The sequence below is a fragment of the Pseudomonadota bacterium genome, from assembly GCA_008501635.1.
In the GTDB taxonomy this organism is placed as follows: Bacteria; Pseudomonadota; Gammaproteobacteria; order QQUJ01; family QQUJ01; genus QQUJ01.
Genome location: QQUJ01000016.1, coordinates 57,672 through 114,718, shown reverse-complemented (window position 1 = coordinate 114,718; position 57,047 = coordinate 57,672). Strand labels below are relative to the sequence as shown.

General features: G+C 57.9%; 55 protein-coding genes and 1 pseudogene (2 of these 56 cut by a window edge). 33 read left to right on the top strand and 23 right to left on the bottom strand.

From position 1 onward, the window contains the following. The 5 genes from DWQ09_08060 to DWQ09_08040 form a co-directional block, all read left to right on the top strand. Window positions 1–265: the 3' portion of a VOC family protein gene (locus DWQ09_08060; GenBank protein KAA3628616.1), read on the top strand. 188 nt of this gene lie to the left of the window's left edge; 265 of the gene's 453 nt are visible here — the last part of the coding sequence; the start codon falls outside the window, past its left edge; the stop codon is at window positions 263–265. Between the two features lie 27 nt (window positions 266–292). After that, the gene (locus tag DWQ09_08055; protein ID KAA3628615.1) at window positions 293–724 is read left to right on the top strand and encodes a GFA family protein; all 432 of its coding nucleotides are present in this window, start codon (window positions 293–295) and stop codon (window positions 722–724) included. 569 nt (window positions 725–1,293) lie between these two features. Continuing rightward, entirely contained in the window at window positions 1,294–1,878 is a 585-nt protein-coding gene (locus tag DWQ09_08050; protein KAA3628614.1) for a hypothetical protein, read from the top strand. A 48-nt stretch (window positions 1,879–1,926) separates the two neighbouring features. Then, the gene (locus tag DWQ09_08045) at window positions 1,927–3,102 is read left to right on the top strand and encodes a HAMP domain-containing protein (protein ID KAA3628613.1); all 1,176 of its coding nucleotides are present in this window, start codon (window positions 1,927–1,929) and stop codon (window positions 3,100–3,102) included. Between the two features lie 379 nt (window positions 3,103–3,481). After that, window positions 3,482–4,375, top strand: coding sequence for a hypothetical protein (locus tag DWQ09_08040; protein KAA3628612.1), 894 nt, complete (start codon window positions 3,482–3,484; stop codon window positions 4,373–4,375). Between the two features lie 27 nt (window positions 4,376–4,402). Here DWQ09_08040 and DWQ09_08035 read toward each other — a convergent pair whose 3' ends face one another. Then, entirely contained in the window at window positions 4,403–5,308 is a 906-nt protein-coding gene (locus DWQ09_08035) for a hypothetical protein (protein KAA3628611.1), read from the bottom strand. A 191-nt stretch (window positions 5,309–5,499) separates the two neighbouring features. Between DWQ09_08035 and DWQ09_08030 the strand changes: the two genes are divergently transcribed. Beyond that, entirely contained in the window at window positions 5,500–5,946 is a 447-nt protein-coding gene (locus tag DWQ09_08030; GenBank protein KAA3628610.1) for a hypothetical protein, read from the top strand. Window positions 5,947–6,272: 326 nt separating this feature from the next. Beyond that, window positions 6,273–6,728: a hypothetical protein gene (locus DWQ09_08025; protein ID KAA3628609.1), complete on the top strand. Its 456-nt coding sequence runs from the start codon at window positions 6,273–6,275 to the stop codon at window positions 6,726–6,728. Window positions 6,729–6,748: 20 nt separating this feature from the next. Here the strand turns inward: DWQ09_08025 and DWQ09_08020 are convergent, their stop codons facing one another. Next, window positions 6,749–7,204 carry a rubrerythrin gene (locus DWQ09_08020; GenBank protein ID KAA3628608.1) on the bottom strand — a complete coding sequence of 152 codons (456 nt, stop codon included), beginning with the start codon at window positions 7,202–7,204 and terminating at the stop codon, window positions 6,749–6,751. Window positions 7,205–7,337: 133 nt separating this feature from the next. Between DWQ09_08020 and DWQ09_08015 the strand changes: the two genes are divergently transcribed. The 4 genes and pseudogenes from DWQ09_08015 to DWQ09_08000 all read left to right on the top strand — a co-directional run bounded on the left by DWQ09_08015 (window position 7,338) and on the right by DWQ09_08000 (window position 13,117). Then, window positions 7,338–8,039, top strand: a complete 702-nt coding sequence (locus tag DWQ09_08015; protein KAA3628607.1) for an alanyl-tRNA editing protein — start codon at window positions 7,338–7,340, stop codon at window positions 8,037–8,039. Window positions 8,040–8,092: 53 nt separating this feature from the next. Further along, window positions 8,093–8,992, top strand: a complete 900-nt coding sequence (locus DWQ09_08010) for a 5'-nucleotidase (GenBank protein KAA3628606.1) — start codon at window positions 8,093–8,095, stop codon at window positions 8,990–8,992. 395 nt (window positions 8,993–9,387) lie between these two features. Then, window positions 9,388–10,530 (top strand): ABC transporter substrate-binding protein, encoded by a 1,143-nt coding sequence (locus tag DWQ09_08005; protein KAA3628605.1) that lies wholly within the window; start codon window positions 9,388–9,390, stop codon window positions 10,528–10,530. Window positions 10,531–10,633: 103 nt separating this feature from the next. Next, window positions 10,634–13,117: pseudogene (locus DWQ09_08000) on the top strand (TRAP transporter permease DctM). A gap of 17 nt (window positions 13,118–13,134) precedes the next feature. On the opposite strand, the gene DWQ09_07995 reads toward DWQ09_08000, so the two are convergent. Then, window positions 13,135–13,887, bottom strand: coding sequence for an IclR family transcriptional regulator (locus DWQ09_07995; GenBank protein KAA3628604.1), 753 nt, complete (start codon window positions 13,885–13,887; stop codon window positions 13,135–13,137). An 87-nt stretch (window positions 13,888–13,974) separates the two neighbouring features. On the opposite strand from DWQ09_07995, the gene DWQ09_07990 reads away from it, so the two are divergent. The 4 genes from DWQ09_07990 to DWQ09_07975 are packed head-to-tail and all read left to right on the top strand — an operon-like array spanning window position 13,975 to window position 19,932. After that, the gene (locus DWQ09_07990) at window positions 13,975–15,429 is read left to right on the top strand and encodes an FAD-binding protein (protein ID KAA3628603.1); all 1,455 of its coding nucleotides are present in this window, start codon (window positions 13,975–13,977) and stop codon (window positions 15,427–15,429) included. Then, on the top strand, window positions 15,426–16,487 hold the full coding sequence (locus DWQ09_07985) for a glycolate oxidase subunit GlcE (protein KAA3628602.1): 1,062 nt from the start codon (window positions 15,426–15,428) through the stop codon (window positions 16,485–16,487). The genes DWQ09_07990 and DWQ09_07985 overlap by 4 nt, the downstream gene beginning before the upstream one ends. A gap of 5 nt (window positions 16,488–16,492) precedes the next feature. Next, complete coding sequence (locus DWQ09_07980; protein KAA3628601.1) at window positions 16,493–17,707, top strand: glycolate oxidase iron-sulfur subunit; 1,215 nt, start codon at window positions 16,493–16,495, stop codon at window positions 17,705–17,707. Window positions 17,708–17,760: 53 nt separating this feature from the next. After that, on the top strand, window positions 17,761–19,932 hold the full coding sequence (locus DWQ09_07975) for a malate synthase G (protein KAA3628600.1): 2,172 nt from the start codon (window positions 17,761–17,763) through the stop codon (window positions 19,930–19,932). Window positions 19,933–20,069: 137 nt separating this feature from the next. Here DWQ09_07975 and DWQ09_07970 read toward each other — a convergent pair whose 3' ends face one another. Continuing rightward, window positions 20,070–21,161: a squalene/phytoene synthase family protein gene (locus tag DWQ09_07970; protein ID KAA3628599.1), complete on the bottom strand. Its 1,092-nt coding sequence runs from the start codon at window positions 21,159–21,161 to the stop codon at window positions 20,070–20,072. Between the two features lie 117 nt (window positions 21,162–21,278). On the opposite strand from DWQ09_07970, the gene DWQ09_07965 reads away from it, so the two are divergent. Then, the gene (locus DWQ09_07965; protein KAA3628598.1) at window positions 21,279–23,162 is read left to right on the top strand and encodes a 1-deoxy-D-xylulose-5-phosphate synthase; all 1,884 of its coding nucleotides are present in this window, start codon (window positions 21,279–21,281) and stop codon (window positions 23,160–23,162) included. A 59-nt stretch (window positions 23,163–23,221) separates the two neighbouring features. Here DWQ09_07965 and DWQ09_07960 read toward each other — a convergent pair whose 3' ends face one another. Beyond that, on the bottom strand, window positions 23,222–23,446 hold the full coding sequence (locus tag DWQ09_07960; protein KAA3628597.1) for a hypothetical protein: 225 nt from the start codon (window positions 23,444–23,446) through the stop codon (window positions 23,222–23,224). Window position 23,447: 1 nt separating this feature from the next. Then, window positions 23,448–24,047: an HNH endonuclease gene (locus DWQ09_07955; protein KAA3628596.1), complete on the bottom strand. Its 600-nt coding sequence runs from the start codon at window positions 24,045–24,047 to the stop codon at window positions 23,448–23,450. A 637-nt stretch (window positions 24,048–24,684) separates the two neighbouring features. On the opposite strand from DWQ09_07955, the gene DWQ09_07950 reads away from it, so the two are divergent. Beyond that, window positions 24,685–25,122: a hypothetical protein gene (locus DWQ09_07950; protein ID KAA3628595.1), complete on the top strand. Its 438-nt coding sequence runs from the start codon at window positions 24,685–24,687 to the stop codon at window positions 25,120–25,122. A 68-nt stretch (window positions 25,123–25,190) separates the two neighbouring features. Here the strand turns inward: DWQ09_07950 and DWQ09_07945 are convergent, their stop codons facing one another. Both DWQ09_07945 and DWQ09_07940 read right to left on the bottom strand, forming a co-directional pair. Beyond that, window positions 25,191–26,198 (bottom strand): CoA ester lyase, encoded by a 1,008-nt coding sequence (locus tag DWQ09_07945; GenBank protein KAA3628594.1) that lies wholly within the window; start codon window positions 26,196–26,198, stop codon window positions 25,191–25,193. A gap of 80 nt (window positions 26,199–26,278) precedes the next feature. Then, window positions 26,279–28,075, bottom strand: coding sequence for a bifunctional isocitrate dehydrogenase kinase/phosphatase (locus DWQ09_07940; GenBank protein ID KAA3628593.1), 1,797 nt, complete (start codon window positions 28,073–28,075; stop codon window positions 26,279–26,281). Between the two features lie 325 nt (window positions 28,076–28,400). On the opposite strand from DWQ09_07940, the gene DWQ09_07935 reads away from it, so the two are divergent. From DWQ09_07935 to DWQ09_07920, 4 genes are all read left to right on the top strand, one after another. Beyond that, on the top strand, window positions 28,401–30,188 hold the full coding sequence (locus DWQ09_07935; GenBank protein ID KAA3628592.1) for an acyl-CoA dehydrogenase: 1,788 nt from the start codon (window positions 28,401–28,403) through the stop codon (window positions 30,186–30,188). 44 nt (window positions 30,189–30,232) lie between these two features. Beyond that, window positions 30,233–30,655 carry a PaaI family thioesterase gene (locus DWQ09_07930; GenBank protein KAA3628591.1) on the top strand — a complete coding sequence of 141 codons (423 nt, stop codon included), beginning with the start codon at window positions 30,233–30,235 and terminating at the stop codon, window positions 30,653–30,655. A gap of 456 nt (window positions 30,656–31,111) precedes the next feature. Then, entirely contained in the window at window positions 31,112–32,077 is a 966-nt protein-coding gene (locus DWQ09_07925) for an MBL fold metallo-hydrolase (GenBank protein KAA3628638.1), read from the top strand. A gap of 238 nt (window positions 32,078–32,315) precedes the next feature. Continuing rightward, window positions 32,316–32,657 carry a hypothetical protein gene (locus tag DWQ09_07920; protein ID KAA3628590.1) on the top strand — a complete coding sequence of 114 codons (342 nt, stop codon included), beginning with the start codon at window positions 32,316–32,318 and terminating at the stop codon, window positions 32,655–32,657. Between the two features lie 221 nt (window positions 32,658–32,878). Here the strand turns inward: DWQ09_07920 and DWQ09_07915 are convergent, their stop codons facing one another. Next, window positions 32,879–33,847, bottom strand: coding sequence for a LysR family transcriptional regulator (locus DWQ09_07915; GenBank protein KAA3628589.1), 969 nt, complete (start codon window positions 33,845–33,847; stop codon window positions 32,879–32,881). Between the two features lie 102 nt (window positions 33,848–33,949). Here DWQ09_07915 and DWQ09_07910 point away from each other — a divergent pair, with 102 nt between their 5' ends. Continuing rightward, window positions 33,950–35,284: an isocitrate lyase gene (locus DWQ09_07910; GenBank protein ID KAA3628588.1), complete on the top strand. Its 1,335-nt coding sequence runs from the start codon at window positions 33,950–33,952 to the stop codon at window positions 35,282–35,284. Window positions 35,285–35,652: 368 nt separating this feature from the next. After that, on the top strand, window positions 35,653–36,138 hold the full coding sequence (locus DWQ09_07905; GenBank protein KAA3628587.1) for a glutathione peroxidase: 486 nt from the start codon (window positions 35,653–35,655) through the stop codon (window positions 36,136–36,138). 37 nt (window positions 36,139–36,175) lie between these two features. Here DWQ09_07905 and DWQ09_07900 read toward each other — a convergent pair whose 3' ends face one another. The 11 genes from DWQ09_07900 to DWQ09_07850 form a co-directional block, all read right to left on the bottom strand. Continuing rightward, window positions 36,176–37,087, bottom strand: coding sequence for a hydroxymethylglutaryl-CoA lyase (locus DWQ09_07900; GenBank protein ID KAA3628586.1), 912 nt, complete (start codon window positions 37,085–37,087; stop codon window positions 36,176–36,178). Window positions 37,088–37,098: 11 nt separating this feature from the next. Further along, a complete protein-coding gene (locus DWQ09_07895) occupies window positions 37,099–39,099 on the bottom strand; it encodes an acetyl/propionyl/methylcrotonyl-CoA carboxylase subunit alpha (GenBank protein KAA3628585.1) in 2,001 nt (666 codons plus the stop codon). 75 nt (window positions 39,100–39,174) lie between these two features. Beyond that, complete coding sequence (locus DWQ09_07890) at window positions 39,175–39,966, bottom strand: enoyl-CoA hydratase/isomerase family protein (GenBank protein KAA3628584.1); 792 nt, start codon at window positions 39,964–39,966, stop codon at window positions 39,175–39,177. 2 nt (window positions 39,967–39,968) lie between these two features. After that, the gene (locus DWQ09_07885) at window positions 39,969–41,576 is read right to left on the bottom strand and encodes a methylcrotonoyl-CoA carboxylase (protein KAA3628583.1); all 1,608 of its coding nucleotides are present in this window, start codon (window positions 41,574–41,576) and stop codon (window positions 39,969–39,971) included. 53 nt (window positions 41,577–41,629) lie between these two features. Further along, a complete protein-coding gene (locus DWQ09_07880; GenBank protein ID KAA3628582.1) occupies window positions 41,630–42,232 on the bottom strand; it encodes a 2-hydroxychromene-2-carboxylate isomerase in 603 nt (200 codons plus the stop codon). A gap of 49 nt (window positions 42,233–42,281) precedes the next feature. Beyond that, window positions 42,282–43,418 (bottom strand): acyl-CoA dehydrogenase, encoded by a 1,137-nt coding sequence (locus DWQ09_07875; GenBank protein ID KAA3628581.1) that lies wholly within the window; start codon window positions 43,416–43,418, stop codon window positions 42,282–42,284. Between the two features lie 149 nt (window positions 43,419–43,567). Beyond that, window positions 43,568–44,749 (bottom strand): acetyl-CoA C-acyltransferase, encoded by a 1,182-nt coding sequence (locus DWQ09_07870; GenBank protein KAA3628580.1) that lies wholly within the window; start codon window positions 44,747–44,749, stop codon window positions 43,568–43,570. Window positions 44,750–44,764: 15 nt separating this feature from the next. Then, the gene (locus tag DWQ09_07865; GenBank protein KAA3628579.1) at window positions 44,765–45,325 is read right to left on the bottom strand and encodes a PaaI family thioesterase; all 561 of its coding nucleotides are present in this window, start codon (window positions 45,323–45,325) and stop codon (window positions 44,765–44,767) included. Between the two features lie 48 nt (window positions 45,326–45,373). After that, window positions 45,374–45,829, bottom strand: coding sequence for an acyl-CoA thioesterase (locus DWQ09_07860; protein ID KAA3628578.1), 456 nt, complete (start codon window positions 45,827–45,829; stop codon window positions 45,374–45,376). Between the two features lie 4 nt (window positions 45,830–45,833). Beyond that, a complete protein-coding gene (locus tag DWQ09_07855) occupies window positions 45,834–46,997 on the bottom strand; it encodes an isovaleryl-CoA dehydrogenase (protein ID KAA3628577.1) in 1,164 nt (387 codons plus the stop codon). A 34-nt stretch (window positions 46,998–47,031) separates the two neighbouring features. Beyond that, complete coding sequence (locus DWQ09_07850) at window positions 47,032–47,490, bottom strand: PaaI family thioesterase (GenBank protein ID KAA3628576.1); 459 nt, start codon at window positions 47,488–47,490, stop codon at window positions 47,032–47,034. A gap of 140 nt (window positions 47,491–47,630) precedes the next feature. On the opposite strand from DWQ09_07850, the gene DWQ09_07845 reads away from it, so the two are divergent. Further along, a complete protein-coding gene (locus tag DWQ09_07845; GenBank protein ID KAA3628637.1) occupies window positions 47,631–48,230 on the top strand; it encodes a TetR/AcrR family transcriptional regulator in 600 nt (199 codons plus the stop codon). Here the strand turns inward: DWQ09_07845 and DWQ09_07840 are convergent. Beyond that, a complete protein-coding gene (locus tag DWQ09_07840; GenBank protein KAA3628575.1) occupies window positions 48,227–48,643 on the bottom strand; it encodes a MerR family DNA-binding transcriptional regulator in 417 nt (138 codons plus the stop codon). The genes DWQ09_07845 and DWQ09_07840 overlap by 4 nt on opposite strands. Window positions 48,644–48,806: 163 nt before the next feature. Between DWQ09_07840 and DWQ09_07835 the strand changes: the two genes are divergently transcribed. From DWQ09_07835 to DWQ09_07795, 9 genes are all read left to right on the top strand, one after another. Beyond that, entirely contained in the window at window positions 48,807–49,352 is a 546-nt protein-coding gene (locus DWQ09_07835; GenBank protein KAA3628574.1) for a hydrolase, read from the top strand. 7 nt (window positions 49,353–49,359) lie between these two features. After that, window positions 49,360–49,773, top strand: a complete 414-nt coding sequence (locus DWQ09_07830) for an acyl-CoA thioesterase (protein ID KAA3628573.1) — start codon at window positions 49,360–49,362, stop codon at window positions 49,771–49,773. A 52-nt stretch (window positions 49,774–49,825) separates the two neighbouring features. After that, window positions 49,826–50,623 (top strand): enoyl-CoA hydratase, encoded by a 798-nt coding sequence (locus DWQ09_07825; protein KAA3628572.1) that lies wholly within the window; start codon window positions 49,826–49,828, stop codon window positions 50,621–50,623. Between the two features lie 87 nt (window positions 50,624–50,710). Beyond that, complete coding sequence (locus DWQ09_07820) at window positions 50,711–50,902, top strand: EAL domain-containing protein (protein ID KAA3628571.1); 192 nt, start codon at window positions 50,711–50,713, stop codon at window positions 50,900–50,902. Between the two features lie 7 nt (window positions 50,903–50,909). Next, on the top strand, window positions 50,910–51,752 hold the full coding sequence (locus DWQ09_07815) for a MoxR family ATPase (GenBank protein KAA3628570.1): 843 nt from the start codon (window positions 50,910–50,912) through the stop codon (window positions 51,750–51,752). A 23-nt stretch (window positions 51,753–51,775) separates the two neighbouring features. Beyond that, window positions 51,776–52,954 (top strand): VWA domain-containing protein, encoded by a 1,179-nt coding sequence (locus tag DWQ09_07810; GenBank protein ID KAA3628569.1) that lies wholly within the window; start codon window positions 51,776–51,778, stop codon window positions 52,952–52,954. A 31-nt stretch (window positions 52,955–52,985) separates the two neighbouring features. Next, complete coding sequence (locus DWQ09_07805; GenBank protein KAA3628568.1) at window positions 52,986–53,840, top strand: short-chain dehydrogenase; 855 nt, start codon at window positions 52,986–52,988, stop codon at window positions 53,838–53,840. Window positions 53,841–53,882: 42 nt separating this feature from the next. Beyond that, window positions 53,883–55,355 (top strand): formylglycine-generating enzyme family protein, encoded by a 1,473-nt coding sequence (locus DWQ09_07800; GenBank protein ID KAA3628567.1) that lies wholly within the window; start codon window positions 53,883–53,885, stop codon window positions 55,353–55,355. 57 nt (window positions 55,356–55,412) lie between these two features. Then, window positions 55,413–55,790: a hypothetical protein gene (locus DWQ09_07795; GenBank protein KAA3628566.1), complete on the top strand. Its 378-nt coding sequence runs from the start codon at window positions 55,413–55,415 to the stop codon at window positions 55,788–55,790. A gap of 472 nt (window positions 55,791–56,262) precedes the next feature. Here DWQ09_07795 and DWQ09_07790 read toward each other — a convergent pair whose 3' ends face one another. Continuing rightward, on the bottom strand, window positions 56,263–56,847 hold the full coding sequence (locus tag DWQ09_07790) for a cytochrome C (protein ID KAA3628565.1): 585 nt from the start codon (window positions 56,845–56,847) through the stop codon (window positions 56,263–56,265). Window positions 56,848–56,855: 8 nt separating this feature from the next. Then, window positions 56,856–57,047, bottom strand: partial view of a cytochrome C554 gene (locus tag DWQ09_07785; protein KAA3628636.1) — the 3' portion only. The gene runs 513 nt beyond the window's last position; only the last 192 of its 705 coding nucleotides appear in the window; the start codon falls outside the window, past its right edge — the gene reads right to left on this strand; the stop codon is at window positions 56,856–56,858.

Here is a 57,047-nt window from a genome sequence, read left to right as displayed (position 1 = left end):
GATGGGTGTCGAAGGCGCCATGGGCGCGACCAAAAAGACACCCGCCAGTTCCGGCATTGAGTGTCCCATCGGTCCATACCTCTATTGCGATGATGTGGACGCGCTTTTCAGACAGGCGCTCGCTGCGGGGGCGCAACCCATCATGGAGCCTCAGGAAATGTTTTGGGGTGACCGGATGTGCAGTGTCCAGGACCCCGACGGCTACGACTGGTCTTTCGCGACCAACGTGGCGGATTTCGATCCAGGCAAAGTCCCGCAGATGTAGGGAGTACAGCGCGAGGGAGATAGTGGTATGGCTGAAACCAGGGGAAATCAGGGGCACTGCCTGTGCGGTGCCATCAAAATCATGGCAGCGGAAATGAGCCCGCATGTGGGGGCCTGCCACTGCGGTATGTGTCGGCGCTGGACGGGTGGTCCATTGCTTGCGGTGGATTGCGGTAGCGATGTCTCCTTTGACGGGGAAGAGAGCATCTCCATTTATGGTTCATCTACCTGGGCTGAACGCGGGTTCTGCAGGAAATGTGGCAGCCATCTGTTTTATCGTCTTAAGGAAACACAGCAGTACTTCGTGCCGGTGGGGCTGTTTGAAGAGTGCGCCGGTATCGTCTTCGACCATCAGGTGTTTGTTGACAGAAAACCGGACTATTACAGTTTCGCCAATGAAACCAGAAACCTGACCGAGGCGGAGGTATTTGCGAAGTACGCGCCGCCGGCAGGCGCATGAAAGCAGCTCGCTACGCGCACCGCGTAGCAGGAGGCGGCGCCCGGTCGCAGGGTTCGATCGAGGCGAGTGAGCTACAAAACGCTGTCAGAACTGACATTGTGTCAGGTAGGGCGGCGTCTTCAACAGGTCCGTTTTCGCCGACTGCCCAGCGTGGTGATAAAAACCGGTTCTCGTGGCGGATGGTTGGAGAATGGGACTGAAAGATTGTCTGCTTGACGTTGAAGAACATTAGAGTCGCTAATCGGTTAATAAATAAATACTGTTAGACTCTCAGTCTGCAACATGGCATTTATGCCAACAGGGTCCCGGAAAAAAGAGCAAGAACACCGGGTAGCTCGGCCTCGCGGCCGTTTGATTTTCTAACAGTGCCCCCCTCAATTGTAAAATGGCAGCAATCGCTGGAATATTTGCTGTCTGTACGGACCAGGTCAGGGACCTTGGTTCGGGAAACGCTGCGGGCAGACGCGCTCCGGTGCCGGGGGTAGTCAACTGCATGGCATTGCCCACTGTCGTTTCCATGGTAGCCGTGTGCGCAACAACGTAAGACTATCGTTCTATTCTGAGATGGGATGCTTGATCGCGTGACTACACAGTTCGTATCGAAGCAGCATTTGGTCGATCAGATTCGAAAGATTGTTGCCGATCGTGAATCCGGGGTTCTATCCATCGTCACCGAGGCGCAGCGGTCGGTTGTGTTGAGGTTTTATGAAGGACGACTGACTCAGACCATCGCCCGGCGAAAAGATGTTGGGGAAGCGATACAACTCCTCGCTCAATCTCAATCCCTGAGATTTGGCTTTGTCGCGGCAAAGGGAGAAATCCGCAAGGAACTCATGCCGGCCAAGGAACTGGCCGACCGTATAGAAGCGGGTACGCCTGTGGTGCGCCAGGATGGGGGGTCAGTTCTTCCTACCAAGCCGGTGGCTGATAAAGGCACACCATTCGGAGATTTCAAAGAAGAACTGGTACGAGAGGTGCTGATTGAGCTGGCGGTAAAACACATCGGACCGATGGCCGATCTGATCATCGAACAGGCGATCGAAAGCAGTGAAAATCTTGAAGAGCTTGTCGACGCCGTGGCCATGCAGATCCCGGACAGCGCTTATGCCGGTACCTTTCGTGATCTGGCGTTGGAGCGCATAAGGCGTGGCTGAAAATCGGTTCTATGGAGATTGTGAATTAAGGCGAAATGCCTGGGGGAAATGATGACTTCGATTAAAACGAAACTATCGATTGTGTTGCATGTGATGGCCTTGATCCCGCTGATAACGCTGGGAGGAATCAGTTATTTTCAAACCACGGATATATTTACCAAATCGATCCAGGAATACCTGTTGACGATCGTGAAGTCAAAAGAGGACGCGCTGGAAAACTATATTGATGCCACAGAGACCATCGGACAGGCGATGGCGAACTCCGATGTCATGCAGGAGTTCATCGCGAGCTCAAACCGGAGTCTGAATTCGGTGGAAGCGGAACGATTCGAGGAAGTGAGAAAGCAGGTTGACAACCTGCTCTACAGTTTTCAGGAGGCGCATTGGGGAAAGTACCATCATATCTTTTTGATTGACCGCACCAGAAAAATTGTTGTCAGTCCCAATCACGGTGAGAAAGTCAAAGGATCTCCTTCCTCCCATCTTAATGAAGACACCTCGCGCAACGCTTGGGTAACCGAAACATTATTGAATGGTACGACCAGTGTCTCGGACTATTCCAGTTGGATTGAGTCGGATCACAGTCACCAAATGCTGTTTTATCCGGTGAAACAACCCGATGGTACTGTGCGCGCGGTTATTGGTTTTGAGTTGCAAATACCGCATGAAACCAAAATTCTTACTGAGAACTTTAAGCTCGGTGATACCGGTAAAGTGTTCCTGACAACGGCGGATGGCGTGCCGATTGTCTATAAGGATATCGATAAGCAGGCGCCGCTGGGTACGCCGGGTATCGCCGAAGCGCGGGCGAAGGGATTCTCTTCCGATCTGAGAACCAATGCGGAAGGCGTCGAAGTGATCGACCTGTACCTCAAGCATGAGAAATACCCTTGGATACTTGTTGCGGAAATCGAGGCCAAAGAGGCCTTTCACAGTCTCTATTCACTGCAAACCACTTTCCTCGTCGGTATCGTCGTCACGCTCGCGATTGCTGTGTATTTCTCCGTTTTCTTCTCCAACCGTATTGTTGATCCAATCCGAAAACTGACTCAGCAAATGGAAAAGATCAGCCTCGGTGATTTCGACATTGTGATTGGGGATACCGAACGAAAAGATGAAATCGGAAAGTTGATACAGGCTTTTCAGCGCATAGTGGTCAGCCTCCAGATTGCAATGAAGCAATTGAGGACGCGAAGGGCCGAGCAGGGCAAGACAAACCGTTGACGTGTCGCGGCTGGTTTGGGCGCCGGGTAGTCTCCGTAGAGACTACCCGGCGCTTTGATGCAATCGCCTTCGCTCGTCAGGAGATCGCGCCAGCGAGAATTCTTGCACCCTCGGAGAGGATCGGCGGGTTGGCCGAGCGTTTCAACGATGAGTGTATGTCGATTGAACGAAAGCGTATTCGCTTGAGATCGATGCAGAACGTGGAGGCAAGCGTCAATCGACAGTTGATTATCTCAGCGGTAATCAACGAGCCCCTGGAGACTCTTTGCAGTTCCATAACTCTTTCTCTATGGCGGAATCAAGACTCCTTATTGGTTGCGCTCCATGGCTGCGTGTTACTAGTTCCATCTGGCCTTAGTCACATGTATTGGATTTGAGCATGTACCACTTCAGACGTTACTTCTCGCTACTTGCAGTTCTCGTCACGGGATTGATTCTGGTCGGAAATTCACAGGCGGAGACCCGATTCTACAAGCCTTATGTATTGGCAAAACAAGCGACTGGCGACTTCGCCGATATCCTCGAGCAGACACGCGTCGCGTTGAAACAGGGCGGTATGACGATCGTGGGGGAATACAGCCCCTATCCCGGCGCGCATTCGCTGGTAGTCACCAATGAGGCGTTGAAGCAGACGGCGACCCGATCCGAACTCGGCGGGTACGGAGCTGCGTTGCGCGTGGGTGTGACCAGAACCGATGAGGGCGTGCAGATCGCCTACACCAATCCAGAATACATGGCGATCGTTTACCGGATGGCGGATTCTTTGGCGGGCGTTACCGCGTCAATGGCAGGCGCATTGGGCAGGATGCAGGAGTTCGGTTCTGAATACGGTGCCCCCGAATTTGATCTCAAAAGCTACCATTACATGATCTTCATGCCGTACTTCACCGATCAGTTGGCCCTTGCCGAGTACGATGGCTACGACAGCGCCGTTCAGGCAGTGGAAAGCGGCTTGGCAGCAGGAAGAAGCGGCACTCAGAAGGTGTATCGCATCGATCTGCCGGGCAAAGACGAGACCTTGTTCGGAGTGGCTTTGTCCGCGGGCGAGGGTTCCGACCAGGCGGTTATGGCAACGACCGATATCGCGCCTCTGAAGCATACTCCGCATCTCCCCTATGAGATGTTGGTGAGTGGTGGAAAGGTTTACGCGTTGCACGGCAAATTCCGCATTGCACAGAGTTTTCCCGATCTGACGATGGGCACCTTCATGAAGATCTCAAAGGCACCGGATGCGATCAAAGCCGCGCTTCAGGATGTCGCGGGCAGGCAATGACGGGGTAACGCTGGACTGTGAAACCGATCAGCTGTTGGTCAATCCGCTGAACAACACCGCGCCCTGTTCCACGGTCAGGCTTCCGGGCGCCGGCAGCGACACCTCACCGTCACCTTCAAACGCCGGTTGCTCAGAGCCGGTGTCGATGTCGATCGTCTTGGCACGTGCCCAGTGGACGAAGGGTGCGGCCAAATGCCTGCCCAGATAGACGCTCGGCAACCACGCCAGCACCAGTGGTTTTGACGCGGCTTCGATAGCTACCACGTCGGCCAGCCCGTCGTGGGGATCGGCCTTGGGCGCAATGCGCATCCCTTTGGCGAAACAGCTGCCATTGGCGACCACTACGATATAGAAGCGACCCTGGCACCAGAACTTGCCATCAAGATGGATGCGCGCCCATTGCGGTTGGTAGCTCAGCAGAACGCGCAGGGCGGCAGTGAGGTAGGTCGCGGTATTGCGCTTGGGTAGCGCATTGACCCGCGCTGCCACGGGGGCGGAGAGCCCAAGCGAGGCAACATTGATGAGGTAGCGGTGCTGCCCGGCTGCGTGGAGCCGCAGGGCATCCATGCGTGATGGCAACGCTTCGAGCGCCTGCTCCAATGCCTGCATCGGGCGCGTCTCAAGCCCCAGGCCGCGAGCCAGATCAGAGCCGGTGCCGACGGGAATGAGTCCCAAACTGCGCTCAATGTCTGGCGCATCGGCCAACATCAGGTTGAGTGCGTGGTTCAGCGTGCCGTCGCCGCCCACGGTGACGACGCGGCGAATCTGCGGCGTCAGTGCATCGATGATCGCCTTCGCCGCGGTTCCCCGCTCTTCGCACTGCACAACCATGGCCGTGCGCAGGCTTCGCACGCGGTTGCGAAGATCCTCCCAGACACGCGAGGCGCGTCCTGATGCCGCTCTCGGGTTGACTATGAACAGGACGTCTCTCATGGCAGGCTTTCTTGTTGTCAATCGATCAAGGTCTTAAGTGGCGCGTGTTGTCTGTTGCGGATTTATGGCGTCGCTGGTTTGACCCTTGTTTTGACGATCCCGATGGTAGCGAGATAATTACGGGAAGCGAAACAAAACTTCCAGCCTGGCAAGGATTATCATGATCTGCGTTGCAGACACGGGAACAGACGATGGAATTTGAGCAGATCGATACCACCGGATGCCGTATCGTCGGTGCCCTGACGCGATTGGGGCGCCTCGGACCCAAGCACCATGGTATTGTGCTGGGGCGCAGCACCGCCGACGGGCAGACCTATGTGGCCGAGAGCACGCGCGAGGCGGGGTATCGTTTGACCACCTATGATCGATTCGTCGCCGCCTATTCGCGCTACGGTGCGGTCACCGTTCAACCCAATCGGGGCAGGTTCTCCGATATCGCGGTGGCGCAGCGTGCGCTGGACGAGCTGATGGTCGGTGGTGACGGTGCCTACAATCTGATCTCCAACAACTGTGAGTCGTTCTCCAATCGGGCAATGAACGATCACTCCATCAGTTCGCAGGTGCTCCATACCACCGCTGGCGTCGTTGTGTTCATTGGCGCGCTGCTGGTGCGACGCTATACGCGCAGGACCTGGTAATACGGTTTTTCGCAATGTATCAAACCTGTCCGAAATGTGGTCATTCATGCCGCGCGCAGGAGTCCAGGTCGACCAACGTCTGTCCCGCTTGTGGATTGCGTTACGACAAGTGGCTGAAGCAGCGCTATCGATCGGCGCATTTCCAGTCGTCGCAGAGAGTGACGCGTCCTTGGGTCACAGCATGCTCGCGACTTGCGGTGGCAGTCCTCACGCCGCGCGACGATGGTCGCAAGGAATGGTCGGGGAGGGTATTGATCTGGCTATTGCTTGCGGGCTTGGGGCTGGCGACAGTGACGACAAGCTACGAGGACGTGGTTGAGGGTACAATGCCGGGCGCTGTAGCATTCCTGCACCGTATTGATTTGGTGTTCCACGAGGCGGGGCATGTGATTTTTTCCGTGCTGGGCGATTTCATGGTGGTGACAGGCGGATCGCTGATGCAACTGCTCGTGCCCCTTCTGGTCTGCGGGGCGTTTCTGTTCAAACGCAGCGATCCTTTCGGAGCCAGTGTCGGGATGTGGTGGACGGGTCAGAGTCTCGCGGATCTTTCACCCTACATTGCTGACGCCCGGGCGCTGCGGCTGCCCATGTTGGGCGGTGGAACCGGAGCGGATCGCCTGGGAATCCACGACTGGGAAAATATCCTGGGGCGCCTGGGGCTGCTCGATTACGACCGCATCCTGGGCGGGGTGGCGAACGGTCTCGGGATGGTGCTGATGGTGCTGGCGTTGGCATGGGGGGCGATGCTGCTCGTCAAGCAGCACCGCCATTTGAGCGGGTAGTGTTCGCCTGAGCGCGAGACTCAGTCGGGTGGAGTCTTCTCCAGCCATTTGTCGAGCGCCTCGGTGTGTTCCTGCTCCTCTTCGGCAAACTCGCTGGAGAGCCGTTTCACCTCGGCATCGTCGGTATTGCCCGTGACGGAACGGTAGAATTCCATGGCGCGCTGCTCGTTCTCGCGGGCATATTGCAGGGCCTGGTACGGCGTCAAAGTGTAGTCGAAGGCATCTTCATCGCAGACCTCGGGCGGCGCCGACCAACGAAACTGCCACGAGTGGGGTTTGGGCAGTTCCGTGGAGCCCGCGCGCTCCCTGATCGAGTCACGATGCAATTGCGAGAAGCGGCACATGTCACGGAATACGGTGGCCACCTCCAGGTTGTTGTGCGCCTCCATCATGTCCGCCAGTTCCAGGTAACGTTCGGCGGCCTCATCCTCCATGGCGATGGAGTGGGCAAGGAAATCGGGTAAGGTATATTTCATGGGAGCTTCCTTCATTGTGATTCTGTGGAAGACGGGCAGGGGTCGGACCGGGTCTCTGGCTATCGACTATAGGTAACGTTGACGTAAACGTCAACAAAACAGCATCTGGAAAACCGGGTATTCGAGTACGGCAATGACGCAGAAGCTTTTTTGGCAGGATCCCTATCAAACTCGCCTGGATACGCGGGTTGAGACCGTCGTTGGAAACGAGGTCACCCTGGCACAGACCATTTTCTATGCCCTCTCCGGTGGCCAGGAGAGCGACTCGGGCACTCTCGGCGGATACCCTGTGATAGAGGCGCGCAACCAGGGTTCGGAGATCTATTATCGGCTCGCCGAGGGGCATGGGCTGCAACCGGGACAGCGGGTGACGGTGGAGATCGATTGGGAGCGGCGCTACCGTCTGATGCGCCTGCATTTTGCCGCGGAACTGGTGCTGGAGCTGGTCTATACGATGCTCGATTTTCCGACCAAGATCGGTGCGCACATCGCTGAGGACAAGGCACGGATCGATTTCGAATGGGCGGGCAATATCTCGACACTGTTTCCCGAGATCGATCAGCGCGTGCGCGCGATAGTCGCTGCCGACTCCAAGATCGTCAGCGCCTACAGTGACGAAGCCGGTGAACGACGTTATTGGGAGGTGCCCGGGTTTGCGCGGGTGCCTTGCGGCGGCACGCATCTGCGCAGAACCGGTGAATTGGGTGCGATCGAACTGAAACGCCGGAACCCCGGCAAGGGTAAGGAGCGGGTCGAGATCCGATTGGCCGCGGACCAGGGAGTCTTGCCGTGTCGTGCCGACCGGCCTTCCGAATGCCCCGTGGCCGATCGGTAACAGCACAAAGGTGCAAACCGATAGCGCGCAGCCAAAACCCTTATACTCTCCGTATGCCGATGACCTTCGACGGAAAACTTGTGGTCGCCATCTCTTCACGGGCGCTCTTCGATCTGGAGGAGAGTCACCGGGTCTTTGACGAGCAGGGGATCGAGGCCTATTGCCGCTATCAGATCGAACACGAGGAGGACATCCTCGATCCCGGCGTTGCCTTCGGCATGGTTCGCAAATTGCTCGCTTTGAACGAGGCGGGTCGCGAACGGGTCGAGATCGTGCTGATGTCGCGCAACAGCGCCGATACCGGTCTGCGGGTGTTCAATTCGATTCACCATCACCGACTGACGATCAGTCGCGCGGTGTTCAGCGGCGGCGCCTCCCCCTACCGGTATGTAGCGCCCTTCGGAGCGCATCTTTTTCTCTCCTCCCATGCCGAGGACGTGCGGGCGGCGCTCGAGGCCGGCTACGCGGCCGCAACCATTCTGCCTTCGATGAAGGGGAGCAATCCCAGCGACGAATTGCGTATTGCCTTCGATGGCGATGCGGTGCTGTTTTCCGACGAAGCCGAACGAGTCTACAAATCCAGGGGATTGGACGCCTTCCAGACTTCGGAGGTGGAGTCGGCGAAGCGGCCCTTGCCGGGCGGGCCCTTCCAGGGATTTCTCGCGGCACTCCACCAGATTCAAAAGGATTTTGGCGCCGAGCGCTCACCCATCCGCACTGCACTGGTCACCGCGCGTTCGGCTCCGGCCCACGAGCGGGTCATCCGCACCCTGCGTGCCTGGAACATCCGTATCGACGAGGCCATCTTCCTGGGTGGGCTCGAGAAAGGCGCATTTCTCAAGGCATTCGGTGCCGATATCTTCTTCGATGATCAAGAGCTGCATTGCGATTCCGCTGCCCAGCATGTGGCGACCGGACATGTGCCCCATGGCGTGGCCAATGAAGGCCGCTGAAACACCCCCGGTCGTCGCGTACGCAGCGTAGTTCTCCCAACTGGTCTGACCGTAATCGATCGCCGCCAGGCGTGCCGTTCAGCTGTATTCCTTCCCGGTAATGACCAATTCCGTATTCTGTGGATGTCCATAACTCTCTCTATCAAAATAAGAAATTCACCAATTTCATATCGTGAAAACTGCATTTCATTGTGAAAATACAACCCTTGACTAAGCTCAGTAAACCGTCGGCAGAGTCAGTGTCGGGGAGGGATATCAGGCGGTATGACCGATCCTTCCCGATGAGGAGAGCGGCAACAGGCTGTGCGACAGCCGCGTGCGCGCATCAACCCACGCGGGCTGCGCCCCCAAAATAAAACTGAGTGATCAGGTACAAACCGAGGAGGAGAGTTGGAATGACAACGCATAAATCCGAAGTCAGCGATAGCGATGCTTTAGACACAACGGCGGCAGGGCGGCGCAAGTTCATAAAAGGGGCGGCGGTGGGTGGTGCGGCCATCCTCGGAGCACCTTACGTCCGTAACGCGGCGGCTGCGCAGACCACAAACTGGAAAATTCAAACCTCGTGGCCCGGGGGTATCGGGTTGGACGTCTTCAAGGAGTGGTGCAATAGCATCAAGGAAAAGACCGGTGGCGAATTGGCTTTCACGCCGTTTGGTGCCAAGGATGTCGTCGGTGACTTTCAGCTCTTCGATGCGGTGAAAAACGGTGTGCTCGATGCCATGAATCCCTTCACGCTGTACTGGGCGGGGAGAATGCCGGCGGCGGTGTTCCTCAGCTCCTACCCATTGGGACCGCGCAATCCCCACGAGTGGGATGTCTTCTACTATGCACTCGGTGGCCTGGAGTTGGCGCGCGATCTGTTTGCGCAGCAGGGGCTGTATTACGTGGGCCCGATTCATCATGGTCCGAATATCATCCACTCCAAGGTGCCGATACGCTCCATTGAGGATTTCCGCGGGCGCAAGATGCGCTTACCGGGCGGTATGGTGGCGGAGGTCTTCCAGGCGGCGGGCGCCAAAACCACGCTGCTGCCCGGCAGCGAGATCTTTCCCGCGCTGGAGAAGGGGACGATCGATGTCGCCGATTACGTGGGGCCAGCGATCAACTACGCCCTCGGCTTCCATCAGGTGACCAAGTTCATCTCCATGGGGCCGCCGGGATTCATGTCGCTCTATCAGCCGGTGGACTTGATGGATCTGACGGTTGGTATGAAATCCTGGAACGCGCTTTCGCCGCAGATGAAACAGTTCGTCGAGATGGAGGTTCATGTCTATTCCGATCTGCATCACGCCAGGATCCAGAAAGCCGATCAGGAGTCGTGGAAGAAGTTCGAGGAGGCCGGCACCATCGTGACGCGTCTCGGTCAGGAAGACGTGGAGAAGTTCACTGCACTCGCGGTGCCGCGCTGGTTTGCATGGGCCAACAAGGACAAGGCCGCGGCGCGGGTCTTCAAGATCCAGCTCGACTACATGATGTCGGGCAGTCTCGGCTACGTCACACCGGACATGATCAAGGGCCACACGCTGCAGATGTAGTTGCGGGCAGGCCTTTTATGGGCCATCGCAGCACAGGAAGGGGGCTGGGGCGTCGACAGGCGCCCCAGCACTGTGTGGGCTCTGTCGATCGCTGGAAACCGCTATGCCAAGTCTGACTTTTGTACTGCCACACTGGGTTTACTGGGCGGGGCTGCTGCTGCTCCCTCTGATCGCGCTTTATCTCACTCGTCGTCAAATCGCCAGCCGTCGCGCCCGGGTATCGAAGGGCATTGCTTACATGCTCTGGATCAGCGGCGGATTTGTGGGACTGCATCGTTTCTATGTCCGTAGCGTGTGGGGGCTGCTCTTTATCCCACTGTTCATCGCCATTCTCTACGCCAACGCGCATGAGCGTGATGCGCGCAATGCAGTCTCCGCAGCCCGCAACGAGGTCAGCGTGGCGGTGTTCATGGTCGAACGTGCCGCGAAGCAGTCGGTCACCGAACAGCAAAAGGCGGGGATCGATCTCGACAACGCCCGCCGCGCAATGGTGGCGGCACAGGTCAACCACGAGGAGTGGTCCGGGATTGCCCGCTGGGCGGGTATCGCCATCCTGATTCTGTTGCTGATCGATGCGGCGCTGTTGCCCGGACTTGTCAGGCGCTGCGAGGCGCGCGAGGCGGAGCGCGATACCGAGGATCCCGGGGACTGGACCAGGGCCCAGGCCGAGGTGCACCACGATCCCGCGTACCGGGTTCACACCCGCTTTACCGATTGGATCGACCGCATCAACGGTTTTGCGGGTGAGTTCGTCGCCTTCTGGGCGGTGATTGCGGTTTTCGTTTACTACTACGAGGTGATCGCCCGTTACGTCTTCAATTCCCCCACCAACTGGGCCCACGAGAGCATGTTTCTCATGTTTGGTATGCAGTACCTGCTGGCCGGGGGGTTTGCGTTGCGCGAAGACGCGCATGTGCGGGTGGATGTGGTCTATCTGCTCTTTTCCGATCGTCTGAAAGTGCTGGTGGATGTGATCACCTCGGTCTTCTTTTTTATCTTTGCAGGCGCACTGCTGTGGACAGGGTGGACCTTCTTCAGCGATTCGTATGCCGTGAGCGAGGTGTCGTTCACCGAGTGGGCCATCCAGTACTGGCCGATAAAGCTGGCCCTGCCCCTCGGGGCGGCGCTGTTGGTGCTGCAGGGAATTGCCAAGCTGGTCAAGGATATCGTGTTGCTCCGTCGCCATATGTCGCAACCGGCGGGGGAGGGTTGAGGCATGGGTCTTGAGATCGAGATCGGCTGGCTGACCTTCTTCATGTTCGGTTCGCTTGCCGTGCTGCTCATGGCGGGACTCCCGCTCGCGTTTGTGACCGGCGGTCTGGCGTGCGTGTTCCTGTTCCTGTTTGGCGACGCGCAGATGCTGAACATTCTGCCTTCGCGCATCTTCCCCATGATGACCGACTACCAGTTGTCGGCCATTCCGCTCTTTATCTTCATGGCGTCGATGCTGGAGCGGGCGGGGATCATTGAGGAACTGTTTGATGTCATCTACAAGATTCTGGGTGGTCTGAATGGAGGGCTGGCGACGGCGACCATCATCGCTTCCACCATACTTGCCGCAATGGCGGGCGTGATCGGAGCGACGGAGGTGACCATGGGCATCATCGCCCTGCCCGCCATGCTCAAGCGTGGCTATCATCCGACCATCGCCTGCGGATCGATCCTGGCCGGCGGTACCCTGGGCATTCTGATTCCACCCTCGATACTGGCGATCCTCTTTGCTGTGGTCGCGCAACAATCGGTGGGCGAGTTGTTCGTCGGTGCAGTGATTCCGGGCCTGCTGCTATCGGGTCTCTATATCGTTTACGTGACAGCACGTTCCTACATCAATCCGGCAGTGGGTCCGGCCCTCTCCATCGAGGAGCGTGTGGATACCCGGGAAAAGATCCGTTTGCTACGCGGGATCATCGCCCCGCTGATCCTCATTGTGCTGGTGCTCGGTGTGATCTTCACCGGAATTGCGACACCGGTAGAGGCGGCGGGTATCGGTACCTTCGGCGCAATCGTGGTGGCGGCGATGTCGCGGCGGCTCAATCTGCGCGCCGTCCATGAGGCAGCGGTCCAGACCCTCAAGGCAACGGCCATGGTGCTGTGGATCGTATTCGGTGCCACGATGTTTGTCGGTTTCTATATCGTTAACGGTGGCCAGCAGTTCGTCAGTGAAGCGTTGCTCGCCACCGGCTTCGGATCTTACGGAATCCTGTTCGTAATGATGGTGTTGCTGGTGATCCTCGGCATGTTTCTCGACTGGGTGGGCATCCTGCTGCTGGCGGTGCCGATCTTTATGCCCATCGTCAGAGGGCTCAGCTTCGATGGTGTGTTCGGGCTGCCCGGGGTTGCACCCCATGAGATCTCGCTCTGGTTCGCCGTGGTCTATATGGTGAATATGCAGATGTCGTTTCTCAGTCCACCGTTTGGTTACGCGCTCTTCTATCTCAAGAGCGTGGCGCCACCCGAAGTGACGATGGCGATGATCTTCCGCTCCTCGATTCCGTTTCTCGGCCTGCAAGCGTTGGGATTGGGGATCTGCATCGTCTTTCCCGAGGTGATACTTTGGCTGCCGCGGCAGATTTACGGAACGGGGTAGGTATATGGTAGCGCGACTTACACCGTACCGTGACGGTGGGCGATGTGCGCGGTAACCTCCTCGCCGGCTGCGATCAGTAGTGGAATCCACTCGCTGCGACGGCGCTCGATGGGTGATGAGATGGAGAGCCCGCCGACGGCCGCGCCCGTGGCATCACGCAGCAGTACGCCTATGCACCCCACACCGATCTCGGCCTCTTCATTATCGTAAGCGTACCCTTGCTGCCGGCTTTGGTGGATGTGATCCAACAGCGTGCGAACACCGGTTAGGGTGTTGGGCGTGTAGGCGGGGAGACCGGTGCGTTCGGCGTAATCGCGAACGCCGCGCTCACCGCTTTCACCCAGCATCAGTTTGCCGACAGCCGTGATATGCAACGGGGCACGACTGCCGATGATCTGTTCGACGCGCATCATTCGCTTGGAGATGACGCGCTCGATGTAGATGATCTCATCACCGGCGCGCAGCGTGAGATTGACCGTCTCGCCGACGGTGTTGCGCAGGCGCTCCATATAGGGCAGCGCGCAGGTGCGCAGGTCGAAGTCGAGCGGGATGCGCGAGGCGAGCTGACGCAGTTTCGCGCCCAGCAGGTAGCCTCCCCGGGTATCACGCTCGACAAGGCCTACGTCACTCAGCGATGCGAGGATGCGGAACGCGGTGGAGGGGTGAAGACCCGTCTCGGCGGCCAGGATTTTCAGCGTAGCCGTGTCGCCCTGGCTGACAATCGCATCGAGCAGCGCACCGGCGCGTTGAATGACCTGTATGGATGCCATTTCACTATATGAAATGAGTTGTGTATTGTGAAAAGTGTAGGCAAAGTCTATCCTGAAGGCCAGCAATTTTTCCGGAAAAAATCGTCGATGCGGACCCAAACCCCCTCGGACCCGAAGCGCACGGACCTGCTGAGCGCCCTGCGCACTCTGGTTGCCGCAGACGCCGTGCTGGAAGCCGAGGAAGAGCGCCGTCCCTACGAGTGCGATGGCCTTTCCGCTTACCGGCAGCTGCCCATGGTGGTCGTTCTCCCGCGTACCGTCGCCGAAGTGCAGGCGATACTCCGCCTGTGCCACGAGCGGGGGGTGCCTGTGGTTGCGCGCGGGGCGGGGACCGGTCTGTCCGGGGGCGCGCTGCCGCATGAGACGGGCGTACTGCTGAGTCTGGCACGCTTCCAGGCGATCCTCGAGATCGATCCCGATACCCGCACCGCGCGCCTGCAGCCCGGGGTGCGTAATCAGGCCATCTCCGAGGCGGTGGCTCCGTTGGGGCTCTACTATGCCCCGGATCCCTCGTCGCAGATCGCCTGCACCATCGGTGGCAATGTGGCGGAAAACTCCGGGGGTGTGCACTGCCTCAAGTATGGATTGACGGTTCACAACGTCCTCAAGCTCAAAGTGGTAACCATGGAAGGCGAGCTGATCGAGATCGGTGCCGATGCCCTCGATGCGCCCGGTTTGGATCTGATGGCGTTGATGATTGGCTCGGAAGGGATGTTGGGCGTGGTGGTGGAGGTAACGGTGAAACTGTTGCCGCTGCCGCGCAGCGCCCAGGTCGTGCTGGCTGCCTTCGATGATGTGGGCAAGGCGGGCGGCGCGGTAGGCGAGATCATCGCCGCCGGCATCATTCCGGCCGGATTGGAGATGATGGACGGTCCCGCCATCAAAGCGGCGGAGGATTTCGTCCATGCCGGTTATCCGGTGGATGCCGCCGCCATCCTGCTCTGTGAGGTGGATGGTATCGAGGAAGAGGTGATCGAGCAGATCGCGCGGGTTTCCGCCCTGCTGAGTGACTGCGGCGCCACGGCGGTGCGCGCTGCACGCAACGAGGAAGAGCGCCTGGGGTTCTGGAAGGGCCGCAAGGCGGCATTTCCCGCGGTGGGCCGTATCTCTCCCGATTACTACTGCATGGATGGCACTATCCCGCGCCGTCGTCTGCCCGAGGTGCTGCAGCGCACAGCCGAACTTTCACAGCAATACGGGCTGCGCGTCGCCAATGTCTTTCATGCCGGCGACGGCAACCTGCATCCGTTGATTCTTTATGACGCCAATAACCCCGGTGAACTGGAGCGTACCGAGGCGCTCGGCGGGGCGATTCTCGAACTGTGCGTGGCGGTGGGTGGAACCATTACCGGCGAACACGGCGTGGGCATCGAAAAGATCAATCAGATGTGTGTGCAGTTCACGCCGGAAGAACTGGAGCAGTTCCGGCGCGTAAAGCGCGCCTTCGATCCGCAGGAACTGCTGAATCCGGGCAAGGGGATCCCGACGCCACGGCGCTGTTCCGAGTACCGCACATTGCCGACACAGGCTGTCAGATCATGACGACGGATCTGACCCGGGCACTGCAGGAGCGCGTGGTCGCCGCGGCTGCCGATCGAACTCCTCTGGCGATCATGGGGGGCGGCAGCAAAGGTTTCTATGGACGTGCCAGTACGGGGACGCCCATCGGTATCAGCGGGCACTGCGGTATCGTCGCTTACGAACCCAAGGAGTTGGTTATCACCGCGCGGGCCGGTACCTCGCTGCGCGAGGTGGAGGAAACCCTGGCGGCGCAGGGTCAGATGTTGCCCTTCGAGCCGCCTCACTTTGGGTCCGGTGCGACCATCGGCGGCATGGTGGCGACGGGGCTTTCGGGACCGCGACGCCCGTATACGGGATCGGTGCGTGATTACGTCCTCGGTGTGCGGATGCTGAACGGCCAGGGCGAACAGCTGCGTTTCGGCGGTGAGGTGATGAAGAATGTTGCGGGTTACGACCTGTCCCGCCTGATGACCGGATCGTTGGGGATACTCGGCATCATACTCGAGGTGAGTCTCAAGGTGCTGCCCAAGCCGGAACAGGAACTGACTCTGCTCCGCGAGTGCGATGCCGGGACGGCGGTCGAGTTCATGAACACTACCGCTGCCAAGCCCTTGCCGGTCTCCGGGGCGTGTCACGACGGCACGGTGCTGCGGCTACGGCTCTCGGGCACCAGCCGCGCCGTAGCCGCAGCGAGCCGCGAGTTGGGCGGCTCGGAGGACGGTGCGGGCGAACGATTCTGGCGTGATTTGCGTGAACTGGCGCATCCCTTCCTCCAGCCGGCTGCCGATCCCCTGTGGCGCGTCGCGGTGCGATCGACCACGCCTCCCCTGGGCATGGGTGAAGAGTGGATCGATTGGGGTGGCGCACAGCGTTGGTTGCGCACGGACAGCGATTCGGAAACGGTGAGAGAGGCGGCGACCGCTGCCGGAGGGCATGCCCTGGTGTTCAGTGGCGGTGATCGCGGCAGTGCAGTATTTCATCCATTGTCGCCGGCGCTGGCATTGATTCATAGTCGGCTGAAGCAGGCCTTCGATCCGCAGCGTTTGTTTAATCCCGGACGCCTCTACGCGACGCTTTAAACGTTATGGAAACTGCCCTCGCACCCCAATACCGCAATACGCCGGAGGGTCGGGAAGCCGACGCAATTCTGCGTACCTGCGTGCATTGCGGGTTTTGCAACGCGACGTGCCCCACCTATCAACTGCTGGGCGATGAGTTGGATGGCCCGCGCGGGCGAATCTATCAGATCAAGCAGGTGCTGGAAGGGCGGGCTGTTTCGCGTCTGACTCAATTGCATCTGGACTGCTGCCTCACCTGCACCGCCTGCGAGACGACCTGCCCCTCCGGCGTGCGTTATCACCATCTGTTGGATATCGGTCGCGGTATCGTCGAACGCGAGGTCAAACGGCCCCTCGGTGAACGGTTCAAGCGTCGCCTGCTGCGTGCGGTGTTGGCACGTCCCGAACGCTTCAAGCTAGTGCTGAGCGTTGCCCGTGCGTTACGACCGCTGTTATCCGCGAGCCTGCAACGGCGCATCCCGGCGGTGCAAGCGATCGGCAGCAGACCGCCCGCGACACATTCCCGTCGCATGCTGGTGCTGGAGGGGTGTGCTCAGTCGGTCGCCACGCCGGCCACCAATAACGCATTGACACGGGTACTCGATCGCTTGGGGATCTCCCTGGTCAGTGCTCCCGAAGCGGGCTGTTGCGGTGCGGTGGATTATCATCTTGCCGCACACCAGGCGGGATTGGCCGCCGCCCGTCACAATGTCGATGTATGGTGGCCGCATGTGGAGGCGGGCGTTGAGGCGATCATTGCCAGTGCCAGCGGGTGCGGCGCAATGCTCAAGGACTACGGCCATCTGCTGCGCAACGATCCGGACTATGCGGATCGGGCGCGCCGTATTTCGACGCTGACGCGTGATGCAAGCGAGGTGCTGGACAACGAGGAGCTGGAGCGACTGCAGGTCGATGGTCGCGGACGCAAGGTGGCCTGTCATGTGCCCTGCAGCCTGCAACATACGCAAAAGCTGCCGAACACGGTGCCGGATATTCTCCGGCGACTTGGGTTTGAATTGACGCCGGTCGCCGACGCCCATCTCTGTTGCGGCTCGGCCGGCACCTACTCGCTGTTGCAGGAAGAGCTGTCACAACAGCTGCTTGCCAACAAGGTTGACCATCTGGAGGCGGGTTCACCAGAGCTGATCACGACCGCCAACATCGGCTGCCAACTGCACCTGCAATCTCGGGCAGCGGTTCCGGTTCACCACTGGATCGAACTGCTCGACCCCTCGGTTTGACACCGACTCGGGTATCGACCAAGAATCATAGCTTACGACGACGAGGAGAAATCATGACCAATCGGATCACAATCGGCGGTCTGCAGGTCGCCAGGCCGCTTTACGACTTGGTGAAGGACGAGATCACGCCGGGGATCGGAATAGATGCCGATGAATTCTGGGCCTCGTTCGGCGAGATCGTCAGTGACCTCATGCCGCGGAACAAGGCGTTGCTGAAACGACGCGATGAACTGCAGGCCAAGATCGATGCCTGGCATCTGGCTCACCGGGGCCAGCCCCACGATGCGGCGGCTTACAAAGCGATGCTGGTGGAGATCGGCTATCTGGTGCCCGAAGGCGATGCCTTTGAAATCACCACCAAAAATGTCGATCGCGAGATCGCCACCATGGCCGGGCCGCAATTGGTGGTCCCGGTGAGCAATGCCCGCTATGCACTCAATGCGGCCAATGCCCGATGGGGGAGCCTCTACGACGCCCTCTATGGCACCAACGTGATCCCCGAGTCGGACGGGGCTGAAAAGAGCGGCGGCTACAATCCGGTGCGTGGCGCCAAAGTCGTGGCCTATGCCAACGAGTTTCTCGATTCCGCGGTCCCGTTGGCCAAAGGGAAGTATGCCAAGGTCGCCGGTTACGCAGTGGCTGACGGCGCGCTTACCGTTACCTTGACGGATGGCGAAACCACGACGTTAAGCGAGCCTCAGCGCTTTGTCGGCTACCGCGAGGAAGAGGGACGCCTTGCGGTCATCTTGCTGCGTCACCATGGTCTGCACATTGAACTGTACATCGATCCTGCGCACCCGGTCGGCAAAGATAGTCCAGGCGGGATCAAGGATGTGGTGATGGAGTCCGCGCTGACGACCATTCAGGATTGTGAGGATTCGGTGGCAGCGGTCGATGCCGAGGACAAGGTGCTGGTCTATCGCAACTGGCTGGGTCTGATGCGCGGTGATCTGCAGGCAACCCTGGAGAAGGGAGGGAAACCGTTGGTCCGCACTCTGGAATCGGATCGCAGCTACCTTGCTCCCGATGGGGGTGAGGTTACCCTGCCTGGGCGCAGCCTCATGCTGGTGCGTAATGTTGGTCATCTGATGACCAATCCCGCCGTGCTGACCGGCGACGGGGAGGAGATCTTTGAGGGACTGCTGGACGCGATGGTCACCGCGCTGGTAGCGCTCTACGACATCAAGGGAACCGGGCTGCACGGCAACAGCCGCACAGGCAGCCTGTATATCGTCAAGCCCAAGATGCACGGTCCCGAGGAGGTCGCATTTACGGTGGAACTGTTCGGTCGTGTCGAGCAGGCGCTGGATCTGCCGCGCAACACACTCAAGGTCGGTATCATGGATGAGGAGCGGCGCACCACCGTGAATCTGAAAGAGTGCATCCGTGCCGCCAGGGAGCGTGTGATCTTTATCAATACCGGATTTCTCGACCGCACCGGTGACGAGATCCACACCTCGATGGAAGCCGGCCCGATGATCCGCAAAGGTGACATGAAGAGCGCACCGTGGATACTCGCCTACGAGGACTGGAATGTGGATCAAGGACTGGCCACGGGCTTCATCGGCAAGGCGCAGATCGGCAAGGGGATGTGGGCGATGCCGGACGAGATGAAGGCAATGGTCGAGGCCAAGGTCGGGCATCCCATGGCCGGCGCCAATACCGCATGGGTTCCCTCACCCACCGCCGCGACGCTGCACGCCATGCACTACCACAAGGTCGACGTCGCCGCCCGCCAGCGCAATCTGGCGACCCGCAAGCCGGCGAGTCTGGACGATATCCTCACCATTCCCGTGACCGCGGAACCCAGTTGGTCGGCGGAAGAGATTCAGCAGGAGATGGATAACAACTGCCAGGGAATTCTCGGCTATGTGGTGCGCTGGATCGATCAGGGTGTGGGTTGCTCCAAGGTGCCGGACATCCATGATGTCGGCCTGATGGAGGACCGCGCAACACTGCGTATCTCCAGTCAGCATTTGGCCAATTGGTTGCATCACGGCATTGTCACCAAAGACCAGATACTGGCGACGCTGAAGCGCATGGCCGAGGTGGTCGATCGTCAAAATGCGGGTGATCCCGCGTATGTCGCCATGGCTCCTGGTTTTGACGGTGTTGCCTTTAGGACTGCCTGCGATCTGGTTTTCAAGGGCAGAGAGGTTCCCAACGGCTACACGGAGCCTACGCTGCACAAAATGCGACTCGAGGCCAAGGCAGGCGCGCGATAAGCTTTTGCAAATTCCTGTATGGGGGGTGCGGAAATAGGAGGTCCGCACCCCTTTCGTTTCCGATTGTTCGACAGACAGGGCGGGCGTCGAAAGCCATGTCTTGAGCCTCGATCCCCGCGCGCGAAGTAGCTTCGGATCTAGACGGCAGGTTCGCCGCGGCAGGCGCTCATCGACTCGGGAGTCGGCATTGTTGCAGCTGGCAGTCCGCGTGTGCTCAGCCAGAATAGCGCGCGCAGCATGGCGTCGTTTTCCGAGAACCGGTTGCTGAGAGCGATGGTCCAGCGTACGGCATCGCGCGAGATCTTGACGCGCTGGCCGGAGGTGAAGTGAAGATTGTTGTTGATCTTGCGCAGGGTGAGCACGGCCATGCCCAGTGCCCACAGACAGAAACGGCGGATGCCGGATTCGTGCGCGGGGATCAAGAGCAGATAGGACATCGAGTTGCGCAGGTGACCATGCGCAAGACTGATCATCTTTTGCATACCAGCCTGGAAAGCAGGATTGGATCGCTCGCGATTCAACTGGTGTAGATCGCAGCCGTGCGCGGAGAAAAGATCACGCGGCAACCAACAGGCGCCGCGCTGCTGGTCTTCCCAGACATCTTTGAGGATATTGGTCATCTGTAGCGCCGCGCCGAACGAGATGGCGAGCGCGCCAAGCTGATTGTGATGGCGGGCAATCTCGGGTGAATATTCACAGAAAACCTCAGTGAGCATCTCGCCCACCACACCCGCCACCCTGTAGCAGTAGCGATCAAAGGCCGCGAGATCAGGGAGTCCCGAGTGATCGCTGCGATTCTGAAACTCCACCATCCCCTGCGACATGATTCGAACGCAACGTTCCAGGTGCGCCTGTTGCGTGGGTGTAAAGCTGCGGGTGATCCGCAGGACGCGCTCGGTCCGGTGGACCAGTTCATGTTCGGCGGGAAGTGTCGCCGAGGTCAGCAGCGGGTGGAGTTCCGCTGCAAACGCAGCCGCATCGCCGTGTCCGTTGAGCAGGGCGATAAAGCGATTGGAAAATTCACGTTTCTGCCGGGCCGACAAGCCGCTGTCATCCTCTATGGTATCGGCGATACGGCATAGCAGATAGGCGTTGCCGATGACCTGACCAAGCGCCGCGGGGAGCTGCGGAATGGTCAGGGCAAAGGTGCGCGATACCGCTTCGAGGCTTTTCGCTTGAAAGGCGAGATCACCGTCACCGGGTGGAATTGGGGAGTCTGCTTGGAGCATAGGCTGAACTTAAGGAGTTGCGCTCCAATGCTACACCATTCGGCGTATCCGGGCAGGGCAGGAGTGAGTTATCCGTGCTAAAGTAGACCACTCCAGCAAGCCGCTCTCCCGCGAACGATGTCCGACGCAAATCACTATTCCCTGCTCAGTCTGGCGGACTCACCCGAGGCGTTGCGGCGCCTGCCCGAATCACGCCTGGCCGCGTTGGCCAAGGAGTTGCGCGCTTTTCTCGTGGAGTCGGTGAGCGCTTCCGGCGGCCATTTTGCCGGCGGGCTGGGGGCGGTGGAGCTCGCCATCGCGCTGCACTACATCTTTGATACTCCGGATGACCGATTGATTTGGGATGTGGGGCACCAGGCGTACCCCCACAAAATTCTGACCGGCCGGCGCGACGCTATGGCCTCACTGCGGCAAAAGGATGGATTGTCGGGCTTTCCACGCCGCGAGGAGAGCCCTTACGATGCCTTTGGTGTGGGGCATTCCAGCACCTCGATCAGTGCCGCGCTGGGCATGGCGATAGCCGCGAAACAGCAGGGTATCGAACGCAAGGCAGTTGCCATCATCGGCGATGGCGGACTCACCGGCGGGATGGCCTACGAGGCTTTGAACCATGCCGGGGATCTGGATGTCGATCTACTGGTAATTCTCAACGACAATGAGATGTCGATCTCGCCCAATGTGGGAGCGTTGTCGACATCGCTGTCGCGGCTGTTGTCGAGTCGTTTTTACACCACGATGAGGGAAGGAAGCGAACAGCTGCTGCGGTATGTGCCGCCGGTGTTCGAATTTACCAAGTTGGCGAAACGTCATGCCAAGGGCATGCTGGTACCCGGGACGGTATTCGAGGAATTGGGCTTCGAGTATTTTGGGCCGGTGGACGGGCATGATCTGCCGACTTTGCTGGCAACGTTGCGCGGGTTGCGGCGCATGAAACGACCGCGTTTGCTGCACGTTGTCACGCGTAAGGGCAAGGGATTCGAGGCCGCCGAATCGGATCCGGTGAAGTACCATGCCTTGAGCCCACCCAAATCTCATACCGCCCGATCCAAAGGAGCTACCTATACCGAAGTTTTCGGCCAATGGTTGTGCGATATGGCCGCCCGGGACAAACGGCTGGTAGGTATCACCCCTGCGATGCGCGAGGGCTCCGGATTGGTAGCCTTTTCGCAGCAGTACCCTGATCGTTACTACGACGTTGCCATCGCCGAGCAGCATTCCGTGACCTTCGCCGCCGGTTTGGCCTGCGAGGGATTGAAACCGGTGGTGGCGATTTATTCCACATTCCTGCAACGCGCCTACGATCAACTGATCCACGATGTGGCCCTGCAGAATCTGCCGGTGCTTCTGGCGATCGATCGTGCGGGAATAGTGGGACCGGATGGCGCGACGCACGCCGGCAGTTTCGATCTGAGCTACCTGCGCGCCGTTCCCAATCTCGTGATTATGGCGCCCGCCGATGAGAACGAATGCCGGCAGATGCTCTATACCGGGTTCCAGCACAATGGTTGCGCAGCCGTGCGCTATCCCCGCGGCACGGGTATGGGTGTAGAGATCCAGTCTGCAATGTCGGCGCTACCCATTGGCAGGGCGGAAATCCGTCGCGAGGGGGCTGACGTGGCGCTGCTGGCGTTTGGGGCGATGTTGTCGCCTGCATTGGAGGCAGGGGCACAGCTGAACGCCACGGTCATCAACATGCGGTTCGTCAAGCCACTGGATGAAGCACTGATACTTGAGGTGGCGGAGAAGCACCAATTTTTGGTCACCATTGAGGATAATGTCATCGCTGGCGGAGCGGGGAGCGCAGTCGCCGAGTTGCTCGCCTGTCGCGGTGTCACGATTCCCATTGCCCATCTCGGTTTACCCGACCACTTTGTCGAGCATGGAGAACGCGGGGACGTAATGGCCGAACTGGGGTTGGACGCCGCGGGGATCATCCATGCGGTACGCTGCAGAAGCGAAGGAACGAAATCGCCACGACCCGTCGTCGTAGGGCAGGGATAAAGGCACCGTCTGCCTCCGCGAGCGACCGGCACAGCTCGCGGGGGATTCTGAGATAGGTTCTAGTAGTGAGGCGGTGGTGTTTCCTCCTCCGAGGTGGCCGGATCGGGCGGAGAAAGTGCCCGCAAGTGTTGCTCGAGGGTGTGTAAGCGTGCTGCCATGAGATGGATTTCCCTATCGCGATCAAGCGCTTGCCTGGTAATTTGTTCGATTGCGACCTCCTGGTGGGAGAGCCGTATTTCCAGATCGACAAGTCGAGCCGTCAGTTCAGCGGGCGATGAATCCATGTCAGGCCAAGCGACGATTCATGAACAGACGGCTGTTGTTGCCGAACTGCGCACGTAGGAAATCCATCTGATCGGCCAGGATGCGCCGATTCGACAACGCCAGATACTCTGCAAAATTGGGAACGAAAGGAACCGCAAGCAAGGGCATGTGGGCTTCATCGGTGGTTCGCCCCCCCTTGCGGGTATTGCAGGCGCGGCAAGCCGAAACCACGTTACACCAACTGTCCTTTCCTCCACGGGAAACCGGAATGATGTGGTCGCGTGTCAGCAAAGATGTATCGAACTGTCCACCGCAGTACATGCAAAAATGCTCGTCGCGAAGGAAAAGCGCGCGATTGGTCAGTGGGGGCACCTTTCGGTGAAGTCCCTTACGATGCGTATGGCCTTTGACGGCGACAATCGAATTGACCCTGATCGTTGAGCGAATCCCGGTAACCCGGTTGTAACCGCCGTGGAATTCGAACTCGTGGTTGCCCAACGTCCAGGCTATCCTGTCCAGTGAGTAGAGAATCGTGGCTTGCTGCCAATTGAGCCAACGCACCGGTAAGCCCGAGCTGTCGAGGCGTAAAATTTTGGGGTTGGGTGGGCGGTCTCCGCTCATCGATCCACTACCATTGCCTGCGCTACAAGTCTTAATCATAACCATAATCGGGTAAAAAAATGAACCGCTATGTTATAGCGGTTGACGGTTTGGACTCGCATGACAAGTTTTTAGTTTCCTTCCCGGCTGCTATCACCCAGCCAGTCTCCGGTATTGGCAGGATTGTAAGGGATTGTCCTGGCCGGCTGCTTTCGGCACAGGCGATGTACGAGCAGGATGGTCGCGAGACAGGTCCTTTTTGAGAATGGGAGGTTCTGAGCACCTGATCGATGGCGCTCTGATCCCACGAGCAATCCGATTCGCGGCAAGGGAACTCAAGCAATACGGTGCAGCAGATAAAACCGGGTATTCTGCGAGTGATACGGGTGAATATATATACCGGCTGATTATGTTTTCCTCGAATAAAGATAAATGAGGTAATTCGAAAATATAGCGTTTGCAGAAAATAGTTACCGATAGCGCGGATGGTTAACCTTCAGCAGCAGATCGTTGATATAGAATATTGAACCTGTTTGCCCAATTTTAAAGCAGAGCTTACTATCGGTATTAGACATATATGTTATAGTGTTCACAAGGAAGAGTAAGCCGTCGCAGCGGATGCACAGCGATTTATCAATCATCATAAAGAGACTATTACATGGCAAAGAAACGTGATCTATCCGAGATGAGCGCTGAAGAACTTTTTGAATTGGCGCGTCTGCGAGAAAAACAGGAAAAAGACTTGGAAAAGGAATCTGTGCGCGAGGAAATTGCTGAACTCGAGGCCCAAAAGAAGGAACTCAATGTCGAGTACAAGGCAGCTATTTCCGAATTGGATAAATTACTGCGCAGGCTCCGCAAAAAAGCGGGAGTGGTAAAACGCAGCGGCGGATCCGGTGGCGGGGTGCGGCAGGGATCTACCACCGCGCGTGTGCTGGAGATAATAGGTCGGTCCAAGTCGGTCAGCAGCAAAGAGATCAAGGCGCAATTGGATAGTGAAGGGATTGCGACAAAATACTTGCCCCAAACTCTGGCAAGCCTAAAGCGTCAGGGAAAAATCAGTTCCGCCGGGCGCGGGGTATACAAGCTGGCCTGAACCAGCGCACCTGAACAGGTTCGCGGACACGCTTTCGGCCGCTCGAACTGTTTATGGTTGAACTTGCTTCAAGGTTGTCTGATCGAAGTAAAGAATGCCTGATGCGCCTGCAGGGGCAGGCTGATGCCGGTTGCGTGGGCCCTTTTGAGTAGCTGCCAGTAGTAACGATATGAGGCACGATCGTGCAGCTCTCCTTCATATTGAATGGGGGCCCATTCAACCCGCTGAGCGGATAGCAGAATAGCTGCCGCATTGTGCACATCCGTCAGATCAGGTTTCATTGCATTGATGATAGGTTGGATTTGCATCGGATGGATGCTCCACATACGCAAGAAGCCGTAATCGTACCGGGCACTTAGTGCATCGTTATAAACTGTACGGCTGTCCCGCAGTTCCAGAGTGACATTGTGTGACGGAACACAGCCATTGGCGAGCGCAGCCGCGACAATCTCGCTTTTAGCCCGAATCAGGAGTCGATGTTCAAACTGTCCGGGGCTGCGCATGCATCGTGCCGGTATTGTGCCATGGTGATCACTGATGAAATCCATAAGGCCGAAGTCGATAACTTTTACTGCATCGATGGATGCAATATCCCAGATCTCGCGTAAGCTGCCTTGTGTCTCTATAAGAATGTGGATTGGGATCGGCCGCTCAATACCGTGGCGTTCCGCGATATGCCGTATATAGTCGATCATCGCAGCCACTTGTTTCGCGGAAGTGGGCTTTGGAATCGTTATATGGGAAAGTAGATGTCCGCTCGTACCCACCAGGATATCTACATCACTTCTCCAGTTTGGGTGTGAATAATCGTGGATGCGCACCCCGGCCCTTTTGAAACGATTCAGTGGTCCGTTCAGTAGCCCGGCGATCATTTGGGCATGCTCGCGCTCTTTCCCGGTGGGGGCTCCATCCTCGCAATCGCATGTGACATCGAAAACAGGCCCCATCTCTTGTTGGATGAGCAACGCTTTTTCCATCAGTTTCCGCTTGCCCGCAAAATGTTCGCATGCCGCAAGTACGGGCGGGGGTGCCAATCCGTCGAAGAGGGCCTGTTCGGGGTGGGTTAGTTTCGGCATTGGTCGGCGTGCAGTTGGTGAATCTCAAAGCTGGTCCATGTGCCGCGCTGCTTACCCGCTATAGGTTTGAAAGCCAGGTATCAGCATTCGTTGCTGGCTGTTGAGAGAGCTTCGAGGGAGTCATTCGGGAACAAGTGGCAGAAACGTAAAGAAACAGGATACGGAAAGAAATCCACAAGATATCCCTCCTTGATCTGTTCTTGCATGCGTTGCCAGAAATCAGGTGTCAACAGATCGGAATGATATTTCATGAACCAGTTTCTTACTCGGCGCTCCCCAAGCAAAAAGTGCTCAAACTCTTCAGGGAACACATCGTTCTTTCTTACCGGGTACCATGGCTCCGAGGCCATCTCGAATTCTGGGGAGGGAGCGGGTGGTATGCGACGAAAATTGCAATCCGTTAGATACTCGATTTCGTCGTAATCATAAAAAACCACATGCCTATTGCGTGTGACACCAAAATTTTTCCACAGCAGATCTCCTGGAAATATGTTGGCACTGGCAAGCTCCTTGATGGCATTACCAAACTCTTTCACGGCATTTTCCGCTTCTCTATCCGTGGCCGTATCGAGGTATATATTGAGTGGGGTCATTCGTCGTTCAATATAGACGTGATGGATAATTATTGAGTCTCCCTCTCTCTCGAATTGCGATGGGGCAAGCTCTTTGATCTCTGCGAGCAGTTCGTCATCGAATCGTTCTACAGGCAATGCAACATCGGAAAACTCGAGTGTGTCAGACATGCGGCCGACACGATCGTGCTGCTTTACGAGGAGGTATTTGGCCATTACGGTCGCGCGATCCACCTCTTTAGGCGGTGAAATCACATCCCTGATAACTTTAAAAACGTAAGGATATGACGGTAGTGTGAATACCAACATCACCATACCTTTGATGCCTGGGGCGACTACGAAATTGTCCCGTGAGTGATACAGGTGATAGTAGAGGTCACGATAGAAAAGTGTTTTGCCTTGTTTCTGCAAGCCGATCATGGTGTATAGCTCTGCCTTGGCTTTGGTCGGCATGATGCTCCTGAGAAACTGGACGTACGCGGAGGGAACATCCATATCCACCAGAAAATAGGCGCGATTCAAACTGAACAGTAAGTTTATGCACTCTTCGTCAAGGAGGATGGTGTCCAGGAAGAGTTGGCCGTCGTCTTTGCGGAGTACCGGAATGACAAATGGATATTCAACGAATCCATTAACCACTTTGCCAACTACGTAGGCCGCTTTATTGCGATAAAAAGGTGAGTGAAGCACCTGCAATTGAAGATTGGTCTCGGGCGAGGGGCGCCCTCCGTTGTTTACGAAAAAACATCTGACGACCTCGCGTACAAACGTGATATCGCGATCGAGATCCTCAAAGGGCTGATTCCAGCAGAAATCGAGAAACATCTGCCGCATGGACCCCCGCATGGTGGGGTCCTGCGGGTAGTAGACCCGATAGGTCGGCGGATCTGATTCCAGATATTCTGTGGAGATACCCGGACGGAAAAATATAAAGCCGTTGTGAAAGTAGGTTCGATGCAAAATATTGCAGCAAACCGAATTGAAGAATGTCTCTGCGCACTCAGGCTGTTTATGGTTTATCAATAATCCCACATAGAGGAATTTGGCTTTTTGCCAGGCGTCGTCATCCTGTTCGGAGGCGTTGAACTCGTAGTTTATTCGATCGACTACCTCGCGAACGCGATCGTCATAGAACTGGATGCGGTTCCTTACCAGTTGCTGGATACCATGCCAATCCCCCGCTTCAAACAGCGATTTGGCTTTTACGCCGCATTCGCGAAAGATTCGGTAGTGCTTGTCGAAGCCATCGATCATCGCCTGAGCAATGCCCTGCGCGACGGCGTCTTGTCCTGCTGGAATCTCCATCGGGGCTCCTGAGACCGACAAATTCGCTTTCAGGGGGTTTATACCATCATTGTCCTGTGGTGTGATCTGTCAACAGACAAGGGTTTGATTCGCATCAAAAAGTTGGGCGGCGCATGTCTGGTGTGATCAGATTTTGTCGGTTCGAAGACAGAGTCCTGAACGCCTTGGTGCTATGTTTAGGAAACCGATGGATTTGCCCTTTTCCCAGAGCGCGGCTCTCAGGGGAGATGTCGAAGCAGCTCCAACCGTTGGTTCAGGCCGAATCATCGTATCAAAGAGATAACAGTATAAAAAACAGATAGTTGCCAGGTTTTCGGAGGACTCTATGCCAATCTACCAAGCACCCCTGCGCGATATGCGCTTCGTAATCCATGAACTATTTGGGGCAGAGCATCTACTGAATGCTTTGCCCGGTTTCGAAGAGCTGAGCGCTGATCTGATCGATGCCGTGCTGGAAGAGGCGGGAAAGCTGGCGGAGGGTTTGTTGCTGCCTCTCAACCAGACTGGGGACGAGCAGGGGTGCCGATACGAGCGTGGTGCCGTGACGACGCCAGAGGGATTCAAGCAGGCGTATCAAACCTTCATTGAGAGTGGCTGGAACGGACTTGGGTGCGATCCCCGCTACGGTGGGCAGGGGCTACCGGCAATCCTGGAGTTTATGGTTGAAGAGATGTGGTGTGCCGCCAATGTCGCATTCAGCCTCTATCCGGTGCTCACCAATGGTGCTTACCGGGCGCTTGCCGCTCACGCGTCGGATGAACTCAAACAACGGTTTCTGCCCGCGATGGTGGAAGGGCGCTGGACGGGGACCATGTGTCTTACCGAACCCCATTCCGGCACCGATCTGGGTCTGATACGCACCAAGGCGGAAGTCGCTGCGGATGGCAGCTATCGAATTACGGGCAGCAAGATTTTCATCACCGGCGGTGAGCAGGATCTTACCGAGAACATCATCCATCTCGTGCTCGCCAGGTTGCCGGATGCTCCTCCCGGCATCAAAGGAATCAGTCTTTTCATAGTCCCGAAGTTCAAACTGAATGCTGCCAGCCAGCCGGGCGAGAGCAACGGTGTGCACTGCGGATCAATAGAGCACAAGATGGGAATCAAGGGCGCGGCAACCTGCGTCATCAATTTCGATAACGCAGAAGGATTTTTGGTTGGTGCTCCTGGCAAGGGTATGGCGTGCATGTTCACCATGATGAACACAGAACGTCTGGCGATCGGACTACAAGGATTGGGATTGGCAGAAATCGCTTATCAGAATGCGGTTGTTTATGCTCGGGAGCGGTTGCAGGGCAGGGCTCCTGAAGGTCCTCGCTATCCCGAAAAGCCGGCGGATCCGATCATTGTCCACGCCGATGTGCGCCGTATGCTGCTGACCGTACGCGCCTACAATGAAGGGTGCCGAGCCCTGGCGGGCTGGGTTGCGCTTCAGATCGATCGGGCACACAGGCATCCCGAGCCTTCGGAGCGCGAGCGAGCGGATGATCTGGTGGCCTTGCTGACGCCAATCGTGAAGGCCTTCTTCAGCGATTTAGGCTTCGAAAATTGCAATCAAATGCTGCAGGTTTACGGTGGGCATGGCTATATCCGCGAATGGGGTATGGAGCAATATGTGCGCGACGCGCGCATTGCGCAGATCTACGAAGGAACCAACGGAGTGCAGGCGATGGACCTGGTGCGCCGCAAGCTCTTTCTGCATGGCGGACGACTGGCCACCCGTTTTTTCGATATGGTATCGGAGTTCGTCGAGCAAGAACGAGGCACTACGGGAATGGAGCCGTACCTCATTCCTCTTGAGTCGGCGTTGAACAGGCTGCGTGACGTTACACGGTTGATCGTCCAACGCAATGCCGCTGACCCCAATGAGCCGGGTGCAGCAGCTGTCGACTATCTCCGTCTCTTCGGGCTGGTTGCATTGGGATACATGTGGTCCCAAAGTGCGCGGGTTGCGCTGGAACAGGTAGGAGGGGCGGAAGCCGATTTCTACCGGGCCAAACTGGCGACTGCGCGGTTCTATTTTCAGCGGCTGCTGCCCGCGACTGGCGCCCTGAGCGAGACCATCAAGGCTGGCAGCGAGGCAGTGATGGAGCTGGATGAGGCGGCATTCTGAGGCGACGCAATGGCCTCTGGCAGGCCAGTGAGAGAGGTGTTGCGGTGTCGAAAATCACTCCCGAAGAGTTCGAGGAACTTGCCTATGAACATGTTCCCTACGTGGGCACCCTCGGGCCCAAGGTTGTCGAACTGGGTGGCGGAGAAGTCGTTGTGCGCCTTCCGTTCAACGATAAATTCCTGCGCCCCGGAGGTACCGTCTCCGGGCCGGTGCTGATGGGTTTGGCGGATCTGGCGATGTATGCCTTGGTTCTGAGTATGATCGGCCGCGTCGAATTGGCAGTGACGACCAGTCTCAACTGCAACTTTTTGCGTCGTCCGCGACCCGTCGCGGTTATTGCGAAGGGAAAGATGCTGAAGCTCGGCCGGCGACTTGCGGTCGGGGAGGTGGCGATCTATTCGGAGGGTGATGATGATATGGTTGCCCATGTAACAGCGACCTATTCCATCCCCCCCGAACGCGCGTAGCTTCTGGCCTTGCAGTGCCCTGGCTGCACCAGGGGGTGGGTGAATACCCGCCAGGCTGGCCAAAATATCCGGATAACGATTGGAATTCAAACAATTAGACCTGGTGCTCGAAATGGTGCATCGCGAAATCACGTAAATGCCCCCAGTTTCTTGGAAAATTGTGAGCTTGATTCGGGTATTGACACAGAAATTGTGCCTTGCAACATAACCAAGAAAGGTCTAGTGTTACGCCCCAGCCAGGAGACGGGTCGGCTCGATCAGGCGGTTGTGGCGCGAACCTACCCGCGAGGCATACTCCAATGTATCCGCTGATTAGGCATAGGAATGTCCTAACATCGGTTTGTAGGGCGGAATGCCGTGGACGCCAAAGTGACTCAAGGTCTTATCTATCCCTATGCGGATCCCCCCGCGCCTGCGAATGCTATTGAAGTCGCACCCGGCGTGCATTGGATCCGCATGCCGCTGCCTTTCCAACTCGATCACATCAATCTCTGGCTCTTGGAAGATGGTGAAGGCTGGACCGTCGTGGACACCGGCTATAGCCGCGATGAGGTGCGCGAGCAATGGGAGCAGATGTTTGCTGGCGTCATGGGGGGGCGACCGGTAAAGCGGGTGATCGTGACCCACTGTCATCCGGATCACGTTGGCATGTCCGAATGGTTGACCGAGCGTTTTGACTGCGAGCTGTGGATGACCGAAGGTGAATATCTGATGGCTAACCTCGCCCGCAACGATATCGGGATTGGTGATATTGAGGCCCGGGTCGCTTTTTTTCGCCAACACGGATTGCGTAACGGACGCTCGAAATCGCTAGCGGCTCGCGGCAACTACTACCGTCGGGGAGTGCCGGGTCTGCCGGCTCAATTCCATCGGTTGTTTGATGGGCAGGGTATCACCGTCAACGGTCGAGAGTGGCGGATCATAACGGCCCACGGACATTCTCCGGAACACGCCGCACTCTACTGCCCATCGCTCAATGTTCTGATCTCAGGTGATCAGATACTGCCGCGAATCACACCCAATGTCAGCGTGTGGCATATCGAACCCGATGGCAATCCGATCCGCTATTACCTTGATTCATTGGCGAAGTTTCGATCATTGTCCGATGAGGTGCTGGTTCTGCCATCGCACGGACGACCTTTCAGAGGCCTGGCGCAGCGTATTGAGATGCTGATCCATCATCACGATGAACGCTTCGATGAGGTGGTGGATGCCTGCGTGGAGGCGAAGTGCGCCGCTGAACTCCTTGAAGTCATTTTCCGCCGCGAGCTCGATATCCATCAGTTAAGCTTTGCCATGGGGGAGGCGATCGCCCACCTCAATTATTTACACGCGGATGGGCGACTGAGCCGCACGCTCGATGCGGATGGCAACTATCGATTCCAGCAGGTCAATCCGACTCAGGTCGCGACCCACGGTTAGCAGACGGCCGCGCAAGCGGTGAGAAGGAATGGGCGGGCGCCCGTTCACCGCGCCGCATATCCTCCCCCACTACATCTGAGCTATTATGATGACTGCGGGTGCCTCGTGCCTGTCGCAAAGCATACAAACCAAGGAATACCCAAGAGGGAGGTAAAGAATGTCAGAATCCGATAGTTCAAAGCCTGCAACATTGGTTTTGATTGTCATGGTAGCCCTCTGGGCCACCATGTTGATAGCCATGCGTACCGGCGTCGAAATTCCATTGCCGCTAGTGGCTATCCCGGCAACGCACGATGCGAATGTCGAAGAGAAGCGTGCTGTACTGGATAGCGTGTCCCATCCGGCTGGCGATGACGAGATAGCGGCCGACGAGTATGGCATTCTGCAGCAGGTTTTGAATGATTTTCCGCAGCTGACCACCGTTTTCGAAGCGGCAATGGTTGATGGCAGAATGACTTATCGGGAAGCCGAAAATATCCTCGCACGAAAAGATGTACTGGAACTGGAAGCGGAATCTGGGAAACAGAAGGATGCGCGCGAGCGCCTGATGAGTACGATTGAGAGGCTGCGCAGTCAGTAGCAGCTCCCTGTTCCAACAATAGAGGTATCAGCGACGGCGGAGCCATTGGCTCCGCCGTTTGCGTCTATACTCGGAGAATTGTGTAGGCTTCGAATGCAGTCTGTGTTGGCTATGAGCCGCTGGGCTCGAGGTGCGCGGATAGTCTGATAGGACGATCAGGGAGATTGAAATCCGGTGCAGTTGCGAGCGATTGACATCACTCGCGATTATCGACCGCGGCATTAACCTTGAATCGGCAGTACCATGCGCTGGGCGTTGAGTGTCGTGGCCGTTTCGCTTATCAGCCGGCGCAACCAGATGTGACTCGCGTCTTTGTTCAGTAAGGGGCTCCAGATCATCTGCAGATCAATGGGCGGTATCGGGAAGGGGGGTGGCAGAATCACCACATTGGGATCGTCTTTGTAGAGAAAGGCGGCACGGGTTGGTAGCGTGGCGATGAGATCCTGCTCTTTCGCCAGATGGAGTGCGACGTGGTAGTTGCGGGTGAATACGCAGATGTTGCGTTGTTCACCCATTTTCGCCAGCGCCTCATCGACCCAACCCAGCTTTTGAACGTCTTCCGGATTCATCCCTACCCCGACGCCAAAGCCGGTTTTGCTTACCCAGACATGGCGCCCACTGAGGTAATTGGCCAGTGTGAATTCGTCGCGAATCGGATTGCGTGAACTGAGCAGGCAGGCAAAATCGTCGCGCCAGATTGTGGTTTGATGAAACGACTGCGGCAACTCCTCGAATCGGTTGATGGCCATATCGACTTTGCCGTTCTCCACGTCGTGGAAGGTGACATCGCTGGGGGTCATGATATCCAGCGTGGCAAGTGGGGCCAGGTAACGCAGTTTGGCGAGCAGCGGGGGAATCAGTGTCGAGGCAGCATAGTCGCTGGTCATGATGCGGAAGACCTTCTGGCTTTCGCGCGGCTCGAAATCGCGATCGGGTTGAAGATGCTCTTCCAGCGTGAGCAATACACCCCGTACAACGGGTTCCAGCTCCAGGGCACGTTCGGTGGGAACCATGCCTTCGGAAGTTCTCACCAGCACCGGATCATTGAGCAGCAAACGTAAACGCTTGAGGCTGTTGCTCATAGCCGGTTGGGTGATCTTGAGCTGATCCGCAGCCCGCGTAACGCTGCGTTCTCGTAGCAGAACATCGAGGTAAATCAATAGATTAAGATCGATTTTACCTATATTCATAAGGAGAATGCTGGGAATAAAGACAATAAATTACGTGAATTGTAGCAGATGCTTATAGACTCAGGGGCACGCCCTTTCAATGCTTTTTCCGAGGACAGATACATGAAACTCAAGACCCGAGAGCAGCAGATTGCCGAAATCCGAAAGGACTGGACCGAGAACCCGCGTTGGAAGGATGTGGCGCGTGGGTACAAGGCTGAGGATGTGGTGCGCCTGCGTGGCTCGGTGCAGCCCGAATTCACTTACGCCAGGAACGGCGCCGAGAAGCTGTGGAAGTTGATTCGTGGTGGTGCCAAGAAGGGCTATGTCAACAGCATGGGTGCCATCACCGGTGGTCAGGCGATGCAGCAGGCCAAGGCAGGGATCGAGGCGATTTACCTCTCCGGCTGGCAGGTGGCGGCTGATGGCAATACCTCCGAGACCATGTACCCCGATCAGTCGCTCTACGCCTACGACTCGGTGCCGACCATGGTTCGGCGCATCAACAACGCGTTCAAGCGCGCCGATGAGATTCAATGGTCACGCGGCGTCGGTCCGGGCGACAAGGGTTACGTCGATTACTTCCTGCCGATCGTCGCGGACGCGGAGGCGGGATTCGGTGGTGTGCTCAACGCCTTCGAGTTGATGAAGAACATGATCGCCAACGGCGCTGCGGGTGTGCACTATGAAGATCAGTTGGCCGCCGTGAAGAAATGCGGTCATATGGGCGGCAAGGTGCTGGTTCCGACGCAGGAAGCGGTGCAGAAGCTGGTTGCGGCGCGCCTTGCTTCCGATGTCTGCGGGGTACCAACGCTGGTGCTGGCCCGCACCGACGCCGAAGCGGCGAACCTGCTGACCTCCGATGTCGACGAAAATGATAAACCTTTCGTCAGTGGCGAACGCACCGCCGAAGGTTTTTACCGCGTCAAAAACGGTCTGGAGCAAGCCATTTCACGCGGCATCGCCTATGCGCCGTACGCCGATCTGGTGTGGTGCGAAACGGGTACCCCGGATCTGGGATTTGCGCGTGAGTTCGCGGAGGCGGTGTTGGCAACCAGCCCCAACAAGCTGCTGGCCTACAACTGTTCACCCTCGTTCAACTGGAAGAAAAATCTCGACGATGCCACCATCGCCAAGTTCCAGGACGAGCTCTCCGCCATGGGCTACAAGTACCAGTTCATCACTCTCGCTGGCATCCATAACATGTGGTACAACATGTTCGACCTTGCCTACGACTACGCGCGTGGCGAGGGCATGAAGCACTACGTCGAGAAGGTGCAGGAGCCCGAGTTTGCAGCGCGCGACAAAGGTTATACCTTCGTCTCGCACCAGCAGGAGGTGGGCGCCGGCTATTTCGATGATGTCACCACCACTATCCAAGGCGGAGTCTCATCCGTTACAGCACTGGCGGGTTCCACCGAAGAAGAGCAATTTTCGGATGCGCCGGCTCACGCCTAGGCTGAACCGATTGTAGAAGCGGTACAGAGAGGCCGTGCCCATCAGGGTACGGCCTTTTTCCATGTGGGCCGATTCACTGATGCAAGTTCATGGTGCTTTGTTTGGCGGCTGGACTTTCTGCCAGTTGCAGGTGATCGAACAAGGAAATGGCCATCAATACCGGGACTCGTCGTGGTTGCCGGCCGGTGGACTGCACAGCGACGCGGCTTGGGAGAGGGTGGTCGTCAAAAGCGATTCCGCTACTCAACCCTAACCATCGTTGCACGAATGGTGGAAAACCGACCAACCAGCTTCTATGCTTTTATGGCGTCACGCTTTCTATTCCGTGAGGCCGGCATAATACCCCCTTCACCCACGTGAGTTATCCTATGTCCTCTGTCCATGATTTCGACCTCAAAGCCATCGATGGAAAACCGCTGCCGTTGGCGAATTTCCAAGGTAAAGTGCTGCTACTGGTCAACGTTGCCAGCGAGTGCGGGCTGACGCCACAGTACGCCGGCCTGCAGGCGCTGCATGAAAAATACGGCAAGCGGGGTTTTAATGTGGTTGGTCTACCCTGCAACCAATTCGCCAATCAAGAGCCCGGTAGCGAAGCGGAGATTCAACAGTTCTGCGACATGAACTACCACGTCACCTTTCCCATGACGGCCAAGGTTGAAGTCAATGGTGCGGATCGTCACCCGCTCTACGAATTTCTGGCCGGACAGAACGCGGCATTTCCCGGCGATATCACCTGGAACTTCGAGAAATTTCTAATTGGCAAGCGGGGTCAGGTATTGCAGCGATTCTCGCCCAAGGTGACACCGGATGCGCCGGAGGTGGCGGAAGCGATTGAAAAGGAGCTTGCCGCCTGATCCGGGAGCGAAAGAGATTCTCTGCGGCGGTAAGTAGTCAATCAGCCGTGTTGATCGCTGCACGTGCCTGCGCCACTCGCGACGCGGAGTCGCGTCCGAGGATCCTGCAGATCCAAAGACCCGTAAGGATCAAGCACCCCAGGTCAACACCCGATTCGATACCCAACCCATCGAGCATGTAGACCACGTCTTCCGTTGCTACGTTGCCTGCCGCGCCCGGGGCGTAGGGACAACCGCCCAATCCTGAGACAGAACTGTCTATGGTGGCGATACCGAGCTGCAATACTGCAAAAAGATTCGCCAACGCCTGACCATAGGTGTCGTGGAAGTGCGCGGCAAGAAACTCGATGGGTACCCGTTCGTTCACCGCGTCTATCATGCGCTGAGCTTTACTGGGGGTGCCGACGCCAATGGTGTCTCCCAACGAAATCTCATAACAGCCAAGATCGTACAGTCGATGAGCAACATCGGCTACCGACGTGGTTGAGATCTCACCTTCGTAAGGACATCCCAGCACACAGGAGACATAGCCACGCACCATGATGTCGTTGCGCTGGGCGGCTTCGATGACCGGTGTAAAGCGTTTGATGCTCTCGGTGATCGAGCAGTTGATGTTCTTTTGTGAGAAGCTCTCCGATGCCGCGGCGAATACAGCGATCTCCCTGACACCACACTCCAGTGCGCTCTCAAAACCTTTGAGGTTGGGAACCAGCGCCGGATACCGAACCCCGGGTTTTCTCCGGATACCATGCATCACCTCGCGGTGATCAGCCATCTGTGGCACCCATTTCGGGGACACGAAACTCGTTGCTTCCACCGCCGGCAATCCGCAGTCGGCCAACCGGTGGATCAGTTCAAGTTTGATCCCGGTAGTGACGGGAGATTGCTCGTTTTGCAGACCGTCGCGAGGTCCCACCTCGACGATTTTGACTCTGCCGGGCAGGTTCATCGGAGCGATGCTCACGCTTCGGGCACCAGGCTAACCAACTCTTTGCCCTCTTCGACGGAGTCACCCACTGCGTAGTAGATGGTTTCTACGCGACATTGATCGGGCGCATAGAGAGTGTGCTCCATCTTCATCGCCTCCATCACCAGTAGCGGTTCACCACGATTCACCAGTTGTCCAGGCTTGACTTTGATGTCGACGATACGCCCTGGCATAGGAGCGGTTATCTCTCCCGACTCGCTTTCATGTTCCATGGCCAGCAGCGCGGGATCGACGATACCCAGGAGGTAGTTGTGTCCGTTAAACAATACGGTCAGATAGTCGCTCTGTGGGACGACGGTTGCGATCATGCGGCGGTCACCCAGGTGCGCCTGTACGCGATTGTCTTCCAACAATTCGCCGTGCGCCCGCAGCTCTCCGTTGGGAAGTTCCAACAGATACCCGTCGTCGCGATAGTGCGCAGTGATGACCAGCTTGCGGTCTGCCTCGGCGAGGTGAACGAGATGGTAGGTATCGGCATTGAGACGCCAACCCGTGGTCATGTGCCAGGGTGAGTTGGGATCAGGGGAGTTCGCGGCTCGTTGCAGGGCGGTGCGCTGATGTGTCAACAGAATCTGGAGCGCGGCGAAGGCCAATACGTCATCCGGGGCAGGCAATGGCTGTGGGAGCAGATCGGTTTCATGTCGGGCAATAAAATCTGTGTCGATTTTTGCCGCCGCATAGGCGGGATGAGCTGCGCAACGCGCCAGAAACTCGATGTTGTTGGCGATGCCGATGATCTCGCATTGCGCAAGCGCCTCGCGTAACCGCTCGACCGCTTTTTCGCGTGTTGTATCCCACACGATCAGCTTGGCGATCATCGCATCGTAATAGGGCGAGATGACATCCCCGGCGCGAACACCGGTATCGACGCGAACATGTTTGCCGTCGATGGGCATCAGCAGGTGATCGAGGCGGCCGCTTGCGGGCAGGAAACCGCGTGCCGGATCTTCCGCATATATCCGCGCCTCTATGGCGTGGCCATTGATGGACAGTTGGGTTTGATCGCACGGCAGCGCTTCGCCTGCTGCCACGCGTAGTTGCCACTCGACCAGATCTGTTCCCGTGATCAGCTCGGTAACAGGGTGCTCCACCTGAAGCCGGGTGTTCATCTCCATGAAATAGAAGTTTCCGTCCGGTTCCAGCAGAAACTCCACCGTGCCGGCGCCAACGTAATCGATGGCTTTCGCGGCGGCGAGCGCGGCGTCGCCCATACGCTGGCGCAGCTCGCGCGACATTCCCGGCGCGGGCGCTTCCTCCAACACCTTTTGATGCCGACGTTGTATCGAACAATCGCGTTCGAAGAGAAAAACGCCATTGCCGTGGGTATCGGCGAATACCTGGATTTCGACGTGGCGGGGCCGGGCCACGAGACTTTCGATCAGCAGTCGCCCATCACCAAAAGCGGCTTCCGACTCGCGCTTTGCGGCTCTGATACCTTCCTCGAGATCGCCAGATCGTTCGACGATGCGCATACCGCGTCCACCACCACCGGCGGAGGCCTTGAGAAGTAGCGGGTATCCAATGCGCTCCGCTTCCCGGGCGAGTGTTGCGAGATCCTGGTCCGCACCATGGTAGCCGGGGACCAAGGGTACTCCCGCGTCGGCCATCAAGGCCTTGGCAGCCATTTTTGAACCCATCGCTTCGATGGCCTGAACCGGGGGGCCGATGAAAGTGATACCCGCATCGGCGCAGGCCTGAGCAAAGGGGGCGTTCTCCGAGAGAAATCCGTATCCGGGATGGATGGCCGCGGCACCACTTTTGCGCGCGGCTTCGAGTATGGCGGTGCCGTTGAGATAGCTGGCGCCGGCCTCGGGAGGTCCCAGGCAATAGCTTTCGTCGGCAAGTTCGCGGTGCAGGGCATGCGCATCCGCTTCGGAGTAGACGGCAACGGTTTGAATACCCATCAGACGCGCGGTACGGATGACGCGGCAGGCAATCTCACCGCGGTTGGCGATCAGTATCTTTTTGAACATATCGTTTCTTTTATCTCAGTCACCCTGGGTCCCGCTCCCGCGCCTGGCGAGAAGCCAAGCATCGATTCCCGCGCGCTATTTGCTGATCCAAAGGGGTTGGCGTTTTTCGAGAAACGCGCCCAGACCCTCTTTCCCCTCGGCACTGGCCCTGATGCGCGCGATCCGTCGAGCCGTATCCTCGATCATGGCCTGGTCGAGTGGACCGCCTGAAACGGTGCGGATCAGCACCTTGCATTCGTGCAGGGCCTTGGGGCCGTTGCGTATCAGGAGGTTGGCAATTTCGTTGCCACGACGGCGCATTACATCGGCAGGTACGATCTCGCTCACCAGACCGATGCGCTGTCCCTCCTCAGCGCTGAACCGCTCTGCCGTCAACATGTAGCGGCGCGCGGCGCGTGCGCCGATGGCGGCGACGACGTAGGGACTGATAACGGCGGGAACTATTCCCAGTTTGACCTCGGATAGGCTGAAACTGACTGTCGGCGCGGCCAACACGATATCGCAGCATGCGGCTAAACCGACACCGCCACCGAATGCCGCGCCATTCACCAGCGCCAGCGTGGGTTTGGGTAACTCGTTGAGCGTTCGAAGCATATCGGCAAGGCGCATGGCGTCCTGATAGTTCTCTTCCTCGGAGTAGTCGGCCATGCGTCGCATCCAGTTGAGATCGGCTCCCGCGGAAAAGCTCTTGCCGTTTGCTGTGAGCAACACCACGCGTACCTGGTCATTGCGTCCCAACTCGTGGAACAACGTGCTCATGCGGGCGATGAGATCGTCGTCAAAGGCGTTATGCACTTCGGGACGGTTCAACGTAACGGTGGCGGTACCGTCCGTATCGATTTCGCACAGCAAGGGATTGGTCGACATGGTCACATCCTGAAGATGCCGTGATCGGTCTTCTCAATGGGGCGATTGAGCGCTGCCGAGAGGCCAAGCCCGAGCACCATACGGGTATCGACCGGGTCGATGATGCCGTCGTCCCATAAACGCGCAGTCGCGAAATAGGGGCTGCCCTGGGAGTCGTACTGCTCGCGAATTGGAGCCTTGAAGGTCTCCTCGTCTTCGACACTCCACGCTTCGCCGCGCACTTCCATGCCATCGCGTTTTACCGTTGCCAGGACGTTGGCCGCCTGTTCACCGCCCATTACCGAAATCCGCGCGTTGGGCCACATCCACAGAAAGCGGGGATCGTAGCCGCGACCGCACATGGCGTAGTTACCGGCGCCGAAACTGCCGCCGATGATCACGGTCAGTCGCGGTACTTGCGCGCAGGCCACCGCCGTTACCATTTTCGCTCCGTCTTTGGCTATGCCACCCGCCTCGTATTTGCTGCCCACCATGAAACCGGTGATGTTCTGCAGGAAGATCAGCGGAATGCCGCGTTGGCTGCACAGTTGAACGAAGTGAGCGCCTTTCAAAGCAGACTCGGAAAAGAGGATTCCACTGTTGGCGATGATGCCGACCGGATAGCCGAAAACATGGGAGAAACCGCAAACCAGTGTAGTGCCGTAAAGTTTCTTGAATTCATCGAATTCCGAGCCGTCGACGATGCGGGCAATGATCTCACGCACGTCGAAGGGCTTGCGCACATCGCTGGGAATCAGGCCATACAATTCGTTCGCGTCATGAACGGGTTCGCGCGGCTCGCGGCAGTTGAGTTGCGCCGGTTTGATGCGGTTGAGATTGGCGGCCACGCGCCGCCCGATGGCCAGGGCATGTGCGTCGTTATCGGCATAGTGATCGGTGACGCCCGAGGTGCGGCAGTGGATATCGGCACCCCCCAGATCTTCAGCGCTGACCACCTCGCCGGTTGCCGCTTTGACCAGCGGCGGCCCACCGAGGAAGATCGTGCCCTGGTTGCGCACGATGATGCTCTCGTCGGACATGGCGGGTATGTACGCCCCTCCCGCGGTACAGGAGCCGTGTACGATGGCGATCTGAGGAATGCGCGCAGCGGAGAGATTGGCCTGGTTGTAGAAAATACGTCCGAAATGAAAGCGGTCAGGAAACACCTCATCCTGCTCCGGCAGGTTCGCGCCGCCCGATTCCACCAAATAGATGCACGGCAGACTATTGTCGCTTGCGATCTCCTGGGCACGCAGATGTTTCTTCACCGTCAACGGGTAATAAGTCCCACCCTTGACGGTACCGTCGTTGCAGACGATGACACACTCCTGTCCCGAAACCCGGCCGATACCCGTGATGATGCCTGCGCCCGGTACTTCGTCGTTGTACATGCCCAGCGCGGCGAGTTGGGAGAATTCGAGGAACGGCGTTCCCGGATCCAGCAATTGCCGGATACGTTCGCGCGGCAGCAGCTTTCCTCGCTGCAGGTGTTTCTGACGAGCGCGCTCGGGTCCGCCCAAAGCCGCTTGCGCAACGCGTTCGCGTAACTCGTTAACCAGATTCTGGTTGTGCGCGCTGTTGGCTTTGAACTCATCGCTGCGGGTATTGAGCGTTGTTTTTATCGTCGTCATCGATTTCGGGCGTCTGTCGTCGTTAACTACTGCCTTCGCAGGCAAATGTGCTGCTACCAGCCACCTGTTTCCAGCCACTTCTCCACCTGCCAGAGGCGGTCGTTGCCCCAGAAAGGCTCGTCGTCAACGAAAAAGAAAGGCGAACCGCATACTCCACGTTGTATGGCGAGTTCGGTCTCTTGTTTCAGACGCTCCTTGACCTTCGGTTGCTGAATCGCCTTGAGCAATTCATCGCGCTTTACACCAAGCGGCTCGGCGAGGCGTGCGACTACCTGCGCGTCGCTACCGTCAAGCCCCTCGGCAAAAATCGCGTGATAGACCTTCTGCGCCAGCATGTGGGCGGTTGTGACGTCACGCTCAAGCAACCAGTAGTAAGCGCGGCTGGGTGCCAGGGCGGCTTTGGGAAAATCCCTGGGGAAGGAGAAATCGGCATTGATCAGCCGCGCGCTGCGTTTGAAGTCGTGAAGCGAGTAGGGTCCGACCAGTGGGATATCGGTCAGCGGCGTCATTCCTTCCTGCTTGAAGATGACACCCAGCATGATAGGTCTCCAGGTGACGGTGCGATGCCGTCGCGCCGCGATCTTGTCGATCTGCAGACTTGCCAGATAGCCATAGGGCGAATAGAAATCGAAAAAGAACTCGACCGGTTGTGCCATGGTTTTCCCCTCGTTCTTCCCTTGAATCCGAACAGTCGGAGGCTACAGATTAGGCGTTGGCGATCTGACGCGCTATCACCAGGCGCTGAATTTCGCTGGTACCTTCATATATCTGGGCGATGCGCACGTCGCGATAGATACGCTCCACCGGGAAATCCTGGGTATAACCATAGCCGCCGTGGATCTGAATCGCCTCAGAACAGACCCGTTCGGCCATTTCCGAGGCAAACAGTTTCGCCATCGAAGCCTCCTTCAGACACGGCTCGCCGGCATCACGCAGCCGCGCTGCGTTAAGCACCAGTTGGTGCGCCGCCTCGATCTGGGTGGCCATGTCGGCGAGTTTAAAAGCGATGACCTGATGTTCAATGATGGGTTTGCCGAAGGTCTCGCGTTCCTTGGCATAGGCTACGGCAGCCTCGAAGGCAGCGCGCGCCATGCCGACGGATTGGGAGGCGACCCCGATACGCCCTCCCTCGAGGTTGCCGAGGGCGATCCTGTAACCCTGTCCTTCCTCGCCGAGCAACAGGTCCGCCGGCAGGCGCATGTTGTCGAACAGGATCTGTGCCGTGTCGGATGCGTTCTGCCCCAATTTGTCCTCGATGCGCGCAACAGTGTAGCCGGGCGTATCCGTTGGCACGATGAAGGCGCTGATTCCCTTGCCGCCCTTCTCGGGAGCGGTCACCGCAAAGACGATCGCAACGTCCGCGTTCTTGCCCGAGGTGATGAACTGCTTGGTGCCGCTCAGTATGTAGTGATCCCCTTCACGTATCGCGCGGGTGCGTATGGCGCTGGCATCGGAGCCGGTGTGCGGCTCGGTGAGGCAGAAGGTGCCGAGCATCTTCCCCTGCGCGAGTGGGCGCAGGAAACGCTCTTTTTGTGCCACGGTGCCGAATTTGAGGATGGGAACGGTCACCAGCGAGTTGGTCACGCTCATGATGGTGGAGACGGCACCTTCGCCCGCCGCGATCTCCTCCAACGCCAAAGCCAACGAGACGTGATCAGCACCGGCGCCGTCCCACTCGTCGGGAATCAGGACGCCAAAAAGACCGAGTTTCGCCATCGCCGCAAGTTCAGCTTTAGGAAATTCATGCGTGCGATCGCGTTCCGCCGCCTTGGGCGCCAACTGCTCGCGGGCGAAGGTTCGCGCCATGTCGCGGATCATCTGTTGTTCTTCGGTCAGCATAATTGTCTGCTTTGTTTGTTAAAACGCTGTTTCTCGCCAAGACGCAAAGTTCGCCAAGTCAATACCTGAATACGTTGTCCTGCCAGCCGCTGGATTGTCAAAACCGACGATTTTCCTTTGCGCTCTCCGCATCTTTGCGGGAGAAAAATCGCCTAAAGCCTTTCAATCGCAATTGCCGTTGCCTCGCCACCGCCGATGCAGAGCGAAGCCACGCCGCGTTTCAGGTCGTATTTTTGCAGAGCGTTTAGTAACGTGACGATGATACGCGCACCGCTGGCGCCGATGGGGTGACCCAGGGCGCAGGCGCCACCGTGCACGTTGATCTTGTCGTGCGGGATCTTAAATTCACGCATCGCAGCCAGGGTCACGACGGCGAAAGCCTCGTTGACTTCGAAGAGATCGACCGCTCCTATGTCCCAACCTACCTTATCCAAAACCTTTTGGATCGAGCCCACCGGGGCCGTGGTGAACCAGCCCGGTTCCTGGGCATGGGTGGCGTGGCCTTTGATCACCACCAGGGGAGTGAGGCCGTGGTGTTCCGCCTCGGACTGTCGCATCAATACCAGTGCGGCACCGCCGTCGGAGATGGAGCTGGCGTTGGCCGGCGTGACCGTACCGTCTTTTTTGAAAGCGGGTTTGAGAGTGGGGATTTTCTCGATGTTGGCGTTGCCGGGTTGTTCGTCGATACTGACAATCACCTCGCCTTTGCGTGTCGGTACGGCGATGGCCTCGATCTCCCTGGCAAAGGTGCCGTCGGTGATGGCCTGCTGGGCGCGCTGCAACGAGGCGATGGCAAAGTCGTCCTGCTCCTGACGTGAGAAGGCGTACTTCTCAGCGCATTGTTCGGCGAAGACGCCCATCAGCTTGCCCTTGTCGTAAGCATCCTCCAGGCCGTCCAGAAACATATGATCCATCACCTGGCTGTGACCCATGCGCAGACCGGCCCGCGCCTTGGGCAACAGATAAGGTGCATTGCTCATGCTCTCCATGCCGCCGGCGACCATTACGCGGTTGCTGCCGGCCAGCAACAGATCATGTGCCAACATCGTCGCCTTCATCCCCGAACCGCACATCTTGTTAACCGTCGTGCAGCCTGCTGCGAGCGGCAATCCGGCGCCCAATGCCGCCTGGCGCGCGGGCGCTTGCCCCAATCCCGCCGGCAGCACGCAGCCCATGATCACCTCTTCCACGCTTTCGACCCCCAAGCCGGCGCGTTGCAAGGCAGCGCGGATGGCGTGGGCGCCCAGCTCGGGTGCGGCAAGAGGGGCCAGACTGCCCTGGAAACCTCCCATGGGGGTACGGGCGGCGCCGACGATGACGATAGGATCTTTCATTACCTTATTCCTAACTTAAACAGTGAATATCAGACAGGTGGTGGTGGCATGGGCATAGAGGCGCCCAGCCGCATCGTAGAGCTGGCCGGCGGCGGTCCCGATCTGCTTGCCGACATGGATCACCTTGCCTTCGGCGCGCACGGGTCCCACCTGATCGGTCAGGGCGCGCAGGTAGTTCACCTTCAACTCCAAAGTGGTGTAGCCCTGGCCGGCCTCGAGCATCGACTGCACCGCGCAGGCCACACAGGAGTCGAGCAGCGTGGCGTGGTAGCCGCCATGCACCGAGTTGATGGGGTTGTAGTGTGTGCGAGCGGGATGGCCTTGGAAGACTACACGCCCCTTCTCCGCCTCGACTAAGGAGAAATCCAGGGTCTTGGCGATGGGCGGTGGCGGCAGTTCGCCGCGCAGCATCTTCTGGAACAACTCCAGTCCGCTGTTCTCGCGCAATGCCTCGACGGGGAGTATATCGGGGGGCAGGCCGCGCTCGCGTATGGTCCGCGCTGCAGAATGCCACTCCTCCTCAAGCGCTTTGGGAGTGCGGGCGGCGTGGGTGGTGGCAACATGATCGGTGTTCATGAAAACTCCTCGAACTGACCGCAGGCAACGGCTTGGCCATGGATACAGCTACTGCGCGACACCATCCAGTTCATAACTGACGGTCATCCCGCGGCCGTTCTCAACGATCGACGTCGGGAAGGGGCACGATTTGCGCTCCTCCGTATCGAGATGTACTCCCGTCAAGATGGAGATGGCGGTTACCTCGCCTGTTTCGGCGTTGCGCATTTCGTGGACAAAACGAATCACCCGTTCGCGCATCTCCAGTACGCCGGTATGCACGGTGACGGTATCGCCGGCATGCAGTTCACGGCGGTAGGTGATGTTCTGCTGCACGGCAGCCATGCCACGCTTTTCGTTGCGCAGGTAGGACGGTGTGATCCCCAACGCAGAGAACAGGTTCCAGGTCGCCTCGTCGAACTTGCCCACGTACCACATCACGTTCATGTGGCCGACGTGATCGCAATGCCAGGGGTAGACGGCGCCGCGGTACGTGAGAAGCAGGTCTGTCCCAAGAACGCTCATCGCCTCAGGCCGATTCCTGGAACAGCTCGCGCCCGATCAGCATGCGGCGGATCTCGCTGGTGCCGGCCCCGATTTCGTAGAGCTTTGCATCGCGCAGCAGGCGTCCGGTGGAATATTCGTTGATGTAACCGTTTCCGCCCAGGCATTGGATGGCATCCAGAGCCATTTGGGTTGCTTTTTCAGAAGCATAGAGGATGGCGCCCGCGCAGTCTTTGCGACTGGTCTTGCCCGCGTCGCAGGCGCGCGCTACAGCGTAGGTATAGGCGCGGCACGCGTTCAGTGTGGTGTACATATCGGCCAGCTTGCCCTGCATGAGTTGAAAAGTGCCGATCGGTTTGCCGAACTGCTCGCGCTCGTGTACGTAGGGCACCACCACATCCATACACGCCTGCATGATGCCGACGGGTCCGCCTGCGAGCACCGCGCGTTCGTAATCGAGTCCGCTCATCAGGACCGCTACGCCTTTGTTGAGTCCGCCAAGGATATTTTCTTCGGGGACTTCGCAATCCTGAAACACCAGTTCGCCGGTGTTCGACCCGCGCATACCGAGCTTGTCCAGCTTCTGGGCTGTGGAAAAGCCCGGGTAGCCTTTCTCGACGATAAAGGCCGTTATGCCATGCTGCTTGAGATCGGGATCGGTCTTGGCGTAGACCACCAGCGTGTCGGCGTCGGGGCCATTAGTGATCCACATTTTATTGCCATTGAGGAGGTAGCGGTCACCCTTTTTCTCGGCGCGCAGTCGCATACTTACCACATCGGAACCTGCCCCGGGTTCGCTCATCGCCAGCGCTCCGATGTGTTCGCCGCGGATCAGTCTGGGCAGGTATTTCTGTTTTTGCTCGAGGTTGCCGTTACGACGAATCTGATTGACGCACAGGTTGGAGTGGGCGCCGTAGGAGAGCCCTACGGAAGCCGAGGCGCGGCTGATCTCTTCCATGGCAATGACGTGATCCAGGTATGTCATGCCGGCGCCGCCAAAGTCCTCCTCGACGGTGACACCCAGCAGGCCGAGATCACCCATCCGCGACCACAGAGTATTGGGGAACTCGTTGCTGCGGTCGATCTCAGCCGCCTGCGGCGCGATCTCGGTCTGGGCAAAATCGTAGACCGACTGGCGCATCATCTCCGATGTCTCGGAGAGCTGGAAGTCGAGGGTCGGATAACTCATTCCTTGCATGCTGGACCTCGCATTGATCGTGGTGTCAGCCCGGGCTGAGATCCGGGCGATTGAGGGCGGTCATTAATGTCTGTAACAGCGTAGCGCAGGGTTTCTCGCGACCCGCCTTGACAACGCCCACATCGGCTTTGGCAATGACGAGATTGCGGCCTGCCTTGATCACGGCACCGCGCGCGATCAGCAGCTCGCCATCGGCGGGGGCCAACAGATTCATTTTGTATTCGACGGTCAACACACTCGAGTCGGCGGGCATCAACGAGTACCCTGCATAGCCCGCGGCCGAGTCGGCGATGGTCCCGACAATGCCGCCATGGAAGAATCCGTGCTGCTGACTGAGGCCGTCGTGATAGGGGAGGTGAATCTCGCAATGCCCGGCACCGACATCTGCCAGAACGGCACCCAGGTAGCCCATCACGCCCTGGCGGGAAAAGCTTTCGCGAACCCGCTTGGCGAAGTGCTCGTCGTGTGCCTTGAAATCGGTCATTGGCGCCGTAGGATTCCGGGTTCGATGATATGGAAGAGTCTAGGTCGTTTTGGCTGGTCTGTCGCCAGACTATACGTTACCGTATAGTAACTATTCAGGCGCTGTCAATACGCAGCCGTATGGAAATAGTGGGCATGACGATGAAGACGGGTAAGGTTCCTAAACTATCGCGTCAGGAGTGGATCGAAGCGGCGTTGGACGCCTTGGCGGAGGGCGGCATAGAGGCGATACGTGTGGAGGCCCTGGCGAAACGCCTAAAAGTGACAAAAGGTGGATTTTATTGGCATTTTCGCGACCGATCGGATCTTTTCAGCGCTGTTTTGGAGCATTGGCGAGTCGGACGCATGGCGGTCATCGAGCGTCAAACCCGCAAAGAGGCGGGCAGTGACCCGCGCATCGTGCTCAAGGGTTTGTTGTCGCTTTATGCAGGTGCGCGCAACGAAAAGGGGCGGGGGATCGAGTTGGCGATCCGTGACTGGGCGCGACGCGACACTCAGGCTGCAGCCGTGGTCGCTCAGGTGGACGAATACCGTCTCGACCGTGTCGGCGGGCTGTTTCGCGCGTTGGGTTGCGGCACTGACGAGTCGTTGGCCCGCGCCTACCTGTTCTACGCTTATGTGTTTGGCGAGAGTCTGCTGGTGCCGAGGCTGGGTCCGGAGGGTCACGCCGCGGTGCGCAGCGACTGTGCGCGGTTTATGATCGATGAACTGGAGCAGCCCCGGGAAACAGACGAAGCTTAGCTTTCCGCGGTGGCGGTAACCTGTTCCAACTGGCTCTCACACTGCTCCTCAATGGTATCGAGTTCGTGCAGCAAATTCTCGATATCTTGCTGTTGTTGTTGAAGAATCGCGCGGCGTTCGCGGATTTTTTTGAGAAAGTGCTGCATCTGCCCGATACCGCCGGATGAAGAATCGTAGAGATCAAAAAGTTCACGTGATTCCTGCAGACTGAAACCCAGACGCTTGCCGCGCAGAATCAGCTTCAGGCGCACCCGGTCGCGATTGGTATAGACACGGGTGCGGCCGCGACGGGTCGGCTGAAGCAAACCCTGATCCTCATAGAAGCGAATGGCACGGGTGGTGACGTCATACTCGCGGGAGAGATCGGTGATGCTGTAGGTCTTGGCTTTGGCCACTGCGAGGTTCTGGGTCATTAGCGGTACTGAGGCTCTGGATCGACGTCGTATGTCTGCAGATTATATACAATTGACGTAAACGTAAAGATAAAGCAGGGTGGTACACGATACTGCGTACCGAGGTGTGCGATAGTGTCGCGGTGGTCGATTGCATTACCCGGAAACGGAGAAGGTGACAACAATGCTGTTGCAGGCAGATCGTTCGCTGCTGCTGATCGTCGATGTACAGGAAAAGCTGGTGCCTGCGATCCACGAGCAACGGCGTGTGGTGGAAAACTGCACGTGGTTGATCCGGGTTGCCCGCGAGATCGGGGTACCGGTACGGGCATCGGAGCAGTATCCCAAGGGGCTTGGGCCCACGGTGCCGGAGCTGATGGAGCTCCTGCAGCCGTCGGAGTTGATGGAAAAGGTCCATTTCTCGTGCTCGGCTGAGGAGAGTTGCCGCGAAGCCATCCTTGAAACAGGACGTGATCAGATCATAGTGGCGGGTGTCGAGGCTCACGTATGCGTCCTGCAAACGGTGCTTGACCTGGTCGAGCTTGGGAAATCCCTCTTTGTCGTGGCCGATGCCGTCTCCTCGCGCGATCCGCGCAATGCCGAGCTGGCCGTTGCGCGCATGCGCCAGGCCGGAGTACAGGCCGTCAGTTGTGAAATGGTGCTCTTCGAGTGGGCACACAAAGCGGGCACCGATCAGTTTCGCCGCCTCAGCAAAACCTTCCTGCGTTAGGAGAGTTATGGGTACCGACTATGCAGAGCTCGCCGAATTGGGGCAGCTTACGATACGCACCACCGCGATGCCGGCCGATACCAATCCCAACGGCGATATTTTCGGCGGCTGGTTGATGGGGCAGATGGACATTGCCGGTGGCAGCACCGCGATTCAGCGGGCGCAAGGACGCGTTGCGACCGTGGCCGTGGACGCCATGACTTTCCACAAGCCCGTTTTCGTCGGTGATGAGGTGAGTTGCTACACCCGGATCGAGCGGGTGGGCAATACGTCAATCAGTATTCGGGTGGAAACCTGGGTGCGAAGGGCGCGAACGCGTGAACTCATCAAGGTCACGGAGGGCACCTTCGTCTACGTCGCGATCGATGGCAACGGCCGGCCGCGTCCGATACCAGCGGCTGATGAGGTCAACGCGAAATGAGTAATCCGAGGCAACTCGGCCGGCAATCCGTAGTGCTGAGAGGAGAGAGATGATGAGTATGAATCCTGTGAACGATGAGGCACTTGTTCTGCGCACCGACCAGGATGGCGTTTGTACACTGACGCTCAACCGCCCACAGGCGCGCAACGCGCTGTCGGTGGCGTTGATTACCGAGCTGCAGGCCGAATTGGATGCGATCCGCGAAGACCGTGCGGTACGCGTTGTGGTGTTGGCGGCCAACGGACCGGCTTTTTGCGCGGGCCATGACCTCAAGGAGATGCGCGCCAATCCCGAGCGCGCCTTTTACGAGAAACTCTTTACGCAATGCGGACACTTGATGACCAGCATCATCAAGATGCCGCAACCGGTGATTGCCCGCATTCATGGTATTGCCACCGCCGCAGGATGCCAGCTGGTGGCAACGTGTGATTTGGCCGTGGCTGCCGATTCAGTGCGGTTCGCCACACCCGGTGTCAATATAGGCCTTTTTTGTTCGACACCGATGGTAGCCTTGAGCCGCGCAGTGGGGCGCAAGCACGCTTTAGAGATGTTGCTGACCGGTGAGATGATCAGCGCCCAACGCGCCTTTCAGATGGGTTTGGTCAATCGTGTCGTTGCGGCTGAAAATCTGGACACCACCGTTGCCGAATTGGTGCAAGGTATCGCCTCCAAATCACCCCTGACCCTTGCTATCGGCAAGGAAGCTTTCTATCGACAGGCTGAGTTGGGTTTGGAGGAGGCCTACCGGTATTGCAGCGAGGTGATGACCCGCAACATGTTGGCGCGCGATGCCGAAGAAGGCATCGATGCGTTTCTCGCCAAACGGCAACCTGCGTGGAGAGGTGAATAGATTCTGGCAATTGTCATACCGCGGTTCACCGCGCTCCCCGCGAATTCCTTAGAGACTCAACGGAATGATTCTTCGTTAAGTCCGGGTATGAAAGTGATCGCCGAAGGCGCCGAAACCGATACTCAGCTGCAGTTTCTGATTGAACAGGAGTGTCAGTTCGCCCAGGGGTATTATTTGGCAAAACCCATGCCGGAGCAGGAGGTGCAGGATCTGATGAGACAACGTCCTGAGTTCCTGTCACTGGTTGAGCATAACGACGTCACAACGAAGGCTGAGTGAGAAAGTCATGAATCGATTTGCCGGAACCGAGAGCTATGTTGCCACGGATGATCTGATGTTGGCAGTGAATGCGGCCATATCATTGCAGCGTCCGCTACTGATCAAAGGCGAGCCGGGAACAGGGAAGACAATGCTGGCTCTGGAGGTCGCAAAGGCGCTTGAATGGCCGTTGATCCAGTGGCACATAAAATCCACCACCAAGGCTCAGCATGGTCTGTACGAGTATGATGCCGTATCCCGCTTGCGGGATTCTCAGTTGGGCGACGATCGTGTCCACGATATCGCCAACTACATCAAGCATGGTGCACTGTGGGAGGCCTTTGCGGCGGAAGTACCGACGGTGGTACTGATAGACGAGGTCGATAAAGCAGATATCGAGTTCCCCAATGACCTGCTGCGCGAACTCGATCGTATGGAGTTCTACGTCTACGAGACCCAACAGCTGATCAAGGCGCAGCATCGACCCTTGATGATCATCACCAGCAACAATGAAAAAGAACTCCCCGATGCCTTCTTGCGCCGTTGTTTCTTTCATTACATCCGGTTTCCCGACAAAGAGACCATGGCGCGAATCGTGAATGTGCACTATCCCGATCTGAAAAAGGAGCTGCTGCGCGAGGCGATGGAGGTATTCTTTGAACTGCGGGAAGTGCCCGGCCTGAAGAAGAAACCCTCCACATCCGAGCTGCTGGACTGGCTGAAACTGCTGATGGCCGAAGATATTCCGCCGGAAGTGTTGCGGGGCAAGGATACGCGCAAGGCGATACCGCCGCTGCACGGCGCTCTGTTGAAGAACGAACAGGATGTGCATCTCTTTGAACGATTGGCCTTCATGGCGCGGCGTGGCTGATCCACCATTCCCGAGACCAGGTCATGTTGATCGATTTTTTTTATCACTTGAAGGCAGCGCAACTGCCGGTCACGATTCGCGAGTATCTGGATCTGCTCGGCACCATGGAACAACGGGTGGCTGCGCCCAACCTCAATGAATTCTATTATCTGACGCGTACCGTGCTGATCAAGGACGAGCGTTTCTATGACCGCTTCGATCGCGCCTTTGGAGCGTTCTTCAACGGGGTTCCCGATCTGCAGGAGGCGATCGAGGCGGACATTCCCGCCGAATGGTTACGCAAGATGATTGAGCGTCATCTGAGCGATGAGGACAAACGTAAACTGGAGAAAATGGGCTGGGACAAACTGATGGAGACGCTCAGGGAGCGGCTTCAAGAACAGGACGGCGCCCATCACGGTGGCAGCAAATGGATCGGCACGGGTGGCACTTCACCGTTTGGTGCGTATGGCTATCATCCCGAGGGAGTACGCATCGGGCAGAAGGAATCACGCAACCGCAGCGCGGTAAAAGTCTGGGACAAGCGGGAATTTCGCAATTTCGACGACTCCGTAGAATTGGGAACCCGGAACATCAAGGTGGCGCTGCGCAGATTGCGGCAGTTTGCGCGCACGGGAGCGGTGGAGGAGTTGGATCTCGATGATACCATCCGCTCGACGGCTGATCGTGGCGGCATGTTGGACCTGAAGATGGTTCCCGAGCGACACAACGCGGTCAAGGTATTGCTGTTTCTTGATGTGGGCGGATCAATGGATGATCATGTGCGGGTCTGCGAAGAGCTTTTCTCGGCATGTCGTAGCGAATTCAAGCATCTCGAGTACTACTACTTTCACAATTGTGTCTATGAACGGGTGTGGCGCGACAATCGCCGACGTCATGACGAGACCATTCCAACGTGGGAGGTGCTCAACGCCTATGGCGGCGATTACAAGTTGATCTTTGTCGGGGATGCCACCATGAGCCCCTACGAGATCCTCTATCCCAACGCCTCGGTTGAGCATTGGAATGAGGAGCCCGGGCAGGTGTGGTTGCAACGTCTCATCAACACCTTCTCCAAAGCGATCTGGCTCAATCCGCAGCAAGACGCCTACTGGGATCGGATCCCCTCCGTGCAGGTGATACGCGAAATCATCGGCCCGACCCGCATGTACCCCATGACCCTCGACGGTCTTGAGCAGGGCATGCGCTATCTCGCCAAATAGATGAAGCTGACACCGGACGATTGCTCGCTGTATGGCTGAGCAACGCACGGTCGTCGTTACCGGCTGCTCGAGCGGCATTGGTCACTGTGTGGCCCACGGACTGCACCGGGCCGGCTATCGGGTCTTTGCCACGGCACGTAACCCTTCCGACGTGGATCGTCTCGCGGTTGAAGGGCTGGAGAGTCTGAAACTCGATCTCGCCGATAGCAATTCGATACGCACAACTGCCGAGGAGGTGTTGAACCGCACGGGCAAAGCCGTTTATGGCGTGTTCAACAATGGCGCCTACGGCCAACCCGGCGCAGTCGAGGATCTCAGCAGGGCGGTGCTGCGCGAGCAGTTTGAATCCAATCTGTTCGGGCCCCACGAACTGACCACGTTGCTTTTGCCGGCGATGCGCTCCCGGGGTGAAGGCCGCATCATCCAGAACAGCTCGGTGCTGGGCCTGATCGCGCTGGCTTACCGCGGCGCGTACACGGCCAGCAAGTTCGCCCTCGAGGGGCTCACCGATACGCTGCGCCTGGAACTGCGGGGCAGCGGAATATTCGTATCGATCATCGAACCCGGTCCCATCCTGAGTCGTTTTCGTGCCAATGCCTATCAGGCATTCCAACGCAACATCGATGTCGAGCGCAGCATTCACCGCAACGCGTACCAGGCGATGGTAAGGCGATTCATCGCGCCAGGACCGGTTGCCCCGTTCACGCTGCCACCCGAGGCAGTATTGAAACGGGTCGTTCACGCGCTTGAGAGTCCCCGCCCCAAGGCCAGGTACTGCGTAACTTTTCCGGCTTATCTCTTTGCAATCCTACGGCGACTACTTCCTCATGGCGTGCTTGATGGGGTACTGTTTCGAATAGGAACCAACGAGAGAAAACCCCGGTAGTACAAAAAGGGGGTTCCTTGATGAGAACCAGGGGGGGGAGTCATGAGGTGGTGGGCAACGAGTATCGGGTGCGTCGTCGTTCTGTTATCGACACCGGTAATGTCGGCCTCGGTACCCGTGGTGGACAGCGGCTACGATGTGGTCGTTCTCAAAAACGGTGAGATCTACAACGGTGCTGTTGCGAGTCCGCGTTTTGATCTGAGGACACCTTATGGTGAAATCTCCGTACCCTACGGCCTCATGCGTTCATTGGATTTTACGGCGCTTGGCGATGTGCTCACCACTCAGGACGGCGAGCGCTTCACCGGTACGCTGCTGCAGGATGAGCTGCAGGTACTGCGTGCACTTGATCCCACTCTTCCCGTTGAGCGCGACGCTATCGCCTCGATCAGCTTTGTCAAACGGCGGACCCGGCCGCAACCGGTCCTGGTACCCGATCAGATCTGGCTGCGCAATGGTGATCGGATGCTGGCGGCACTGCTGACACAGGATCTGCTGGTAAAGACGGAGGATGGATTGACGATGGTAAATCGCAGTGATGCGCACATTGTGGATCTTGAACCCATGCCTGCCAGCGATGAGCAACGGGTGATGATACGGCTCAATTCGCCAGGAGAGGTCGTGCGCGGAGAACTGCTGACCCGGCAGATAATGATGAAAACCAATTTTGGGAGTACGGCAGAAATTGCCGCCGACAGCATTGCGACGATTGCCGTCACTGTCAATCGAGGCTCGGTCCCGGGCGCCACGTTTCCGGAGCCCCTGTTTTTCCGGCAGGTGCCGAGTTTGGCGGAGCTACGGGATCGCCTGCGCAGAGGAGGAATGGGCCCGGAGCTGGTGTTGCTGCGGGGTGGGCGTTATACGCGCGGAGATGCGACGGGAGACACTGATGAGCGGCCGCCCAAGGTTGTTCGACTGAAGCCCTTCGCGATCGGTCTCTACGAGGTGACCTTTGACGAGTACGATCGCTATTGCGAGATTACAGGTTGCGCGAAGCCCAACGACCAGGGTTGGGGGCGTGGTCTGCGGCCGGTGGTCAATGTTTCCTGGGAGGATGCCAAACGCTATACCCGTTGGTTAAGCGAACAGACCGGCAAGCGTTATCGTTTGCCTACCGATGCGGAGTGGGAGTATGCGGCGCGCGCAGGTAGCAGCAGCCGCTTTTGGTGGGGTGACGATGCGCGGTCGGCGCAAGCCAACTGCGAGGGTTGCGGCAGTATCTGGGATGGCGAGAAGACCACCACCGTTGGGAAGTTTCCACCAAATCGATTTGGCCTGCACGATACCGCCGGCAATGTGTGGGAGTGGGTCGAAGATTGCTATCACGATTCCTTTGTCCAGGCCCCGGATGATGGCAGTGCGATCGACAAACCCGGTTGTGGAAAGCGGGTGATACGCGGCGGCGCCTGGAGTTTTCCGGCCCAGGAGATGCGCTCGGCCAACCGCTGGCGCGATTTCCCCTCGCGGCAAAGTGACGATACGGGATTTCGTGTCGTTCGCGAATTGGATCCGTAACCGACCGCTTGCAAGCGGGGTGCGGGAAAACTGAAACCTGTGGATACAGGGTAGGCGATGATCGATGTCGGCAATCTGATTCAGCTATTCAACAATGTCATCGGGTGGCTCAAATCAGCGCGTGATGAGCAGGCACAGGAGGAAGAACACTACCGTCGCGCACTGTTGTCGGTCTATCTGGCAGCCAACGAGACCAAGGCCTATCTGGCGACGATGAAGCGGCGCAAATATCCGGATCGAGAGCGGGAACGCAACCTGTCGCGGTTGTGGAGCGAAGCGGCGGTGGAATTGCGCAAAGTTGAACCCGATCTTGCGCGCCGATGTCTGCTGACCGGCGATTATTGGGCCGATCCCACCGAGTGGTCGGAACAGGCGCTGCAGGAGGCGCGAATCACGCTCAAGGAGCTTTACGAGCGAGCACGTGAGCTGCTGTGAGTGTGGTGCGCGGGGGGCTCGTCAGCAGCACGGGCGCTGGCGGCGGCATCTGGGCGCTACCACCGCGGATACACCCTTCGCTTATCGATACGCTCTCTGTTGACGTTGATGGTAATGAACGAGCCTCCAGACGCGCGCGCAGAGGCTCGCGCCACGATCGAAGGCCCGACGGTCCAGGTTGGAAGCGGCGGGTATGATGAGGTGGCGGGTTGCAGGTGACGTGCCTCGCTCCCTCCGGCCCCTCGATGCAGTTTTTCCGAAGTGTTCGGCCACTGCACCAATCAGGCGGTCACATGGTTTGCCGATCGATGGGAGGAATGCAGCGCAGGGGATACGCTCAGCAATCCGCTGGCTTGGACTGCACCGATACAGGAATTCTCATCGCCCACGAAATAGAGGAGTGGGTACGCATATTCGGGACACCCTTTTCAGGATTGAATACTTCCATATTTTATCCGTTTCAATCGATTCATTATTCCTTTAATACCATCTCCCCCCGGGCGAGACTTGCATCAAGATCCGTTTCTTCCACCTCCTTGTGAACCAGGTTCTGATGACAATCGATGCAAGTCGCACCTTGAGTCACCATTTTCTCATGCTCTTTTTTTGCCTCACCGAATGGCCTCGGGTTCTTGTGACAGTATCGGCAGGTGACGCTGTCCCAGCGCTTGAGGTTCATGCGCGCATAGTGCGCCATCTCCAGTCGGCGCTGGTTGAATTTTTTGATGTCTGAATAGTCGCCCGTGAGTTCGAAATAGACTTCTCGCGCGCCGTCCACGAGGTGGGTCGCGACGGCCAGATGGAGATTCTCGAGTCCCCGTGGAACATGGCAATCTCCGCACCCCGGATCGGCACCCATCACCCCATAGTGATTCGATTTCTGGAGCTCGTCGTAGGGGTACGACATGGAATGACATGAGGTGCAGAATGTGGTTGTGGACAGGGCCGTCATACCACCGACACCCGCACCTATCAGCAACACCGTTGCCACCACCGTCGAGAAAATCACGAAACGGTGGATCGCTACCGAGCGCCACAGGTTTCCCAGCCACCCCATCTGCCTGTCTACTCCTCGCTGGCCGGTTGCGCTGCCTTCTGGAATTCCTGATGGAAAGGCGGCAGTGGCGGACCCGTAAAGACACCGACCAGTTTGTAGTGCTGGTGCATCGCATCATGGTTGCGCACGGCCTTGTCAAAATCGAAGGTATATTTGGGGTCCACCTCGGGGGTGAACGGTGTATAGGGTTTGCTGCTATT

Bases quoted from the DNA above. Each gene is read 5' to 3' on its own strand.
- DWQ09_07800 (KAA3628567.1), top strand. From the start codon at position 53,883: ATGAGGTGGTGGGCAACGAGTATCGGGTGCGTCGTCGTTCTGTTATCG.
- DWQ09_07935 (KAA3628592.1), top strand. From the start codon at position 28,401: ATGCCAATCTACCAAGCACCCCTGCGCGATATGCGCTTCGTAATCCAT.
- DWQ09_07890 (KAA3628584.1), bottom strand. From the start codon at position 39,966: ATGTCGACCAATCCCTTGCTGTGCGAAATCGATACGGACGGTACCGCC.
- DWQ09_07915 (KAA3628589.1), bottom strand. From the start codon at position 33,847: ATGAATATAGGTAAAATCGATCTTAATCTATTGATTTACCTCGATGTT.
- DWQ09_07825 (KAA3628572.1), top strand. From the start codon at position 49,826: ATGAGTATGAATCCTGTGAACGATGAGGCACTTGTTCTGCGCACCGAC.
- DWQ09_07910 (KAA3628588.1), top strand. From the start codon at position 33,950: ATGAAACTCAAGACCCGAGAGCAGCAGATTGCCGAAATCCGAAAGGAC.
- DWQ09_07990 (KAA3628603.1), top strand. From the start codon at position 13,975: ATGCGGACCCAAACCCCCTCGGACCCGAAGCGCACGGACCTGCTGAGC.
- DWQ09_07805 (KAA3628568.1), top strand. From the start codon at position 52,986: ATGGCTGAGCAACGCACGGTCGTCGTTACCGGCTGCTCGAGCGGCATT.
- DWQ09_07870 (KAA3628580.1), bottom strand. From the start codon at position 44,749: ATGAAAGATCCTATCGTCATCGTCGGCGCCGCCCGTACCCCCATGGGA.
- DWQ09_07815 (KAA3628570.1), top strand. From the start codon at position 50,910: ATGAATCGATTTGCCGGAACCGAGAGCTATGTTGCCACGGATGATCTG.
- DWQ09_07950 (KAA3628595.1), top strand. From the start codon at position 24,685: ATGGCAAAGAAACGTGATCTATCCGAGATGAGCGCTGAAGAACTTTTT.
- DWQ09_07830 (KAA3628573.1), top strand. From the start codon at position 49,360: ATGGGTACCGACTATGCAGAGCTCGCCGAATTGGGGCAGCTTACGATA.
- DWQ09_07860 (KAA3628578.1), bottom strand. From the start codon at position 45,829: ATGAGCGTTCTTGGGACAGACCTGCTTCTCACGTACCGCGGCGCCGTC.
- DWQ09_08050 (KAA3628614.1), top strand. From the start codon at position 1,294: ATGCTTGATCGCGTGACTACACAGTTCGTATCGAAGCAGCATTTGGTC.
- DWQ09_07845 (KAA3628637.1), top strand. From the start codon at position 47,631: ATGAAGACGGGTAAGGTTCCTAAACTATCGCGTCAGGAGTGGATCGAA.
- DWQ09_08015 (KAA3628607.1), top strand. From the start codon at position 7,338: ATGACGCAGAAGCTTTTTTGGCAGGATCCCTATCAAACTCGCCTGGAT.
- DWQ09_07995 (KAA3628604.1), bottom strand. From the start codon at position 13,887: ATGGCATCCATACAGGTCATTCAACGCGCCGGTGCGCTGCTCGATGCG.
- DWQ09_07790 (KAA3628565.1), bottom strand. From the start codon at position 56,847: ATGGGGTGGCTGGGAAACCTGTGGCGCTCGGTAGCGATCCACCGTTTC.
- DWQ09_07810 (KAA3628569.1), top strand. From the start codon at position 51,776: ATGTTGATCGATTTTTTTTATCACTTGAAGGCAGCGCAACTGCCGGTC.
- DWQ09_07865 (KAA3628579.1), bottom strand. From the start codon at position 45,325: ATGAACACCGATCATGTTGCCACCACCCACGCCGCCCGCACTCCCAAA.
- DWQ09_07905 (KAA3628587.1), top strand. From the start codon at position 35,653: ATGTCCTCTGTCCATGATTTCGACCTCAAAGCCATCGATGGAAAACCG.
- DWQ09_07965 (KAA3628598.1), top strand. From the start codon at position 21,279: ATGTCCGACGCAAATCACTATTCCCTGCTCAGTCTGGCGGACTCACCC.
- DWQ09_08045 (KAA3628613.1), top strand. From the start codon at position 1,927: ATGATGACTTCGATTAAAACGAAACTATCGATTGTGTTGCATGTGATG.
- DWQ09_07835 (KAA3628574.1), top strand. From the start codon at position 48,807: ATGCTGTTGCAGGCAGATCGTTCGCTGCTGCTGATCGTCGATGTACAG.
- DWQ09_07980 (KAA3628601.1), top strand. From the start codon at position 16,493: ATGGAAACTGCCCTCGCACCCCAATACCGCAATACGCCGGAGGGTCGG.
- DWQ09_07885 (KAA3628583.1), bottom strand. From the start codon at position 41,576: ATGACGACGATAAAAACAACGCTCAATACCCGCAGCGATGAGTTCAAA.
- DWQ09_07840 (KAA3628575.1), bottom strand. From the start codon at position 48,643: ATGACCCAGAACCTCGCAGTGGCCAAAGCCAAGACCTACAGCATCACC.
- DWQ09_08035 (KAA3628611.1), bottom strand. From the start codon at position 5,308: ATGAGAGACGTCCTGTTCATAGTCAACCCGAGAGCGGCATCAGGACGC.
- DWQ09_07795 (KAA3628566.1), top strand. From the start codon at position 55,413: ATGATCGATGTCGGCAATCTGATTCAGCTATTCAACAATGTCATCGGG.
- DWQ09_07945 (KAA3628594.1), bottom strand. From the start codon at position 26,198: ATGCCGAAACTAACCCACCCCGAACAGGCCCTCTTCGACGGATTGGCA.
- DWQ09_07900 (KAA3628586.1), bottom strand. From the start codon at position 37,087: ATGAACCTGCCCGGCAGAGTCAAAATCGTCGAGGTGGGACCTCGCGAC.
- DWQ09_07920 (KAA3628590.1), top strand. From the start codon at position 32,316: ATGCGTACCGGCGTCGAAATTCCATTGCCGCTAGTGGCTATCCCGGCA.
- DWQ09_08020 (KAA3628608.1), bottom strand. From the start codon at position 7,204: ATGAAATATACCTTACCCGATTTCCTTGCCCACTCCATCGCCATGGAG.
- DWQ09_08005 (KAA3628605.1), top strand. From the start codon at position 9,388: ATGACAACGCATAAATCCGAAGTCAGCGATAGCGATGCTTTAGACACA.
- DWQ09_07955 (KAA3628596.1), bottom strand. From the start codon at position 24,047: ATGAGCGGAGACCGCCCACCCAACCCCAAAATTTTACGCCTCGACAGC.
- DWQ09_07850 (KAA3628576.1), bottom strand. From the start codon at position 47,490: ATGACCGATTTCAAGGCACACGACGAGCACTTCGCCAAGCGGGTTCGC.
- DWQ09_07970 (KAA3628599.1), bottom strand. From the start codon at position 21,161: ATGCTCCAAGCAGACTCCCCAATTCCACCCGGTGACGGTGATCTCGCC.
- DWQ09_08010 (KAA3628606.1), top strand. From the start codon at position 8,093: ATGCCGATGACCTTCGACGGAAAACTTGTGGTCGCCATCTCTTCACGG.
- DWQ09_08030 (KAA3628610.1), top strand. From the start codon at position 5,500: ATGGAATTTGAGCAGATCGATACCACCGGATGCCGTATCGTCGGTGCC.
- DWQ09_07895 (KAA3628585.1), bottom strand. From the start codon at position 39,099: ATGTTCAAAAAGATACTGATCGCCAACCGCGGTGAGATTGCCTGCCGC.
- DWQ09_07820 (KAA3628571.1), top strand. From the start codon at position 50,711: ATGAAAGTGATCGCCGAAGGCGCCGAAACCGATACTCAGCTGCAGTTT.
- DWQ09_08055 (KAA3628615.1), top strand. From the start codon at position 293: ATGGCTGAAACCAGGGGAAATCAGGGGCACTGCCTGTGCGGTGCCATC.
- DWQ09_07940 (KAA3628593.1), bottom strand. From the start codon at position 28,075: ATGGAGATTCCAGCAGGACAAGACGCCGTCGCGCAGGGCATTGCTCAG.
- DWQ09_07855 (KAA3628577.1), bottom strand. From the start codon at position 46,997: ATGAGTTATCCGACCCTCGACTTCCAGCTCTCCGAGACATCGGAGATG.
- DWQ09_07925 (KAA3628638.1), top strand. From the start codon at position 31,112: ATGCCGCTGCCTTTCCAACTCGATCACATCAATCTCTGGCTCTTGGAA.
- DWQ09_08025 (KAA3628609.1), top strand. From the start codon at position 6,273: ATGCCGGGCGCTGTAGCATTCCTGCACCGTATTGATTTGGTGTTCCAC.
- DWQ09_07985 (KAA3628602.1), top strand. From the start codon at position 15,426: ATGACGACGGATCTGACCCGGGCACTGCAGGAGCGCGTGGTCGCCGCG.
- DWQ09_08040 (KAA3628612.1), top strand. From the start codon at position 3,482: ATGTACCACTTCAGACGTTACTTCTCGCTACTTGCAGTTCTCGTCACG.
- DWQ09_07960 (KAA3628597.1), bottom strand. From the start codon at position 23,446: ATGGATTCATCGCCCGCTGAACTGACGGCTCGACTTGTCGATCTGGAA.
- DWQ09_07975 (KAA3628600.1), top strand. From the start codon at position 17,761: ATGACCAATCGGATCACAATCGGCGGTCTGCAGGTCGCCAGGCCGCTT.
- DWQ09_07880 (KAA3628582.1), bottom strand. From the start codon at position 42,232: ATGGCACAACCGGTCGAGTTCTTTTTCGATTTCTATTCGCCCTATGGC.